Raw genomic sequence first — 57,671 nt, forward strand, 5'->3', positions numbered from 1 at the left:
ATACTTCTCACCATACTGCTCTTCTTTATTGTTCTCCGACATGATTGATCCCCCCTTTGTTATCTCCAGGATCATCATGTCATATCAGGTAAATCAGGGGAAGATGGGGTTAATTAAACGCTTACCTATATTCTCCCCTTTTTCAACAAGTCCCTTGGGAAGACACCAAACCATCCCATCCTTGACTGCGATGAGTGCTACCTCCGTACGATCGTCAGTTCGACGAAAGACTACACCGCCTGCGGATATACGGCGTTCTGTTTTCATAGCATTCGCCTGCTGATCCTTTCTTAAAGACCTGCAACTATTATAACACCATTTTTAAATCAGACATTCTTTGAAAGTATTGAGAACTAAAACAGGGAACCCAAACCTGTAGACAGGTAATAGACAGAGGCAGAAAGTGCCATAATAACAAGTAACATAAATATTAATAGTAGTGTTCTCATGCAATTCATATCAATATCACTAACGGATTTTTCTCTCATCTGTAACTTCCAGTCATCAGTAATCTTTTCCATGCGTCAAGGAGGCAATCCAGAGTCTCCCATGCAAGAAGGGCATTACTTCCAAGCCTCGCATTAATATCCAGAAGAACCGGCAGATAATTGCTTCTTAATCCTATATCCATGCTAACAGGACCCTCAAGGTTTAGGATTCCAGCGGCCCTGGCACCTATTCTGACAATTTCCGGCCTGTCAACCCTTTCGACAGAAAGGACATTCCCTGATAGGTCACTGTTTAAAGAGGTCTTTTCGAGCACTACTGCCGACATTATCCCGCCACCCTTTTCAACAAACAAATTCAGATTAAATACAGCGCCTGGTATAAGTTCCTGAAACACGAGGCCTTCCCTGGTCGTATCATACAGGTCCTCATATCTCTTGTAGATGACGACATCCCTGCCGTTCCTGCGAAAACGCGGTTTTGAAAGAAGAGGAAACCCGAGTCTTTCTGCGATTACATCTGCAGGCGTTACTTCGTCGCAATATGCCGGCACTGCAATGCCATGGCCTGCCATTATTACTGCCGTCTTTAACCTGTCATTAGTAATATCAATTGCCGTTTGAGATGAAATTAATACACTGCATCCCTCCCATTCAATCTCCTTTTTAATGGAAGAGATGACCGGAAGCTCTTCAATAATCGTCGGTATAAGCAACGAAGGGCGTTCTCTTCTTATAATATCCATCAGGGTTGAAACATAATTAAGATCATCCGCCTGCGGGGTAATATAGAATGTATCAACCGCGCGCCTGACATCACGCATGTCTGTACCTGTTATACTAAATGACTTCGCCTTGAAATAGGTTACAGCAGAACGTCCGGCAGGACTTCCTATACCAGTTATCAATATGCTTCTGTTGTGCAGCATTGTTACCTGTCAAACACGACTCTTATTAATAATTATAGTCGTCATGAGAATCATTATTCTAATGATCAGACGACTTTATATCTATCTCGCTGGCAATAAGGACGCCGTTTGCGTCTACTTTCCCCTCAACCTCGATCTTAACACCAGTCTGAATATCAACCACAGTAGCACCATCCTTAAATTTTGTTATACCCGTAATTATGCTAACCGGCAATCCATTAATCTCAAATTGCCCGCTTTCATCCACACTGCGTGTAACAAACCCTTCCAGCTCAATACTTTCGTCCCCGGCTTTATCAAAGATATCATCTTCAATTTCGATCTTACTGGCTTTCAATACCATGCCGCTGCTCAAATCAATAGTGCCTTTCACTTCCACATACAAATTATTACTTAGCCCACCAGGCGGAAGTTCATTAACACTGTCACAGGCCACGGTTAGTGTACCTATGTTAAATGTACAGACTTCAGGAGTATCTGTTAAGTTCGCGATAACTCCCTTGATCTCCACTTTAGTTATGCCTGGCACGAAGTCATTTGATTTTAACTCAATATAAGCAGCCTGAATCGTACCATTGGAATCTACAACAAATCCACTTACCTCAATGACATTCCCTTGAACTATCTCCCCAAGTATAGCATTGACGTCACCAGGAGGAATCTTCTCATCAGTTATTGAATTCTTAAACCATGTTGATACATCTACTTTAATCGTCTGCCCCATCACATCAATCGTTTGAGCTGCAACATCAACGGCAGTCACAACCCCTTCAAGGTTATCTTTGAACTCAATCCGCTTTGCTACAGGATTCCCATTGGCATCGTTCTCCCAATGAACCGTCACTATCTTTCCTTCGTCCAATAAGCCACGGTCGTATGCCTGAGTTCCATCTGAAGTTGATTCACCACTTCCCTCGATCCAAATAATAGCTCCAGATGTGGAATATTCAACACCGTTTACCCACACGCTTCCGAAGTTAGTTATCCTTCCCACACTTATCCCGGTTCCCCCAATTCCACCGCCTGCATAGTCAGTCGTTGTCCCGCATGAAGTAACCACCAGAAGCAATAACCACGGAAAAACCATTTTACTAACTGACCATCTATTCATTATCCTTCTCCTCTCTTGTTTCTTCTTCAAAGTAGTACACACCTATACCAGCCCGATGCCTGCCTGTGCCGCGGATAGATGGATTGTTATCCCTGTCATGTTGTGATAACCAGGCATCCAATTCTTCGAGGAGTACTTGCCCCTTTTGCACTGATACCTGCCGGATTTCCGGCAGAAACTCAGCAGGAAGATTATCATAGGAAACCTTTCTCTGAAGAAATCTCTGACCGGCTTCCCTGGTAATATTATTGTCAATCGTAGATATAAGATCTCTGACATCCGTACCAAGAATGCCAAGTTTTTCAACATCACTCGCAGCAGGAACATACGCCCGCGTAAGAAGACTGATACGGCCAGAAGGCAGATGGTCAATCACACCGACCCTTTCAAGCTCGTCAAGCACTGCCCTGACAGGCATGTCGCCGCTATAATGCCTTACAAGCTCACTGAACGTCGCCCCGCTCCCGTCAATTGCCAGTTCTGCCGGGTTACCCCTGCTATCAGTGAACCTGCTGTCACGAACCCAGCCGGTAACGACCCTTGCAGCCCTGTTATATCGCTCAACAGTCTCTTCATTTCCTGTGTCTGAAAGCCCCTGAACCCTGCTGACCTCCTTGCGTGTCAATCCGGTAATTACTGAAACACGGGAAGCCGTCTGCCTTTTATTGGGGAGTCCGAACTCTTCCATAGCAACCTTTACATAGACATACTTTGCAAGATCTGCAAATGTCCCGTATGGCACACCATTACGCAACAATATCCTGACCAAAGGTCGCAGAAGACTTACTATTGCTGCAAACAGTGTCTTTTTAACATCCTCGCTCATATTTGGGATAATATTCCCAAATAAGATGAATGTCAAGTCTTTTTATTTAAGAACACTAAGAATTCTTGGAACAAGCTGCTTCTTCCTTGAAAGGACCCCTTTAAGATCAGCAATATTTGGGGTAATAACAGGATAACCTATTTTTGTAATTATGCCGGAATCTCCGGTAAATAACAGAAGACTGTTTTCATAAATTATATCAGACACAAGCAGGCAGGCAAGTGTCAACCTGTCTTCAATCATAATCTTGTTGAGAGATTCGAGAAGCGACTCTTTTATCTTTTCAAACGTCATCATCTCAATTACTTCAATCTGCCCTATCCCTATTTTTTCCTTTCCGACTTCGTAAACCTTGTAATCAGTCCTGATTATCTCATCAGGCGACTTCTTCAAAAGATCTGAACTCGCATTAAACAACTCCTCACCCAACTGTTGAATGTCCAGGCCCGCTATACCAGCCAGATAAGCAGCGGCCTTCCGGTCCCTGTCTGTCGTAGTGGGTGACTTAAGTATGACTGTATCAGATAATATTGCTGCCAACATGATACCTGCATAAGGCGGCTCAGGCTCCACACCATGTTTCAGGTATAACTCGGCGATGAGTGTATTCGTGCAGCCAACCGGTTCAACAACAAAAAGGATCGGATGAAGCGTCTGAAAACTCCCTATACGGTGATGATCAAATACTTCTGTTACTTCTGCCTCTTCGATTCCAGGGATAGCCTGGCTTGCCTCATTGTGATCAACAAGTATGACCTTTTTTCTGATATCCTTAAGCATATTAGTCCTTGTCAGGATGCCTGTGAGCTTTCCGTCAGTATCAACGACAGGACAACCCCGAAGTGAGGAATCAAGCATCTTTGACTTGACATCAAGCAGAAGGTCATACGGTGAAACAGAGAAGAATTCACTTGAGAAGACCTCTTTTGCAGGTGTACTCAGGTGCATCAATCTGACAGTAGTCGCTGTATCATATGGCGATGAAATAACGCTGACCCTGTTTTTCTGCGCCATATCAAGGACTGATTTCTCCGGCAGGAAACCACCTGTTACAATAAGGCATCGCGCCTGCCCCTCAATTGCAAGTCTCTGAATCTCCCTCCTGTCTCCGACAATAACTACACATCCTTCTCCTGAATAGTATTCCATGACCTGCCGGAAGCCTTCTGTCTCCATTGCGCCGACAACTATCCTGCCAGGCCTTGCGTCATTTTCATCAAATAGGAATAAGGAATTCCCCTGTATCGCCTTTGATATTCCAATTAAGGAGGCCACTATACGGTTGGACGTAGCAGCATCTGCATGACGCGCATAGAATTTTGCAAGGTCATGAAGCGTTATAGCACCTCTGTAACGTCCGTCCCTGTCTGTCACCGGGACCATCAGGAGGTCATAGTTATTCATCAAATCAAGCACATCGCCTACAGGCATTTCAAGATGAACTGAGAGCGGCTCAGAGGTCATTACATCCTGCACCCGTATCCTCACATCCGGCAGATAAAGTGGTGGTTCAATGCCAAACCGGTTGAGGACAAATTCTGTCTGAACGTTTATAGCCCCTGCCCTGGCAGCAATTATATTCGTACTGCCCGTAAGCTGCTTAAGACGGGAATAGGCAATGGCAGCACATATGGAATCCGTGTCAGGATTTCGGTGACCAATTACATATATATTCTGATCTGACATAATCGTATTATACTGCGACAGAAAATATCCTGCCGAAGATATATCCAATGCCTGCGGCAAGAGAACCAAGCAGAACAGTCTCTGCGCTGCTCTTTAACCAGTGCGTCCTGGTCAGCACAGTCTTGCCGATCCCTAACCCTAAAAGAATGGCAAGGGCAAGCGCGATGCTGAACTTTAGCGCACCCATTGAGTCATGAATAAAAGCAAACGGGAATATCAGCGGCAGCCCGCCTATGATAAATGATATCCCCATGATCACGCCCACCTTTACCGGATTGTCAAAGTCTTCATCTACAATCCCAAGCTCATCCCTCATCATGAACTTAATCCATCTATCCTTATCTGAAGTAACCCTGTGCACTATCATCTCAACCTCATCCTCTGTAAATCCGTGGTCAGTAAATATATCTCTTATCTCCTGACGCTCCTTCTCAGGGGACTCAATTATCTCTCTCTTTTCACGCTCTATCTCCCGCTCAAAGAACTCTTTCTGTGACTTGGATGCAAGATAGGCCCCGAGGAACATGGAAACAGCGCCGGCAATCATCGCAGCCATGCCTGTGAGAAAGACTATCCGGCTGTTATTGATGGAGCCTGTAACTCCTGCCACAAAGCCAACAGTACTTACAAGCCCGTCATTCATCCCAAAGACCACTTCCCGGATCTGCCTCCCTTTGGGCGTATGCCAGTCCTCATCATGATACCTTTTATGAGGATGCTGCACCTCATCCCTGTTTCCAAACCAGGTCTTTACGATTTGTGGCAATGTTATCTGCACAATGATTGATTATATGGCATTTGCAGGTGATTTGACAACTGAAAGAAGAGGATACGGCAATCTGCTGTCTATGACAGATTTAATGCGAAAGAGATAGCGCTGCGCACTTCAAACATTTTTTCCATTGATAACGTAGTGATCAAGGAACCAATGTTTGCCTTTGATACGGTCTGTAAGTGATCGCAATTAATAGCACAATCATTATTCATACCGTCATTCTTCGATAAAAATACTTCGCTCGGGATGTCTCTGATTGCAGAAGTTACAGGGGCAACTGTAACTTCACCCAAATATTCCAATATGGAATTCCTGGTTAATATGACAACAGGGCGCATTTTGTCAGGGTTCGTGAATTTGTACCACCTCACCTCTCCACGCTTCATTCATCACCCCAGTTCTGCTCTGATTCCCAAACACTGAATTCGGTCTTATCAACAGGATAACGAGCGTAGCCTCTTTTATGTTTTTTTTCAAGAAGTTCCGTGTTTACTTGCTTAATAGCCTCTTTCAATGCCTTCCTGGTAAAAGCAGAACGTGTTGTGTGCAATTTCCTGACAATTCCATCAACGGCTTCCACAAGGTCGTCATCCAGCGTCATTTGAATAGTCCTCATAAGCCCCTCTAAATAATGTGATTATTTATAGCTATAATATCCAACATGAGATCTAATGTCAATTCCACTACGGGGAAAATAGTCGCTGTCCCTATTTTCCCCGGGTCATTCTGAATGGATCTAATATACTTTCAGCTTCTCTTTTGGACATTATGCCTTTCTCTATGACAATGTCCCTGACAGTCCTGCCTGATGCCAGCGCCTCCTTTGTTATCCTGGCGGCGGCCTCATATCCTATAACCTGATTGAGTATTGTAGCAAGAGATATGCTCCTGTCGGCAAACTCCCTGCAACGTTCCTTATTTGCCTCAATCCCCTTTACACACCTGTCAGCAAACAATTGCAGGACATTCGTCATCAGGTGGATGGACTGCTGCAAATTGTGATTAATAACAGGCATCATGACATTTAGTTCGAGCTGGCCAGCCTGTGCCGCAAGTGTTATCGCCGTATCGTTTCCAATGACCTGAAAGGCGGTCATGTTTAGCACCTCTGCCATAACCGGATTGACCTTGCCAGGCATGATTGAAGAACCGGGCTGGACTGCAGGGAGACGTATCTCAGCAAGGCCAGTCAGGGGACCTGAGCTCATAAGCCTTAGATCATTCGCAATTTTTATCAATTCGATAGAAAGAAGGCGCAGGGCCCCGGACAGAGATACAAAATCTCCCATGCTCTGCATAGAGGCGATCAGATTGCCGGATCCGGTCAATCTCAGGCCTGTAATCTCCCTTAGATGCCTGATTATTTTCTTTTGAAATTGGGGGTGCGTATTTAAACCTGTGCCTACGGCAGAACCACCTATGCCAGAGATGAGCATGCGTCCCCTTGCCTGTTGAATCTCATGTAGCACACTATCTATTATTACTCCGTATGCCCTAAATTCCTGACCAAGCCTTATTGGAACCGCATCCTGAAGATGTGTCCTGCCTGATTTGATCACTTTATCAAATTCCCTGCCTTTTTTGTGAAACGCCTTCGACAATTCTTTCAGCACAGCAATCAGCTTATCAGTTGCAATTACTGCCGCAATCCGCATTGCAGTGGGAAATACATCATTGGTTGATTGGGACATATTTACATGGTTATTCGGATGTATAACCGAGTAGTCGCCTCTTTTGCCTCCAAGTATCTCTATCGCCCTGTTTGCTATTATCTCATTGGCATTCATGTTGTGGGATGTACCGGCGCCTGCCTGAAAGACATCAACAACGAACTGGTCGTGCAACATGCCTTCAACTATTTCTCCTGAAGCCTTTGTAATTGCATTACCTCTCTGCCTGTCAAGTTTTCCAACTTCCATATTTGCGAGCGCAGCAGCCTTTTTTATCATGGCTGTTGCAATAATGAATTCCTTATATTGCAGAATACCGCTTATAGGAAAGTTCTCAATAGCGCGTACAGTCTGGATGCCGTAGTAAGCGCCCGCAGGGACATTTAGCTCACCCATTGTGTCTCGCTCAATCCTGAATTGTCGTCTTGCTTTTTTCATCAATTATAAGTACCCTAAGACCGTCACTTCCTGCTGCCACATAGATGTTGCCATCATCACCGATAAATATGTTTTCTATCCCATCAACAAACTCATATTCTATCGCCCACCTCAGTTTCCCGGGCTGACTAATATCAAAAGAAGTTATTTTTTTTCTGCCTGCCACATAAAGCCTGTTTTTATGCTGTAGTATATTCCTGATGGGATATGGCACCTTTTTAGTACTAATCTTCCTTATCAGCAAAGGATCAGAAACATCAAGCAAAACAATGCTGTCATCAGCCACTGCATAACCATATTTGCCATTGATATAAATATTACCAATGTTATCCATACTAAATTGTGTCTTCTTTACTGGATCTTTCATTTCGCCTGCTTCAACGACACTAAGCCCCACCCCCCTCTCTGCAATATAAAGATCCCCGTCTGATACAGCGATACCACAGGGGATATTCGCAGTCTTGTAATTTCCAATTAAGGCCGGTCTTGCAGGATCTGATACGTCAACCACCGCTATGCCATCTTCTCCATCAGCAATAAAGGCTTTATTACCCTCTACGACTACATGACTTGCTATACCCCTTGTGTCAAGACCACCAATTCTTCCTGGCCTGTATATATCACTGATATCAACGATGTGCAAACCGGCATCTCCGGCTCCGATAAACGCCAGATTGTCACGAACAAATAAATCTACTGAATTCCCCGGCAGTTCCAGTTCGGCAATCCATGCAGGGTTATCAGGATTGCTTATATCTATTACCTGCATTCCCTTTGAACCGGCAGCCAGATACACATACTTCCCCCTGACATAGAGATCATGAGCATAACCATAATATCCATACCCCCCGGCTTCAATCGGTTTTTCCGGATCCCTGATATCAATAACCTTAATTCCGCCTTCCCAATCCGCCACATACGCATAATCACCCTTAACCTTGACATCCCATGCCATACCTTTTGTATCGAGAGCGCCTTTAATCACAGGACTTGCGGGATTGCCTGCATCCACTATCTGCAGACCACTCTTCCAGTCAGCTATGTAGGCATATCGTCCAGCTGAAGTTATTCCCCTCGCATTCCCAGGCGTCTTCATCCTGCCTGCAATCACCGGATGCACAGGATCCTTTACATCCAGGATGTGGAGTCCGGAATCATATGACACGACAAAGGCATATCCTTTATCAACAAATACATCCTCAGCTCCCACCGCTTCCGGATAAGCGGAAGCGATTACAGGATTTACAGGATTACGCGCATCTACAATAAGAAGGCCGGACTTATCAGCTGCAACATATGCATATCCATCACTTACAGTTATCCCCCATGCAAGCCCCTTTGTATCAAACCTGCTCAGTAGTTTGGGATCCCGTGGATCTTTGACATCAATAATTGAAACCCCTCCCCTGTGGTCAGCCACATAGACCATGTTATCCACGACCTCTACAATATAGGCAAGTCCCTGGGTCTGATAGTGGCCTACTATCCTGGAGTTTAGAGGATCGCTCACATCAATGATTTGAAGTCCATGGTCATCATCACCAACATAGGCAATGTTGTCTTTTACAAAAATCCCCTTAGGAGATCCCGGCGTATGGACATTTGTCAGGTGAACCGGCCGGTAGGGATATGTTATGTCATATATATGCAGCCCGGAATTCCAGTCTGCAAGGTAGAGGTAATTTCCGGATATGAATATCTTCCTCGCATAACCACCTTTTGTATTATCACTTACTGTAACACCTTCAGACACAGTGCACAGCATATTAAGTGTAACGATTAGCACTAATGAAATCCATATACCCTTTTTCATTTTCCTCCTACCGCACCTCCATCTCAGTTGCCCATTCAACAACCTCACTCGTAATAACCTCCCGCTTCCCTGCAAGATAACCGTACCACTTAACAAATGAATCTATGACAACGATAATCGCGAGTATTGCCATAGCTGCCACGAGTCCGGCATCAAGCCTGAATGCAATGGCCTCGGTAGGTGTTGCAGCCTTAGTCGCCTTCCCTAAAAACATGTAGAGGAGTTTATATGAGGCTGTCATTGTCATTACAAACATAAAGACCATGGGGATAAATGTCACCCATGCATACTTAAGCCTGTCCATTTTTATGAGGATAGTCGTTCCGACGCAGAATGCGAGGGCTGCCAGGAGCTGATTTGCAACACCAAACATAGGCCATATGGTGGATATACTGCCTGAGTATATCAGGTAGCCCCATGCACCAACTACTACAAGGCTTGTAAGGATGGTACCGGGCATCCAGTTTGTCCTGGCGAGCGGTCTGTAAGCATAACCGCCTAATTCCTGCAATATAAACCTTGCGACCCTTGTCCCTGTGTCTACTGTTGTCAGGATAAAGAGCGCCTCAAACATCAGTGCAAAGTTATACCAGTACGGCATCAGTCCCTTCATTCCCGGAAGGTTCGAGAATATGTACGCCATCCCAACGGCAAGGGATACTGCCCCGCCGGGCCGTCCGGCCACATCAGTCCCAACCATGCCTGACAACTCCTGAACTTTAGAGACAGGGAAACCCATTTGAGCAAGCACATCAAAGGGCAAGGTAGTGTTTATTGCAAAATAATCACCTGGTATCAGTATTGTTGCTGCAACTACAGCGATGACTGCAACAAAACCCTCTGTCAGCATGGCTCCAAAACCTATCACCTTAATCTCCGACTCTTTCTGAATCATCTTGGGCGTAGTCCCTGAAGAAATGAGGGAGTGAAATCCTGAGATTGCACCGCATGCTATAGTTATAAACATGAAGGGAAACACAGCCCCGGGGATTACCGGGCCGCCCCCGCCAACAAACGCTGTAACTGCAGGCATCTGGATATCAGGGGCAAGGATTATGACACCGGAAGCAAGGAGCGCGACTGTCCCTATCTTCATATAAGTTGAGAGATAATCCCTGGGACACAGAAGAAGCCAGACAGGAAGAACTGATGCTATAAAACCATATGCAGCCATGCAAAAGACAAGGGTGGTGCGCGAGAGATTAAAATAAGGTTCAAGGAAAGAACCAGGAACATACCTCCCGGCAATTACAGCGGTCAGGAGGAGAATAACCCCAATGGCGCTTACCTCACCAACCTTTCCATACCGGATTTTATACAGATAAATGCCCATAAACAATGCTATTGGCATGGTAGCAGCTATGGTAAATGTCCCCCATGCACTCTTCGTAAGCGCATTAACCACAGCAAGTCCAAGTCCTGCAAGGGCAACCAGGATAATGAAGAGAATGGCAAGGGCGGCTGTAACACCGGCAACCGGACCAACCTCATCCTTTGCAATCTGCGCGAGAGACCTGCCGTTTCTCCTCACAGATGCTGCGAGGATGACAGTATCATGCACAGCCCCTCCAAAAGAGGCCCCAATCAAAATCCATAAAAATCCCGGAAGATATCCGAATTGCGCTGCAAGGACAGGTCCTATAAGGGGACCAGCGCCGGCTATTGCCGCAAAGTGGTGGCCAAACAACACCCACTTATGAGTAGGATGATAGTCCCGCCCGTCTGCCAGCCTTTTCGATGGTGTAAGCCGCCTGTCATCCAGTGAAAGCACCTTTGCAGTTATGAATGCTCCATATAGCCTGTATACGATTATAAAAAGACATGCAGCAGCAACAACAAGCCAGAGCGCATTAACCTTCTCAGCAGGGTTTATTATTCTGGTAACAACAGAAAGGGCGAATGACCCGACAATAGCAAGTATTACAGTAATTAGCGTTGACAGTTTCATGATCGGGTCCCCTGAATATATTTGCTGCACAGCCGTTTATAAAACATCTCAGCAAGATCGAACAGGTTTCTTGTATCCGCCTCATTATATCTTATCAGCAGGTCCAATGCCCTGTTGTCGCCATTGATATAACGGTTCCACAGAATAACTGCATCATAACCGCTCATTCCTGTGATGTCATCATCCCTCCTTATCCCCAGATATGCCTCAAACTTCTTAAGACCACCCCTCATCCCGAGTTTGTGTCCTGCCAGACAGAGGTCAAAATGCGGGAAATTTATATTAAACCCGGGCATACACTTTTTAAGAAATGGGACATCAAAACTGCGCCCTGAGAATGTAATCAGGAGTTTATAGCCTGACAGGACATCAGACAATGCCCTTTGGTCCAGATTTATTCCCTGAATATATGTCTTCATGCCATTACAGTCATACAATCCAACAACAGTCACGGCATCTTCACCAGGATAAGTCCCTGTTGTCTCAATATCAAGACATACCGAATCCTTCCGGAACTCATCAAAGAGTCTCCAGTGTTCATTGTGATTCAATCTTGATACAAAGTAAGAACTGTCACAATTGTTCAATGCCGATAATGCCCCCGTCAGCCTCATGTCAAGCATATGTTTTCTTACCGGAGAAATGCCCCTGATATGACTTTTCCCAAGAAAGTCATTCCAGGTGACAGCCCCCTCCTTCCATATATGCCTCTCAAACCTTGTGCCGATACCCGGCAGGAAACAGAAAGTACGTCTGATCATTCAGTCAATTTTAATATCATAATGAAGTTTAATCAAGGGTGTGATAATATTACAGACCTCACCATGTTCAGAAAAAGATTCGGGATACAGCTTAAAATTGTCATTGCCCTGCTGGCCGTAGGACTGATATCCGGACTTGTCAGCCTTATCTTTACCTTCATGACAGAAACCCGTGGTATTGAGGACTCCTTTGGCCCTGTATTCCAGACAATTGCAACAGAGACTTCCAGAAAGATTGACATGATAATAGATAAGAAGGCTCAGGATGCAAGATCACTCGCCGCAATGCTGGGCACAAACTTCAATTCTCTCTCCGGCTCAGATATTGAACGTTATATTGAGCGGTACCAGAAGGAGCGTGGTGATGAGGTAATCTCGATCCTTGTCACAAACAAAAAAGGCGTCACCATGGCCGCAACCCAGGGCAGAATATATTCCCGGAAACAGTCCACAAGGACATTTGTTGAAAGATTCTTCCTCTATGACATTGATATTGACGGACTCAATCAGACCTCTTCAATATCAATGTCAGCTCCAATTACAGAAAGTTTGACGGGTGAAATAGCCGGAACACTCAACATACTATATGACCTCAGGGAGGTTTTTAGTGTCATCTACAACCTCAGGATATGGAAAACCGGCCATACTGACCTTGTTTCCTCAGACGGGACACTTCTGGCGTGCTCTCTTTCATCTTTCCCGGGCCACAATATCAGCAACAGCATGCTTCACCAGCTCTCATCAACGAAACCAGGCTGGATGAGGACACATAGTGAAGAACATGGCATTACAAGCAGCATAACAGGCTACTCTCCGGTCAGTACTGAAATTGATTCAGGAGAAACTGTTTCAGAGGGAAGAAAGCTGTATGTACTTGTGAGCCAATTTTATCAGGACTCATATTCCCCTTTTTATGATCTCCTCAGGAAGACTTTATTAATAAGTCCTGCTGCCATACTCCTTCTTTCCTTCTTTGTATATGTTACCGGAAAATGGATTGCAAAACCGATCAAAGACCTGAGCAGGGGTGTGGAGCTAATGGGACAGGGCGAACTAAATCATGACCTGAATATAAATACCGGTGATGAGATTGAACAGCTCGCTGATAATTTTACACAGATGGCAAAGAACCTGGGAAGCAAATTTGACGAGATACGGCTTGAGAAGGATAAATTAAACACTGTAATGGATAATATCGGAGATGGGTTGATCATACTGGATCAGGACTGCAGGATCAAACATATGAACACAAAATTCATAAAAGAACTTGGCAGGGACTCTATCGGAAAGTCCTGCAGAGAGGTATTCGGATTTGAGGATCTGCCCTGCAATAACTGCTCCGTCAGAAAAGAAGAGGATTTCAGGCCCCATACGCTTGAGGCTGATACAAACAAAGGCCGCTCATATATAATTACACACTCCAGGATAAAGAACCTTGACGGCACATCATCAACCATAGAGGTATTTACAGATATAACTGAGAGGAAACGGCTTGAACAGCAGCTACTCAACACAGAGCGGGTCGCTGCCCTGAGCCGGTTTTCATCCACATTTGCCCACGACCTGAGAAATCCCATCATTGCGGTAAAAAAGACGCTTGAAATGTTAAGGGATGCACCCTCATTAACAGGTGCCCCGGCAAACAGCGGGATATATACTGACTTGATTTCTACCTGCGAGCTTACCCTTTGTCTTATAAACGATGTCCTTGATGTGCACCAGGTAAGCTACAGCGAACTTCCGTTGATTTACTCATCTTTTTCATTGTCTGATGCGCTGTCTGAGGTCGTATCTCTTTTAAGGATTGAAGCAATGGAGAAAAAAAATATTATCGAAATAAACGGCAGAGATGACATATCAGTCGAAGGTGACAAGAGACGTATCCAGCGCGTCTTCATAAACCTGATGAGTAATGCGATCAGACACTCGCCGCCTGAAGGGACGATCAGGATTGAATTCCAATCCAATCAACAGCACATCCCTGATGATAATTCATCGCTCGTATTTTCCATTGAAGATGAGGGACCGGGAATCCCATTATCTGACTTGTCAAATGTGTTCGATCTGTTCTATAAAAAGGATATCGAAAATATCAAGTCAGGAACTGGTTTGGGACTCTATTTTTGCAAGGTTGTAGTGAACGCACATGGCGGAAGGATATGGGCCGAGAACAAAATCAGCGGTGGCGCTGTATTCAAAATAGAGATGCCACTCGTCAGAAGGAGCGGGAATGCCAATTAAAATTCTTATTGCCGATGACCAGCGTCTGTTTCGCCAGAGTCTTAAATATCTGATTGAACAGGAGAGGGATATCAGGGTTGTAGCTGAGGCTGCAAATGGTCAGGACGCCTGCACCCTGTCCCAGGAATTCAATCCTGACATAGTGCTGATGGATGTAGATATGCCGAAAATGGATGGCATAGATGCCACCCGACTGATCCTTGAACGAAAACAGGATTCAAAGATATTGATGCTTTCAGTTCATGACGATGATGAAAGAATAATCTCCGCTATGCGCAATGGCGCACTCGGCTATATACTCAAGGATGCAGACCACAGGGAATTTATTCGCATAATAAAGAGCACTTACAAGGGCGAAGAAATTATATCGCCGTTTATTGCGAACCGGACACCACGAATTATTTCAAGGATAAGCATGGCAACTAAAGACAATTTGCACTTTACACCCGGCAATGCATCAAAATTGTCAGCACTGACCGATAGAGAGGTCCAGATCGTGAAACTGCTGGCAGACGGTAGAAGCAATAAGGAGATTGCCGATTCCATGTTTATTTCCATTGAAACAGTCAAATCCCACCTTCAGACTATTTATAAAAAACTGGAAGTGAAGGGGAGGACAGAGGCAGCAGTCTGCTATCTGCGCGAGAAGCCCGCACAAGACACCCTATAGTGTTAGCCGAAATCACTCGCCTGAGCCATTTCCTGCGCCCCATAGTTAGCTGTTTTCATCCTTATGAGCGATTTACTGCCTTATTGCAATTTTGCTATTTTTAGCTCCATTAAAGGAGGTGCATCATGGCAAAAGGATTCTGGAAATCGGGCCACCCCCCCACTCTTCTTATGGCATTTCTTTACTTCGACATGAGCTTCATGTGCTGGATGGTAAACGCGGCAATGGCACCATTTATAAGCCAGCAACTTGGTCTTTCACCTTCACAAAAGGGACTCATGTTGTCAATACCCGTCCTGGCCGGGTCTGTACTTAGGATCCCCCTTGGGCTTGTGGCTGAAATAGTTGGTCGAAAAACTGCAGCAATAATCGGACTTGCTATAACTATTGCAGCCATGTTCTATGGATTTGCCTTTGTAAATACCTATGCTGAGGTACTTTTAATGGGGGCTCTCCTTGGTGTGGCAGGGGCAAGTTTTGCAGTCGCCCTTCCACTTGGGGCCGGCTGGTTCCCACCACAGTACCAGGGACTGGCTATGGGTATAGCCGGCGCCGGAAACAGCGGAACAATATTCGCCGGACTTTTTGCCCCGCCCCTTGCTGAGATGTATGGCTGGAATGTCGTATACGGCTTTTTCGCAATCCCTATTATCGTCGTTCTTGTCCTTATGTGGATTGTTGCAAAAGAACCACCTGATAAGATGGAGAAGAAAAAGGCTACCCAATACCTTAAGGTATTGGCAGAAAAGGATATATGGGTATTTAACATCCTTTATTGGGTGACCTTCGGTGGATTTGTCGGGTTCGCCAGTTTCGTGCCAACCTTTGTAGCAGACCAGTATGGAATAAGCAAGGTTGCGGCCGGACAATTCATGATCCTCGTTGGGTTCTCCGCAAGTGCGGTACGTGTAGTCGGCGGCTGGTTCGCTGACAGGTTTGGCGGCATACGAGCCCTGAGCGGCATATACATAATCATTCTTATAGGCGCCCTGGCAGCAAGTTCACTCCCGTCACTATATGTCTTGCTAATTGCACTTTTTATTATGGCAGCAGGGATGGGGGCAGGCAATGGTTCAGTCTTCCAGTTGCTGCCTCTCCGCTTTCCACAGGCCAAGGCCATTACGTCTGGCATAGTGGGAGAATTCGGATCTCTTGGGGGTGCGTTTATCCCGATGATTATGGGCTGGTCCATGCAGTATATAGGAAATTACTCTTTAGGGTTTATCATATATGGCATAACTGCAATAATAGCCTTGTCTATACTTCTCATCGTCCAGAGAAAGTGGACCACCAGCTGGGTGGGGAAAGGTGGCAAGGCTCTGCCTGAGACGAGAGAATATTCAAGTGAACCGACATGGGAAGCATAAAAGAATACAAATCACCACCCACAGAAGATCAAAATGAATACAGGAGTATAGTATGTCCTGTCAACGACTCTGCCTTGTCCATCAAGGGAGAGGAAACGGCTGCATACCTGAGCAAACTATCCGGTGCCCGCCTCATTCTTCTGACTGTTGTAAACAAATGGAATAAAGCTGAACCAATGACGACGGATTCCCGTGAATGGAGTGACATTCATGATACGTGGCTGGGCGAGGGACGGGCATTACTGGAGAAGGCAGAAGATAATCTCAGGGAACAGGGCGTAATTAATATTGAGACAGTGCTCAGGGAAGGAGAAATCATTACTGAAATACTTGCAGAGGCAAGGAAACGAAAGGCTGACCTGATAGTAATGTCTCTGCACAGGATTCCAATGAAACGCTTCCTTCCCTGGAGCATAATGAACAAGATAACCAGAAAAGCGCCTTGTCCTGTTTACTGGGTCTTTGATTAGTCCAGTGATACGCCTGATTATTCCATCTCTATCTTATCAGCTGTCATAGTCCCATCACTTGAGAGACTAACATGCAACTCTACTTTCTGACCTGGTAGTAAGAAACCGCATGTAACAAACTCAGCTGAATCATCAAGTGATATAACGGCCTCTGTTATATCAATACTGACATTGACCCCATCATTCTCAGAAGAAAGAATCAGAGTATCCGGCAGATCAGGGTTGTCACAACCGATTATCTCTGTAATCAGCCCTTTGACTTCCTCTACTTTCATATCATCCCAGCCCTTGTCATCAATCAATGATGGCATTGTATAAGCGAGAATAACCGGCCTCAACTGATATTCATCAAGACCAGCAGGATTTGCAATCTTGATAGAATCCGCAGGAAGCAGATCAAAGACTATGTATTCAGTCGTGTCAGGACCAAGATAAATATCGTTCTTAAATTTTATATCAATCTTCCCGGAAGGGACATTAAGCAGATAAGCATCGTTATCCGTACATGGGTTCAATGGGTCATCAGCAACACCATCAGGAAGTGCATAGAAACAGTTTTTGCCTGTTGTTTCATCCAATTCAATCCTTGCCTTTTCATAATAACCAGCCATGTCTGCCGGGACTGGGACCAGTGACATGAGGGACGCATTATTACCCTGTAGTGTAAGCAGGTCATATCTGGCAGTTCCCTCGAATACAGTCAACCATTTATCTTCATCCATGCTACCACAATCATTGTCATTTTCAATACTGCCCTTCATGATAGAAACTTTTTTGATGGTCACCCATAGTTGTGAGAGTTCCGGAATGTCATTTGCTCTGTCAGACGGACGAGAAAGCAGATCGTCTTTGATGAGTATCCCTACTTTTCCTGCATTAGCGCCGCTGGATTGCTCTCCTCCTGTACTGCCCGTACTGCCGCATCCAACAATTCCGGTGAAGAAAATAATGCCTGCAATTGCAATAAGACCAGATTTTAACTTCATAGTTGTCCTTTCCTGTTTAAGTTTGCTTCATTTGGGATTTTATTCCCATTTTAATGTCTTGTCAAGACATTTATTAGCTCACTCATTTTTTTAATTATCACATCACATCCTGCCTCTTCAAGCTCTTTCCTGCTGCGGAAACCATATTCAACACCAATTGTTGCAATACCTGCCTTCTTGCCGGCCTCGCAATCTACAGGACTGTCTCCTACAATAAGACTCCTCTCTCTCTCTACCCCTGTGTAAGAAATAACCTTCTCAAGAGGCTCAGGATCAGGTTTTCTGTTTGTGACAGAATCACCGCCAAGTACCATCCTGAAATACTTTATAATACCCAATTCAGTGAGTATCTTTTCTGAAAATTTAGCAGGTTTATTTGTTACCACTGCCATAATCGTGTCTCTCTGACTAAAATATTCTATAGTCTCCATTACCCCAGGATAAATATACGTACTTACAACACTGTGCCCCCAATAATACTCAAGGAACTTTACCCTTGCATATTCTATACGGTCTGCCCCTTCATCCGGCATCATCTTGCCAAGCAGTGACTTCACCCCCCACCCAATCCCCTCTTTCACCTTCTCCGTGCTCACCTTCCCGTGCCCCAGATCAGCTATGGCCATATTTGCAGCCCATGCTATGTCCTCACTTGAATCTATTAATGTTCCATCGAGATCAAATATAATAAGGTCTGCAGTAATATTCTTCACAATCCCCCCATTTTTTATTCGTCTGACTTTTTTTAAAATACACCATTCAGGTGATTTACACTACATTTTTTACATGCTACAGTGTTTATGAGATTGATTATCATTACCATTAGTAAGGAGGTGAGTATGATGGAAAGATACATAATTGAGTCACCACACACAAAGGAGGAGTGTCTGAAGGCATTAGACGAAATGCTGTCAGAAGGACCATCTGTTCTTAGCAAGTTCGATTGGGGTTGTACTGCAGGGGACCACACTGGCTATGCCATTATTAATGCAAACAGCGAAAATGAGGCAATGAATCTGGTTCCCCGATTTATCCGGAACAAGGCGCGCGTTGTCCGGGTAGACAAATTTACCCCTGAGCAGATCAAATCCTTCCATTAATTTCATTCTGACACAACAATCCTTCCTTATAACCCTTATCCCATATAATCCTGGGATAAGGGTTTTTTTATGATTGTGATATAATAACGTGTTTTACTGAAATCAGGAGTCACTGCATGGAATATCGAATTGTTCTCTGTCCAATTGATACCCCGGAGCATTCTCACAAAGGGATAGATACTGCAATGTATCTTAGCAGGATTTCAGGGGCAAGACTTGTCCTGCTACATGTAGTTGAGAACTGGTACAGGTCTCAGTCATTTACCACAAACTCGCCTGAGTGGACTGCAATCCACAAGGAGTGGCTGGATGAGGGCAGAAAACTGCTGGAAGATGCTGAGTCAGCGGTGCGCAAATCAGGGGTCAATAATGTGGAAACAGTCCTTGCAGAAGGGGACATATCGCACGAAATAATTGCTGAGGCTAAAAAAAGACGGGTTGACCTGATCGTAATGACAACTGAACGCTACTCAGGGATTGAAAAATTATTTATAGGAAGTGTAACAGACAGGGTGACACGGAACACCCCCTGCCCTGTCTTACTGATAAACGAATAGTAATCAGCCGGCGCATATTTAAACCATGCCGCACTGGCCGCGTCCCGGGGATTCACAAGACCCGCATGGTGAGGGAGGCATGTCTCCGGATCTGCCATGAGAAACCGATGCGGCAAATACTGAAAACTGCTTTTTTACGCGTTCACTACCGCAATTAACACAGGCAGTCTGAATGTTTGTTTGTGAGACAAGCCTTTCAAACAGCGCCCCGCAATCCTCACACTTATACTCATACAATGGCATCCTTCCAACCTCCTCTGATGAACCTGATATTAGCACCGCAGAAAGCGTTTTGTCAATTTACCTGTATACCGCCTCATAATGGCTATTGATTTTTTCAGATTACTATGATAAGAACTTGACTAATCAAACTCTTTTTCTATATACAAATACCATGACTGGCCGTGATAAGGTTTTAGAAATTATCAAACGTCTGAAACTCAAATATCCAAAGGCTGGCACTTCTCTCAATTTCAGCACGCCTTTTGAAATCCTTGCGGCCACAATCCTCTCTGCCCAGACTACAGACAATCACGTCAACAAAATCACCGGTGAACTTTTTAAGAAATACCGTTCAATAAAGGATTTCTCAGAGACCTCATTGGAATCCCTGCAAAAAGATGTACGCTCTGTAAATTTCTATAAGACTAAGGCAAAGAATATTCAGGCGGCTGCAACATTGATTATAGACAGGTTCAGGGGTAATGTACCAAAGACCATGAAGGAACTTACTATCCTGCCAGGCGTTGCCCGAAAGACCGCCAACATAGTCCTTTATAATGCGTACGGGATAAACGAGGGTATTGCCGTGGATACCCATGTTAAAAGGGTCTCGTTCAGGCTCGGCCTAACAAAATATGAGGATCCCGTAAAGATAGAAATGGATCTGATGAATATTACAGAAAAACAGGAATGGGGACATTTATCTCATCTGCTGATATTTCACGGCAGGGCTGTTTGTATGGCTAAAAAACCAAAACACAATGAGTGTGCACTCTATGACATTTGTCCGTCTAATGGGATGTGATAATTGAAAGTTCTTGAGCCACTGAAAAAGACAGGACTTGTCATAGTTATTACAGGCAGCGGTAAAGGCAAGACTACATCAGCCCTTGGCATTGCGTTAAGGGCCGCCGGCCATAACATGAAGGTTTGTATAATATGTTTTATTAAAGGAGATATGTATTCCGGCGAGTTTGACGGTATAAAGCGATTAGCCCCTGAGGTTGAATTACATGTGACAGGAAAAGGCTTTTTAGCTATAATTGAAAGTCCATATACCTTTGAGGAGCACAGAGAAAGCGCACAAAAGGGATTGCAGCTGGCTCTGGATAAAATGATCTCCGGGGGTTTCGACATTCTGATACTTGACGAGATCAACAATGCCGTAGAACTTGGCCTTGTTGATCTTCAGCAAGTCATAGGGTTAATTAACAGCAAACCAAAACTGATGCATCTGATACTTACAGGCCGGGATGCCTGCCAGGAGGTGATTGAGAAGGCACATACAGTTACAGAGATGAAGGACATCAAGCACGCTTTTAAAACCGGGATTGAGCCCCAAAAAGGTATAGATTATTAGTCCTGACATTGATATAGTTTATAAGGAGGGTTTACTATGAGTCTATTAGATAATGTATTAGAGTCAATAGGTGTTACAGACACCCCTTCAAAGGTCATTGAAAACCCGTCTGAGACATTCTCAGGCACGCCGATTTCGCCTATAAAGTTTGGCATGCCAAAGGAGATAGAATCTATCTGTCCTGAATGCAAGGTATCACTTAGGTACTGAAAGAGAAGATAATTTCCGAAGGAAGGCCCAGGGAAGTTGAGATATTTGCAAAAAAGACGGGTATTGAGTGATGATAATGTTGAGGCAGTTGTGATATAATGAGATTATCATGAATGCGAAAGAATTTAAGAATGAAATAAAGATTCACGTTGAAGCAAGATATCCTGTGCTATGGCTTGTTTCCTTCGAGGAGCGCAGGGTAGAGAAACTTCTTGAAGGCCTGGCCGCTGAAACTGACTTCAAATACTGGTGCTGGTCTGTATCAAGGGGGCTGTACAGCGGTGAAAAAAAGAAGTGGGAGGCACTCGGCAGGGAAAAGGTACTGACGACGATTGAAGAGAAAATAGCAAAGAGCCAGAATGATAATAATCTCTTCCTGCTGAAAGACATATCAGGATATTTTAACTCACACGAATTTCTAAGAAAATTCAGGGACTTGCCTGCTATTATAGAAGAGAACCACCCCCTGAACACAGTATGCATCCTGTCACCTACCCTGACAGAGATTCCACCTGAGCTGGAAGAGGATATCGTGGTAATTGAGTTGTCGCTTCCTGACTATGATGAGATTGAGGAGATGGTCACAACGACCTTTGGGAAACTTATTCCTGAGAAATGGTATCCTTCAACGAGGGCAATATTGTACAAGTCCCTTCAGGGACTTTCGATGGATAACATTCGAAGGGTTGTCAGAAAGGCTATCACGCGGAATAACGGTAAACTTACAGAAGACTGCATAACATTCATCCAGGAAGAGAAGCAGCAGATTATCAAAAAACAGAAGACACTCGATTACTATACACATAAGGAAACAATTGAGCATATTGGCGGCCTTGGAGAAATCAAGAAGTGGTTCATTGAAAGGGAGCATGTATTCCGCCTTAGCAAGGAGAGGATTGACACACTCGGCCTTGACATCCCAAGGGGACTTATGCTTATCGGCGTTCCAGGATCAGGTAAAAGCCTTTGCTGCAAGGCCCTTGCCGGAATATGGAACCTGCCGCTGCTTAGACTCGATGTTGGAAGATTATTTGGATCAACAGTCGGTGAGTCTGAAAAGAATATCAGAAAATGCATCCAGCTTGCAGAGGCTGTAAGCCCCTGCATCCTCTGGATTGATGAGATAGACAAGGCATTTGGCGGAGTGGGAGGCTATCAGGGTGATTCAGGTACGCAGCTTAGGGTATTTGGGACATTTGTTACCTGGCTGCAGGAAAAAGAAAAACCTGTTTTTGTTATAGCAACGGCAAATGAGCCAAAAAACCTGCCTCCTGAGTTGTGGCGCAAAGGAAGATATGATGAGGTCTTTTTTGTAGACCTGCCAAGTGTCGAGGAGAGGGAAGAAATATTCAAGATACACATGGAGAACCGTGGACAGAAGACAACACCGTCTGATTTAAGGGAATATGCACAGAATAGTCACGGATACACGGGTGCCGAGATTGAGCAGGCTGTGAAAGATTCCATTGTGACGACCTTTAACAGGCTGCATGAGGGTAAGGCGGGTGAAGATGCTGAAGTGATGGTCAGCGAACTGTCAGGCCTTGATGTAAACAAGGCTACGGTTCTTGCTTCCGTCAGGAGCATAACGCCCCTTTCAATCCTGAAAAAGGAAGAGATAGACGAGCTTAGAAAATGGAGTCACAGGAGGGCAAGGCCTGCCTCACGCTCCCTCTTCCTGCAACGTGTGGAAAATCTTGGTGAACAGGAAAAGAGGAATATCGCCATACACGAGGCTTCTCACACTATCATGATGTGGCACCATTTCAGAAAGACTCCTGTTTTTATCAGTCTGGACACATATAAGGATTACACTGTCTACCTGCCCCTTACAGATTCAATGGAACATACCTTTACCAAGAAAGAGCTCGAGAAAGAGATCGGGATCATACTTGCAGGCATGGTCGCTGAAGAGGAGCTTATTGGAAATGACTCCAAGACAGTTGGCGCATCACATGACCTTATTGCGGCTACGGTTATCGCAAGGAAGATGGTCGTTGAATTCGGATTTGGTGACATAATAAGAAATACAAGCCTTTTGGCATTGCAGGACTTTGCACTGACATCAGGCAAGGAAATATTTGACGATGTACAAAGAATATTGGAAAATGCAAAGGCAGAGACAGAAGCTGTAATCAAGAGAAACCGGGACGTTCTCATGAGCCTCGTTGCAGAACTTGAAAAAGAGGTGCTGCTGAATGGTGAGGCTCTGGGTAAGTTTTTCAGCTATCATCACGTAGTGGACAAAATGGGCGTTTGATATGTCATTTTATTGCGTAATAAAGACTGAATTATCCAGAAAGAAATATGTCATCGCCGCCCTTGCAGAGATGCAGAGGAAGGGCGAGATTACGAACTATTCAGTAAGTCAGACTAAGGACAAGATTGAGGTTGACAGGGATGGCGAGGTGGTTACAGTATCAAGGACAAAGGAAGCTGCCAACTACGAGATTGGCGGAATCTCCCGTCCGGCACGGGAAATCAGTGACAGGATAAAACAGTTGTACGCCTATGAATCTATTAAAGACAACCTGCCGCTTGACTTCGAGATCTCAAAGGAAACGGAAGAGGCAGGGGAAATACATATAACGCTTAAGGGATGAATGTGTAAACAGACGGAAGGTAGATAGGCAGAAGACTGAAGGTAGTAATGATGGACAGGCAAATAAAAATAAAGATTACTAAAGACGGAAAGGTTGAGGTGGACTCGTCAGTATTTAAGGATTGCATGGATGTCGCAGACAAGCTGAAAGATCTTCTTGGAAGTGTTGAAAAGATTGATGTAAAGGATGAGACTGAAATTGCCCTTGAAAAGAAATTGAAGGTCGAGAGGGAATAGTATAGTCAATAGACTGTTCAAATGAACTATGAAGTCATCATTAATGTACATTCCATAATACCTGTATCCTGCATAAACGGCCCGGGAAAAAGGATGGTCGTATTCTTTCAGGGTTGCAACAACAAATGTCCCGGATGCTTTAATCCGGATACGCATGCGTTCGTAAAAAAAACCGGATATTCTCCCAAATCTCTTATAGGAAAGTATTTTCGCGCTGGCATTGAGGGATTAACTGTCAGCGGCGGCGAACCATTCTACCAGCGGAGGGGGCTCTTGCAGCTTCTCATATCAGCCAGGGAGGATTATGGACTTTCAACTGTTGTATATACCGGATTCTCCTATGAAAGGCTTTCTGCATCGCCCCCCGCCAGGGCAATCTTAAAATACACTGATGTACTTGTGGATGGCAGGTTTGAGATTGCAGGGAAAGAGCCTACGATGCTGGCCCGTGGCTCGACAAATCAGAGATTTCATTTTCTGAGTGATAAATACACGGAAGCAGATTTTGTCATGGATGGAAAAATTGAAATGATAATAGCTCCGGACGGGACAATTACCCAGACGGGTTTCAGCAAGGTGGCTTGATGGAAGAGAACAGGGAAGACATAGCCTGCATACTTGAGACATTTCCGAAGATCACGGACGTAATTGAACCGGAATCCAGGAAAAGTATCCTTTCACAGTGCGTCAATTGCATCAAAAAGATACCTAAAAAAATTGAATCCATGGCCGGCTACGAGTTATGCGTATCGTTAACCAGCCGGCTGGAGAACGCGTCGGAGAGAAAATGGCTGCTGCTTGCCATTGCCCGTGAACTGCCCAGGACACCGGAATTCCATATCCTTAGCCTTGATATATTTTCCCAGTCTGTCAGAGCGGCAAATGCGATTAAAGATGCGCGGATAAGGAAGGATGCGCTTCTCGATATAATACACAGCCTCCCTGAAAAGCAAGACTTCCAGCCCCTTTTTAGCGAGGCAATGAATCACGCAATAAAAGCGGCAGATGAGATAGGTGATCAACAGTACAGAGTGCACGCACTGCTAAGTCTTGCTAATGAAATTCCGGGGACTCTGGAATTTAATCACCTTCGGCTGCGGGCATTTAAGCTTGCACTCAATCTAGCGACCAATGTCAATCAGGCCCAGTACGATCAGCTCAGGCTCAAGCAGATCGCAAAGACCCTTCCCAAGGCCAGTGACTATGAGTTCTACAGACAGTATACCCTTCTCGGAATTGCAAAGGAGATTCCCAGGACAGGTGAATTTCTGGATCTTTACAAAGAGGCGATGATGCTCGCCATTGCAGCGGCAGTAACAATTGAAGTGCCTTATTACAGGAAATATGCACTCTGTTATATTGCAGAGGAACTTGCGGGAACGCCTGCACTGGCAGCCTTGTACAGGCATACCATGTCAGAGGCTCATAAGGCTGCATCATGCATTGAAGAACCGATTGTCAGGGTTCATGCCATGATTGATCTTCTGAAGCTCTTCCCTAAATCAGCAGACTTCTTTCCGCAGTTGAGTGAGGCGCTGACAAGTATCCTTGACTTCTATACTGTTCAAAGCAGGATAAAAGACATTACTCCAATGGATGTCCTGGATTTCGTCCTGCTGATGGACGAAAAAACCGTTGGAGACTCCAAGAAATCCAAATTTACAAAGGACAAGTATGCACACATACTTGCCAGGGATCTGGAACAATTCGGCCTCCTGCTAAACGATATCAGGCTGATTGAGGTCTTGAAACCATATACCCATGTCTGGATACGGCCAAAGACGCTGCGTACTGCAGTGAATAAAATAGTGGGACATCTGGAAAGCCTGAAGAATAGTTATCATGGCAGTGAGATAGAGCGGCCTGATTTTTCGGGTGAATTCTTCCATTCGGCTGACAGGCATCCCTCTTCTGAAGTCAGTAAAACAACTTCAGTGAAGGAATGTATGTCCATTGACCTTGGAGCAACAAACACTGTCATCATGAAACGCAAATGGGACATGCAGCCGGAATTTATTGACATAAAGGGAATTACACGGCACTACGATGAAGTTCCTATTGTCCCTACTCTGCTTAACATGGAGACGGAGTCCATTGGGACAGCTGCCGGAAGTGATAATGTCGCTTTCAACTTCAAGAGGCTGCTTCTTGAAGGACACCCTGACGGAGAGAAATATTTGGCGAAGTATTTTTCTGCACTCTGCAGGCACCTGAAAGATGAAATTAAACGCCCGGGCTGGCTGTCAGTATTTTCAAACTCTCTTACAGACAAGCTGTACATTACTGCGCCAATAGGATTTCCTGACTATAGAAATGCATTAAAAAATATAGTTTCAAAGACCTTACGTGGTGTGGATACAGATATCCTCGAAGAACCGCTTGCCGCAGCCATCGGATATCAAATGGCTGAAAAGGATGATAAGGTCGTACTTCTGATTGACTTCGGCGGCAGCACACTCGATATTATAATTGCCAGGCTTAATATAAATGAGGCGCATGTTGTTGCCAAACCTGACAGATCCAAGATTATCGGTGGCCATGACATAGACAGATGGATTGCCGGGTACCTCTGCAAAAAACTCGGTATGGAAGGTGACAAGCCCCCGCGGGAGTTAATAGATAAGGCAGAAGAGATTAAGATCGCCCTTTCCGGCAGCAGGGAAGTTATGTTCCGGTGGGACAATTATGCTGTATGCCCTGTAACCAGGAAAGATGTCGAAGATATACTGAATAAACATGGTTTTTACGATTCGGTTGACAGGACCATATCGTACGTGCTCTGGAAGGCTGGAAAGGTCGGTGTAAAAAGGGAGAAGATTGATGCCGTACTGCTTACCGGAGGCTCATCCCAGATACCTTCTTTCAGGGAAAAGATTGAATCCCTCTTCCCGGAACTTTACAGACAAAACTGCATTTATAACCATAGTCCATTCTCTGCAGTTGCTGTCGGAGCTGCCATGTATGCCACAAGGAAAATAAGCGACAAACACCTGAGGCTGTCATATGCAATCCGCTATAAGACAAGGGACAAGGATGTGCCATTCGCATATGATATAATTTTCGAGAAAGGCGAGTCATATCCGTTTGAAAAGACATTCAGGGTCACACCTGCAAAAACACTCGGCGAGCAGAAACAGATATACATTGAACTATTCGAGGTGCCTGACAGGTATATCATAAGGAGATGGGAAAGAGAAGGGGGTATGGAATTTATTAAACAGGTGCTAAAGCCTGCAGATGACATGACCTTAAAGGATCTGAGGATCATTACACTGTCTTATGATGAACCTGTTGAGGATTATTCCCAAATAACATTCTGCGTGGATGAAACCGGCCTGCTGAAGGTCCGATACGGAAAACATGACAGAGAGGCTGCCACCGGAATAAGGCTCCAGTAATCACTTCAACGCTCTGCATCTGTCGCAAATTTTGTTAAATAATTCCGGCATCCGGGATTGAAGCTCAAATTCCACATCCTGACGCTGCACGACCCATTGCATTTACTTCGCAGCAATGGGTACCCCGCCTTTTTCAGCGTCAATCTCAAGTTATGTGCTGGTATATGATATAAAGCCACGAAAGAAACAGCAGCATCCCAACCCTGCTGGCATACTTGACGTACTTCCGGTTTCTGACTATCAGTATCTTTAATATAATCAATCCGAGTCCGGCAATCCACCCGATTACAGGCCACAATCTTATACCGCCATTGCTCAATGAAAGTCCTGCTACAGCAAGGTATATTAGGCAGGTTATATATCCGTCAAACCTGTGCATCCTGACCATCACAAAGGCAGAACTGCGATGTTTGCTTACGGTCTGTATCCCTGTAATAAAGCTCATTGTTGCCGTTATCAAACCGATCGAGGCAACGATAGTATTAATATCAAGTATTCTGCTAATGCTTGTCATGATTCTCTGTATATCAGGATGAATATCTTTCTCTGAATAAAAAACAAAACTATGCCAATGTATATCAGCAGAATAGGCAATATAACATAGAGATTCGTCCAGGTACTGTTGTCATTTACTATATTGCCTGTCGAGCCGCTCAGGATAATGCTATACGTATTTCGCATTACCTCATTCTTCTCTACCTTGTTATTATTGGAGACCCAGAGGGTTATTCCATTCCACTCATTCCTGTTGGCGATATTATCAACAATATTATTATTGTTGGATGAATTGAGGAATATCCCCTTCTCCTTATTTAAACTGGCCTCATTCTTTTCCAGCGTGTTATTGTGAGAGGAATCGAGATAAATGCCTGCAAGCTTGTTATACGCCGTATAATTATGTGCAAGTATATTGTTTCCGGATGAATCAAGAAAGATGCCATGCCGGTTATTGACAGCCTTATTGTCCCGTAGTTCAATATTTGCTGCATTATTGAGATAGATGCCGGCCACTGATGAATCAGAGACGGTAAATCCTGAGACAGTGACTTTACTTACCCCTGCAACCAGAATTACCGGCTCTGATGGTTTTGAAGCCCTTATCACAGTCTTGTCAGACCCATGTTCAGACTTAACTGTCACAGGTTTTGAGATTACGATGTTTTCGGCATACTCACCATCCCTCACTATAATGGTATCATTGGGAGCGGCATTGTTTATTGCGTCCTGAATATTCTTATAGTTATCCCTTACATAGCTTGTAGCCGCTTCCGAGATGTGAGATACGCCATGGGAAAGCAAACAGACAAGAAGGACGCTCAGTACTCTCAGGAACATCTCAGTGACAGTGATCCTTTTCTGCAAGCTGTCTCGCCGTGAATACAGCTTCCCTGTATTTCATCTGTTCAGGCGATGCATCTTCATGTTCATGAGCACCATGTGTGCGTTCACCCGCAGTTATTACAACATGAGACTGTTCGGCCTTGCCCATTTCTTCAACAAGGAACCGTCTGTCATCTGAATTGAGGCATTCCTCAATCATGGCAAAGAATTCCTCATCCTCTTTACTGATATGACTTCTCAGGTTGGATAATGCAGAACGAAGAACATTGTCCGGGATATCATCATCACACATTGCATTCCTGACAGAATGAAGGAGAACCATCAGCTCACGGTGATCCTCCTTGATAATCTCAATGTACTTTTCATTTAGCGGATCCAGCTTAATCAGTAGTGGGAACAGGACACCCTCTTCTTTGCGCAGAGAGTGCAGTACTATATCATTTTCCACCTCTGCCATAGCAATCCACAAACCATTGATGTCTCTCCTGATGATCATGTCCTCAATAACATCGAGTCTCCTAAGCACCCCTTGATGCTCCTCTCTCAGAATGGAAACAGGATTTATCTCCTCAGATTCTGCCTCAATACCGGCATCTTCGGATATATCACTTACCCGCCTTACATCCAGCGCCTTGAATGTCTGTGAGAACCCAAGCCTGCAAATGTTGCGGGGACTCCTGAACAATGTCTTGTCATCCTGCGATGAAGACATCTCTTCAAACACATCCTGATCAAGGTCAATTTCACCGGTACGGCAGCTCTTAATCTGACAGTCCGGATGCTGACATCTGTACTTTATTCTTAGATGATCTTTTGTCATAATATATTATCCTCTCATCAGACGTTTAGTGTCTCAGGAGCCTGTTTCATCTCAGGAATGCCGAATTTATCATTAAACTTTGTCACAAAATACATCAGCACCCTGTAATTAAAAAGCAGCGCCTTAAAGGTCTGAGTCTTTGTAAGCCCGTCAAAATAGAACTCATAAGAGAACTGCACCTGCTTGGCAATACCCTCTTGATCAAGATTAAGGTCATAACTTACCTCGGAAAACATCAGGTCTTTCCGGATCTCATTATAAAACTCCTCTCTCTCCTCATCTTTCATTTTCTTTAATTTTTCCGCATGCTCAGGCGCTATGGAAACTCCGTTTAAGATCAACACGAGTTGTGGATAATCCTTAGGCTGAATAATCCTCTGTTTTTTCATCGTCCCAACCGGAAAATCAATTTCAAAATGAAAATTAGCATTTTCATCCTTGAACTCATCTATCTGATGATGATTATCCTTCAGCCATTTTAATATTGTTTCCTTTGCCTGCTCTACTGTTGTAATCTCCAACTTATTCCTCCCTTTCTGTTAATAAAGCACACATCCTGCTTCCCTATTCGTGACCAGCGCCTATTTCCATCTTGTATGCCTGACACAACTGAGAGCACCTTGTACAGTAAAAGGTGTGCGTGAGGTCATACTCCTTGTGAATCTGGCATTTTTCACAAATACAATCCTTCTCCCATTTTATACTCTTGCTTGTCCCTACAAGCGGGAAACAATAACCGGTTGGAGCGTCACCCTTTACATACGTCGGACATGTTGTGCAAAGACACTTTCCTGTAACATATGCCTGCCTGGCATCAAACTCCTCCCTCTTCATGGATTCAATACCAAACTTATCAAAAGCACTGATTTCCGCCATGACCCACCTCCTTTGTTATGTCCCGATAAGAACCTACTTAAAGAATTACAGCCTGATGTATTTATCTTAAAGCTACTGCCACGCCTATGTCAAGGAAAAGAAAAATGGGGACAGGAAATAAATCTGTCCCCATTTTCAATGATTCCAGTCAACCTGATGTTTATGGATTCTCGCTTATGTATCTCTGTCTTTCAGCTTCGGATAACTTTGTCCACCAGGTGTTGCCAACACCCCAGTCGCCTCTTTCAGCTCCTGGCCTGTTATAATATATCCAGTTGAGAATTGTCCCTATAATGCAGAATATGGCTATCCCCCCGAAGAAGGGGATCGCTGATCCATATTTGGCAATGGCCGATCCCATCAGGGAAGAGAATATGAACGGGCCATATGCTGCCCACGCACCTGTCCAACCAAGAATCTGCGCCCCCCTTCGCGGAGAAAAGGCGTACGCAATCGGAAATTGGCGGAACGTTGAGAAGTTGCCTACCCCTGCGAAGAAGAATATCCCAAGCATGATATAGACAAACACAGGGAACTGATCAAGAGAGACAGGCGTCAGGAAACCACCGAATATCAGGCCCGCACACCCAGCTATGATCCCTAACCCTGAGATTGTTGTAAAGATCGCCCCTCCGAATTTGTCAGAAAGAGGCCCACCGGCAAACCGGATTACCGAGCCTACCAAGGGTCCGAGATACGCGTATTTCAGCGGATCAGGCGCCAGGGCCGGGTCCATGCCGGGGATATTTCCGTATATGATCTTTATCATGAGGGGGAATGTCGCCGCAAAACCGGAGAAGGAACCGAATGTCATGACATAGATCCAGGTCATAAACCATCCATGCTTATTGTCAGTCATATTCTTTATCATCGCTCCGATTGAGACCTTTTTCATAGGGATGCTCTTCAGGTAAAACCAACTGATCACACCGGCGATTATAAGAAACGGGATAAACCAGAAGGAGGCGTTCTGTAGCCATATATTCTTCTTGACCACCTTCTTTACCAGCACTTCCTGAATCTTGCCTGCCTCGTTCCTCTTGATCTCGGTAGTCATTCCCTTTGTCCGTTCTGTCTCAGCAATGACGATCTCCTTTATCTCCCCACTCTCAGTCTTCACCACTTGAATATCCGTGGCAAGATCCCCTTTCACAAAGACATCGGTGACTACCCCGGCCTCTTTCTGAACCTTCACATCAAAAACCGGTGCTGCCTTTGTAAAGAGCTGCGGTCCGCCGGCTGCTCCAATGACAACAAAACCGATGATAGCAGGCGCCACAAACTGGGTGACACTCACACCCAGATTCCCGAGCCCTGCCTGAAGCCCCATGGCCGTCCCCTGTAATCTTTTCGGGAAGAAGAGACTCGTTGAGGGCATAAACGATGAAAAGTCACCGCCTCCGAATCCGCATAGAAACGCTATGATAAGAAAATGCATGTAAGGAGTATCCGGGTTCTGTACAGCATAACCGAGCCAAACCATTGGAATAAGTTTTAAAAAAGCAGCAACTGTTACGGTATATCTTGTGCCGAATATGGGGATCAGGAAGGCATGAACTGTACGCAATGCGCCGGCAGCAAGCCCTGGCATTGCCGCGAGCCAGAAGAGCTGCATAGTGCCAAATCCCTTTTCAGGGGTAAAACCGATATTCGGCATTCGGACAACCACAGCGCTCATGACAAACCATGTAGCAAATGAAAAAAACAGGCCAAATGTGGTAATAGCCAGCGTCCCCCATGCACGTCCGCTGCCTTCTGATTTCCAGAATTGTGGGTCTTCAGGTTCCCACCTTTTTAACCAAGTAGACATTTTCTCACACTCCTTTTATTCTTGGAAGAAAATTCAGGATGAATTATCAATTAATAAAACAATCACCAATCTGCAATCAATTATTATTACAATATAGTTTCCACATCACCGCCTTTGGTTTGACATTAAAAAAGCGGGAGTCAGGGAAACCTGACCCCCGCCTGAGTATTTGCTGCAATCATGTCCAACTACTTAGACTGGACGATATTCTCAGGAGCCTCTCTCCTGTACCACCTGACAACCTGATACGGCCTCCAGAGATATGCATATGGCCTGATGACCACAAAATGTGCAAGTCTTGTGAAAGGAATCAATGCGATAAATATCATGGCATTGAAGATGTGCACCTTGGTTATCAACCTCAGACCGGATACATAAGACGGATCAGGCTGTAGTGTGAATATTGACCACATCCACGGCACTGCTGTAGCAGCATACCAGTTGGAACCCCATCTGTAGAAGATGGCATTGATAAGCCCCGTCGCAACCTGGATAAGGAGTACGATAAGAACGAGCACATCCCATCCTGATGTAACGGCCTTTACCCTGACATCAGTCAGTCTCCTGTATGTAAATACGAGGAGGCCGAAGAATGCGAGGAACCCGAGGGCAAGCCCTGAAAGCTCCAGCAGGTAAAGCCTTAGCGGCACGCCATTCCATGCCAGTATAGCCCTTGGGAAAATCAGGGCAAATATGTGGGTCAACAAGATGATCAAAATACCGTAATGCCATGGGAATGAACCATAAAACAGAACTGAGTTTTCAAGAAACTCAGACGACTGGCTCGACCAGGAATAACGGTTTGATGTATACCGCCATATTGAACCAACCACACAGATGGTCAGCAATATGTACGGCATAGCGCCAAACAAGAGAAAATGAAGTACATCAACTTGCACTGAATACATTTCTATTTAACCTCCTTTACATCCCTGTCTATAACTTTATAGACAGCAGTAATAATGTGCCTGTATGGGTTTTCCTGATTATGTTGAAAGTTCTTGTATAGTTTTTCCACGGCCCTGATGACAAAGTCCCTTCTGAAATCCTTTTTTACCTGCTCATCCTTTACATAAGCGAGGAATCTCAGCACAAGAGGGAGGTGATCAGGCAACTCCCCCTTGCTGAGACTTTCATACGGAAACTCAAACCTTCTGAACATCGTTTTGATGTTGACAAGGTTTCCGGACCTTTTAAAACCCTCAAGAATATGAGAACCAAGATCAAGAGAATAATCAGAGCTCATCTCAAAGGTATAAGAGTATACACCCTGCAGGTCATCAAGACTCATCTCTGTGAGTTCCTTCTTGAATTCCCTTAAAGAGTCTGATACCTCTTTTGGATATTCAGGATGACCGCTGATAATATTAATTGCCTCTTCTATTTTACCCTGCATTTCTTCATGAGGATAATCAAGAAGTCCTGCAAGCAGTGAATATGGATCTTTACCCAGGAGCGTCTCTGTCATATTTTACCACTCCCTTGAAGGGAACTCCTTTCTCTTTGGACCAAAGCCTACTGAACCCCTCTTCTCAAACATGTTTCTCGGGTCCACAGTGGTCTTGTTCTCACGATGTGTTTCAGGTATCACAAACCTCTCATTGTATGTTGCAAGCGAGTTGATCCTGTATATACCATGCACATCTTCTTCAGAAAGGCCTGTGGACGAAAGGGCATTTCTTACGGCCCCTTCTCCTACATCACCCACACGCTTCTGCCTCCAGTACATCCTGACTGCCATCTGCTTCTTCAGTGATTCCATTACAAGGGCCTCATTGCCGGCGGCAAGCAGATTTGCAATATACTTCACCGGAACCCTCATCTTGTCAATCTCATTGAAGAAATCATCCGCCTCAGGATCGAACGTACCTCCCCTGTCCGCCTTTGCCTGATGAAGGATCGGCGATAGCGGCGGAACATAGAAGTTCATCGGCAGAGTCCTGAACTCAGGATGATTCGGGAGGGATATCCTCCATTTTTTGAACAGGAAGTATGCCGGTGACCTCTGTGCTGCCATTATCCAGTTGTCTTCTGCACCACCCTTGCGGGCTGCTTCTATGACTTTTGGATCAAACGGATCAAGTATCAGGTCTCTCATACCCTCGACAATCCTGTCTTCAGGCAGTTTTGCCGTATCCTCTATCCTGTCAGCATCATACATCAAAACACCTACTGTCCTGATCCTTCCTGTGCAGGCATGTGCACATGCATTTGCCTGTCCGGTCTCGGTCCTCGGGTAGCAGAATATGCACTTCTCCGATTTACCGTTTGCCCAGTTGTAGTAAGGCTTTTTGTACGGACATGCGCTTACACAGAATCTCCATGCACGGCAGATATTCTGATCAAGAAGGACTATTCCGTCTTCTCCCCTCTTATACAATGCACCGGAAGGACATGATGCCACACAGCCTGGATTGAGGCAGTGATTGCATATTCTCGGCACATAGAAATAGAAGAGTTTATGGAATTTTGTCAACAGCTCCTTCTGCGATGCAGAGAGGTTTCTGAGATTAGGATCATTGGTTGCATAAAGCGGTGATCCTCCCATATCATCGTCCCAGTTAGGGCCGAGCGATACCTTCTCCATAAACTCGCCTGTAATTAATGACTTTGGCCTTGCAACCGGCTGGTCATCACCAAGCGGCGCATTAAACAGGTTCTGATAATCAAAGGTGAACGGCTCATAATAGTCATCAATAGTAGGCAGGTTCGGCTGAAAGAAGATATTGGCAAGGGTCCGTATCTTACCGGGCCCTTTGAGCAGTTTCAGACGGAGATTACCTCCGCTGAGCTCCCAGCCACCTCTGTACCTTTCCTGATCCTCCCAGGTTACAGGATAACCTGTACCCGGCTTCGTCTCCACGTTGTTCCACCACATATACTCAGCTCCCTGACGCGATGTCCAGACATTCTTGCAGGAGACACTGCAAGTGTGACATCCGATACACTTGTCAAGGTTAAAGCTCATTGATAGTTGAAATCTGACGTCCATTACCACTTCACCTCCTGATTCTTCATTCTTCTCACAAGGACATTTGTATCCCTGATGATTGGTATTGGCCCCCACGCGTTGAATCCATAAGAGAACTGTCCGTAACCACCTGTACTGAGAGTCGGGAGTTTCAGTCTCTGTCTTGTCAGACTGTTATGGAACCCACCCCTTCTCTTCTCTCTCTGCTCTGATTTGGGGACATTAATGGTCCTCTCCTGTGAGTGATATGCAAAAGCAACGCCTGATGGTATCCTTGCACTGACAACTGCCCTGGCACAGAATATTCCATTGTCGTTATATGCCTCAACCCAATCATTATCCTGGATACCAACGCTCTCAGCGTCCTTATCATTGATCCAGATCGAGTTGCCTCCGCGGGACAGGGTCAACATCCTCAGGTTATCATAGTGAGTAGAGTGGATCTGCCACTTACCATGCGGTGTAATATAATTGAGTACGAGAGCGCCGCTCTTGTCACTCTTTACAAGCTCATTCATCTTGTTTGGATCCAGCTTGTATTTGTGCGTAGGCAGTGCCTCTCCGAAGTTAAAGTACTCCGGATGATCCAGATAGAAGTGCTGACGGCCTGTCAGTGTCCTCCATGGAATCCTGTACTCGGTCTGCAGGCAGTAGGCGCTGTAGGTACGTTTATTAAGTACGATACCAGTCCATACTGGTGATGTGAGCCACCTCTTTGGCTGTGCAACAATGTCCTCATAGGTAATCTTCACATCTCTTGTAGGTGCTGCCAGTTCATCTGCAAGACCATGCATATGCTCATCAACCTTGATCTCATCACCGAATACAGCCTTAACAGAGTTCTTGGCTTCAAGGAACTGATCGCCATGAAGACCGGTGTGGTGCTCCTCTATCTGCCAGCCCTCATAGTTTACCTCGCCATTTGTCAGATTGGAGAAGTGCATGATCACATTTGCAAGCTCTCTGGCATCCTTAATACATATATACTTCTCGCCATCGAACTCGTGCTTGCGAGTATGCTCATTCCTCATGTACTGTTCATAGTACTTTTTGCCATCCACCATGATACCGTGGAAGCCGTACTTGCCCCTCTGATTCGGTCCAACCGAAACCTGCCTGTTATAGAGATTTGTAAAGTCTCTGGTAACAACAGTCAGATTCGGCATGGTCACTCCGGGGATAGCCTCACACTGTCCCTTCTTCCAATCCTCAATGCCGTTCAGAGCAGCCTGTGCAATTTCACCAGGTGAATCATGGGCAAGCGGTGTAGCCACAACGTCCTTCATTGGCCTTGGAAGATGTTTCTTTGCAAGCTCGGAAAATTTCAAGGCAAGGAACTGATATGCATCCCAGTCGCTCTTTGCCTCCCAGTTTGGCTGAACTCCTGCGCCCATCGGCACATAATATGAGTGAAGGTCAGTTGAGTTGAGATCCTCCTTCTCATACCAGTGTGCTGCCGGCATGACTATGTCGCAGTATGTCGGTGTGGTATTCATACGCATATTGAGATCGCAGAGCAGGTCAAGTTTACCAAGCGGGCTCTCCCTGTACTTCATCTCCTTAAGGTAGGGCTTTGCCACCTCAGTACAATCCATATTATGGTGCGTACCGAGCAGGAATTTAAAGAAGTATTCCTGACCTCTTGCACTTGAACCAAGTGCGTTACCACGCCATATCATCCAGACCCTCGGCCAGTTTTCCGGGGCATCCGGATCTTCTATGGCAAACTGAAGGGCTCCGCTCTTCAACTGCTTTACCGTGTAATCAACTATCTCGGCATCAGTCTTTGCGCCGGCCCTCTGCGCCTCTTCAGCTAAAACAAGACTGCTCTTGTTAAACTGAGGATACCACGGCAGATGACCCATCCTGACCGCACGAATCTGATAATCAGCACAATGCTCATAATCAAGGACGCTTGCATCCGGGACAGGCACATAGTCGGTAATCTTCATGTCATATTTCCACATCTGGGTATTGATATACCAGAAGCTCGGTGTATTCTGAAGGCGTGGCGGCCTGATCCAGTCGAGAGAATGAGCAAACTGGCCCCATGAATCGAACGCGGCAAGCTTCTCCTGTCCCACATAATGGTTCTGTCCTCCGCCGTTTCTTCCGATACATCCGCACAGCATCAGTGCACCGATGAATGACCTGTAGATAAGATCTGAATGATACCAGTGGTTACTGCTTGCACCGCTGATAACCATGGAACGTCCCTTTGTGACCTCAGCATTGGATGCGAATTCCCTTGCAACTTGAATAACTGTATCACGGCCTATTCCGGTGTACTTCTCCTGCCATGCAGGTGAGAAACCCTTGTCATCATCATAGTTTCTTGCAAAGTCACCCGTTAGTCCGGGACGTGCAATGCCAAGATGAGATACAAAGAGATCAAATATGGTAGTAACAGGGATCTTGCCCTCTTTTGTCTCTACATATTTGAAAGGAACCTGTCTCTTGTAGACCTCACCGGTATCAAGTTCGTAGAAGGCACATTCGAGAGCCCCGTCCTTGCTGTCAATAAAGGTAAGTGCCGGGTCAAACTGCTCCCCTGACTTCTCATCCTTTATCATGGTATTCCACTTCCCTTCACTTTCATGTCTCTTTGGATAACGGAATCCCATGCCGCCATAGACTATCCTGGCCTTGCTGGTCTTCGTATCCCACATGGCAAACTTCCACTCAGGATTATCCGTCTCAGCATATTCCTTCATGTCGCATGCCCTTAAGAGACGGCCGCCTTCATACCCGTTCTTTGCCTTGCGGAACTTGATAAGGTGCGGCATGTCTGTGTACTGCTTAAGATAATTCATAAAATACGGCACCTGACGGTCAATGTAGAATTCCTTCGTTATGACGTGGTTGATACCCATCCATAACGCACCATCAGATCCGGTCTTGACAGGGATCCAGAGGTCTGCATATTTAGCAACCTCTGCATAATCCGGAGAACACACAACCACCTTGGCTCCTCCTATACGGAGCTCGGAAACATAGTGGCAGTCTGCAGTCCTGGTCCTGTTTGGTGTTGCGCCGGTAATAACCACATAACCTGTGTTATACCAGTCAGCGCTCTCACACACATCTGTCTGCTCACCCCATACCTGAGGGTGTGCATTCGGAAGGTCAGTGTAGTAGTCATAGAAGCTCAGACTTACACCACCCATAAGCTGGTGATATCTTGCACCTGATGAGTAACTGATCTGAGACATAGCCGGAATCGGCGAAAAACTGATGTTCCTGTCCGGACCGTATGTCTTAATGGTATGGATCTGTGCTGCTGTTATGATCTCAGCGCACATGTCCCACGTACTCCTCCTGAATCCACCCTTACCCCTCGACCATTTGATCTTTTTATGGAGTTCTGCATTATCAACAATGCTCTTCCATGCATCCACAGGGTCTGCATGTCTTGATCTTGCATCTTTCCATGCATCAAGCAGCGGGCCGCGGATATATGGGTACTTCACCCTCACCGGGCTGTAAACATACCATGATGCGGAAATACCTCTCTGACAGCCTCTCGGTTCATACGGCGGAACCCTGTCGTCAATCGCCTCATAATCAGTCGCCTGTAGTTCCCAGGTTATGATGCCGTCCTTCACATAGACCATCCAACTGCATCCACCTGTACAGTTGTTGCCATGCGTACTTCTGACAGTTCTGTCATACTGCCAGCGGTTTCTGTAAAACTCTTCCCAGCCTCTCTTGGCCGGGTCAACAATATCCTGAATCCATGTAGCCATTTAATTATTTCCCTCCTTTCCCACCATAATTCCTCCAAATTGCCTCATGCGCTGTTCCACCAACGCGTTTTCTGTATCTGCCGCTCCATACGATGCTGAAGAAGATAAGAATACCGACAAATCCTGCAGCACTAATACCAATGAATGCACCGGTTTTGGATGCCTGCTCTGCCGGCAGCGTGCTGAAGAATGCCTTCAAATGAGTCACCTCATCATCAGTTACATTCTTTCTTGAAAAGACCGGCCCCATTATAGGTGTGCCTGTGCTGTTAATCCAGGCTGCTGCTATAAGAGGGTTCTGAGGAGCAGGGCCAACCCCGTATTTCTCGTTCGGCAGCATCAGGTTCGGGCCCAGCGTTCCTCCACCGAGGGTGCCAAGACCTACACTGTGACAGGAAATACATGCAGGACCGCCATTCTCAAACCTCTTCTCTCCTGTGAACAACATCCTCCCGATGGCAGCATCACCCTGGACTACCTGAACCTCAGGCGCTGCCTCAGCCGCAGCCTGGTCCTGAGCGGTTTCAGCCGTTGCCATGACAGGCAGACTCACAAGGCCTGCAATCAGGAGCACTACGAACATCAAAACCTCCAACCTCCTACCAACGATTGATTTAACCATATTCTGCTTACACCTCCTTTCTTATTGTTAGATTAAAAAACAGGCCTGCTTCTTCAGGCCTGTCATCCCAAATCAGCCAAAAACCCACATCACAGGACATGGAGACTTCTTTGTCACCCTGTCAGTAACACTTCCCAAAAAGAATTTGCCTGCTGAAGAATAACGATGCGTCGCCATAACTATCATGTCAGCCCTGTTCTTGATGGCCTCTGCTACTATTTCGTGAGCGGCATCTCCCTCACTCAGGATAGTCTCCACGTTCTTATGCCCCTGATCCACCAGCTTCCTTGCTTCTGACTCGAGGAGAGACCTGCCCTCGTTCAACCAATCCTCATGTATGCTTGTCCATTGCGGTGAGTCTGTAACCATAGGCTCAGAACGATACCACTTTTCAACAACATTTAGCAATATTAATTTAGCACCGGACAATCCTGAGATGTATGATGCCACCTCAACTGACTTATCCTTTAACCCGGAGCTATCAATGGGACACAGTATCACTTTATAATCCATGCGGAACCTCTTGTCTGCCTCCAGCAAAACCTCTCACACCTTCCTTGCATCAAGGTATGAGAGGCATGAATCCATCAAGTTCGTTAATTTGTCTCAATTATCCATACATCTTTTCTTCATGATGCAGGGCCTTGCCGCCGACACCAATCCATTTCCCCTGCCAGCTGCCCTGAACAACCTTGAATACTATCAAAACAAAAATAGCAAAAATGCCAAAGGCAATAAATCCACCGCTGAATGATCCCGAATACTGTTTGGAAAATCCCATTGCATTCGGGAGGAAACCTCCGCCAAGGGCTCCGATCTCGCCTACGAGACTCATTGCCACAGGTGTTGCATAAGGGAACCTGAACGGCACCAACTGGAAGGTTGAGCCATTTGCTGTTCCAAGGGCAGAAAATATCACGATAAATATACCGGTTATAACATAAACGTTTGGCATTAAGGCTGCAGCAAAAAGGCTTAATATAATAATGTAGTAGAGTACATTTAATACCCTGATGCCGCCAAAGCGATCTGCCGCCCATCCTCCAAGCACCCTGAAGACGCTTGCAGATATGGCAATAACAGCAGCGAATTGTCCCATGTGAGCCTTGGGTATATCGTAGGCATCATGAAAGAAGGTTGGAAGAAACGTAGTAAATCCAATATAGCCTCCGAAGGAGACGATATACATGATATTAAATACCCAAGCGTCTTTTTCTATGATAACCTTCAGGTAATCCTTCATCTTTTTTCTTTCCTGATCAGGCGGTTCCTTTGCGAACAACGCCATCAGGATCATAGGTATAAGCATCAGTATGATATAAAAACCGTAAACGCTTCTCCAGCCGTAGGCCGCCGCAAGTGGAGGAGCGGTCAGCATCGCGATAACTGCCCCGCTGTTTCCTGCCCCGGATATACCTATTGCGAGCCCCTTGTATTTGGGAGGAAACCAGCCTCCGCCAAGGGAAAGCGCTATTCCAAATGAGGCTCCTGCTATGCCAAGTGGTATACCCATCCAGATGACCTCCCGGTAGGTATCAACAAACAAGTAGCCATAGGCCAGCCCGCAGGTAATCAAACTCATCTCAAGCATTGCAGCCCATTTGCGGGTTATGTACTGGGCCAGGAGACCTGTTGGAAAGCGCATGAAGGCTCCGGCAAGAACCGGTACAGACAACATGAACCCCTTTTGTACAGGGGTCAGATTAAATTGCTCACTAATGAATGGCGCTACTGCGCCATTAACAACCCAGATTGCAAAACAAAAATCAAAGTATAAAAATGCGCAGAAGAGTGTGGGCCAGTGCCCTGATTTCAAAAATTCCTTAAATCCAGCCATGATGTTATCTCCTTCCCCATATAGGCATATGGGTATTTACATAAATACGCGCTGTTGATTATTTCAAATCATAATTTCCTTATCAGTCATAATAAAACTTATTCCTGTACCTTCATAAACAATGAATCAACCGGTAATTTACTCCACCCCCTTTCCAATTCCTCTGGAATTTGAAATTACCTTCCTGATTCATCTATTTCATAATAACTGAATCACAAAAATATGATGATATTGAAGGATAGATTCTGCAAGACAGATGCCACGCAGTGGGCACACTCTTAACTACTTGATATTATGGCGTTAATTGTCGTTTTATGGGCTCTAAATTGAATTCTTGTTAGTTACCTTGCAGTAACGTTATAGAATGGAAGGATGTTGGAAGACCTTATATCAGGCCATGTTTGCGGTAGTTGATGATTTGTGTGAAAATATCAAAACTGTTACGCAATCGTAACGCATCTTATGCACGATTATCATCGTCAATATCTTCATCTTCCTTTTTTAACATTCCATACAACCTTGATTTTTCCCAGAGTGTTTTTCTTGAAATACCAAGCACTTTGGCGGCAAGGGTTTTATTACCTTTAGTCTCTTCAAGCACCCTCAATATATACTGTTTCTCAAATAGTGATATCGCAGTTGGAAGGGTTTCTGAGTATCCAAGTTTCCCGCCTATCCTATCCCCTTCTCCGCAGATAGTGCACATATCTTCAGGCAGGTCCCATGGCTGAATCTCTTTGTCCCTTGATAAGGTAACCGCCCTCCTTACAGCATTCTCAAGTTCCCGAATATTGCCGGGAAAGTCATATTTTAGAATAAATTCCTTTGCGTCCACTGATATCCCCTTGAGAGGTTTATTCATATGCCTGGCATGCATTTTCAGGAAATGGTCTGTTAGCAGCAGGATGTCCTCCTTGCGGTCTCTCAATGGCGGCAGCTGAACAGGGACTACGTTCAACCGGTAATAGAGATCTTCGCGGAAGTTTCCCTTTTGGACTTCCTTCTTCAAATCCCTCTGCGTAGCGCCTATAATCCTCACGTCTACGTTGATAGTGTTTGTACCACCAAGTCTTTCAAATTCACGCTCCTGAAGCACCCTGAGAAGCTTTACCTGTACAGTCTGGTTTATTTCGCCTATTTCATCAAGAAAAAGGGTACCTTTATGGGCAAGCTCAAACCTCCCCTTTTTCTGCTTCAATGCCCCTGTAAATGCGCCCCGCTCGTGACCAAACAACTCTGCCTCAAGAAGTGTCTCAGGCAGAGCAGCGCAGCTTACTTTAATAAACGCCTCGCTCTTCCGAGGGCTGTTATAATGTATGGCATTTGCGACAAGTTCCTTGCCTGTGCCGCTCTCCCCTGAGATGAGTACAGTCGTGTCTGTAGGCGCAATTATCCTGATCTTTTCGAAGACATCCTGCATCTTATCGCTCTTGCCGATGATTCCGCTGAAGTGATATTTCTGCTCAATCTTCTCCTTGAGGTAGATATTTTCATCTTCAAGGTCTCTCAACTCAATCAGTCTTTTCACTGTCAGAATAAGTTCATCCATCGAGAACGGCTTTGTTATATAATCATAAGCTCCTGTCTTCATGGCCTCGACTGCACTATCCACTGAGCCGTATGCAGTGATCATGAGCACCTTCGTGTGCTGTGACACCTGCCTGCACATTTTTAATATCTGAACCCCATCCACCTGAGGCAGCCGCAGGTCTGTTATCACAATATCATAGACAGCCTCTTTAACAGCCTTCAATCCTTCACTTCCGGTTGCAGCGCTTGAAACATTACATCCTTCAGCCTTTAATGCATCGCTGATGGATATCCGCATGAGCGGCTCATCATCTATAATTAATACTTCCGGTAACCTGTGCATTAAAACTCCATTTTAATAGGTAACTTAATTGTAAATGTAGCTCCTATTCCCTCTTCACTCCTTACATCAATCTTTCCAGAGTGTTTTTCAACAATGCCAAGACTTACCGCAAGCCCCAGTCCTGTCCCTTTCCCAACATCCTTCGTTGTAAAAAAAGGATCAAAAATCCTTGGCATAATATGCGGTGGTATCCCGCCTCCGTTATCTGAAACTGCAATACAGCACCAGCCATTATCGGAATAGGTCTTCACATGTATTTCCCCTTCTTCCTTAACCGCCTGTAAGGCATTTAACAACATATTCATAACTACCTGACCTATCTTATGCTGGTCGAGCATCACCTTCGGAAGGTTTGAATCAAGTTCCTTCCTGAGATGGATGCCAGTCTTGGTAACCGCATAACTCATAAGCGATAGTACGTCCTCAACAAGGATATTGATATCCACTGCCAAAAGCCTTGGCTCATGCTGCTGAGAAAAATCGAGTAACTGTTCCACAGTCCTCTGTACCCTCTGTATCCCGTCTTCCATGGATTTAAGATACACATCTTCCCTCTCCTTGGGCAGCCGCTTATTCCGGATATTATAAAGACAATTCATTATGCCGCCAATCGGATTATTTATTTCGTGTGCAATGCCGGCGGCCAATTGCCCTATAGCCGACATCTTCTCTGCCTGAGCCACCCTCTGTTCAAGCCTGTTCCTCTCTGTGATGTCATTTGCTATAACAAGTACACCGGCCATGTTCTCGTCACCAGTCCTGAGCGGAGAAATGCTCAGAACTGCATTTTTCATGTTTCCGGACTTGTCTACTATCTCGACCTCGTATGTCTGACGTATTCCTTCTGCAAGAGTCCTCCTTAATCTCTCACCCTTGTGCTTTTTCGATAATACTCCGAGGAACTGACTCCCCACGAGGTCTTCCTTCTTATAACCCCATTCCTCAACCTTCTTGTTGACATACGTAATAATGCCTGACGGATTAAGGGTAAAGATAACATCATTAGCCCCTTCCAGCAGGTTTTCAAGATAATCCTTGGTCTCACTTAATTCCTTTGTTCTGTCTGATACCCTCTGTTCGAGTATTTCATGGTACTCTCTCAGATGTCTCTCCAGCCTCTTTCTGTCAGTAATATCGCGGACAAATGCCCTCGTCTTTACAAACTGTCCTGTGATCGGATGGTACAGGGCAGTAGCCGATATCTCGACGTCAATCTTCTTGCCGTCGCTGTTGATAAACTGTATCTCCATCCTGCTTTTACCCTCTTTAATGACCCTTTCCACATGCTTTCGTACTCTTTCCCTGTATTCGTCCGGGACTATATCTTCAAGCCTCTTGTTGCGCATCTCTTCAATTGAATATCCGAGGGTGTTAAGCTCTGTCTTGTTTACCCCGACAAAATATCTATCTGCATTGGCAGAGTGGATCATTTCCGGGGAATTCTCAACAAGGTCCTTGTATCTCTCCTCTGATGTTTCGAGCTCTTTGTTCCTCTCCTCAAGGGTCGTGTATGTCTTTTTCAGCTCCTCTGCCATTTTATTAAACTCATCTGCAAGCTTTTCTATCTCATCATCTGTCTTGACATACAGACGGTGGTCAAGTTTGCCCTGTCCGATAAGTTCCACTCCTCTGTACAGCTCATTAATGGGTTTCACTATATCTCCAGCCGCATAAACTGCAGTCAGCGCCAGGAAAATAATCAGGACACAGGCAAATATGGTAACTCTTGCAAGAAGTGAGTAAATAGGGGCGTACATCTCTCCGGGACTCTGCCGTAAAAAGACATACCACTTGTTGCCGTCAAGCCATCCCGACTCAGGATTCATGGATGAAAGTACAGGTGCGAAACCAACTATAGAGTCCCTTCCGCCGTGTGCATCATCTTTTGCGACTCCCCAGCCTGGTTTGACGCTTGATACGAGCCTTACCAGGTCACTGCTGATATGATGACTTTTAAGAGGGAATATGGGACACATGATAATCGTACCAGTTGAATCTACAAGATTTGCGTGACCCGTGTTGCCAATCCTTACGTTGGTTATGATCTCAAAAAGGCTGTCCACAGTATAACTTATTGCAACAACACCAATTGCCCTGCCGCTATCCATGACTGGTGCCGCTATGTTCATCAGATACTTGCCGGTCTTTTTATCCAGATTTACGTCTCCAACATATACTTTTCCCGCCCCCTCGTTATATGCAACGCTGTACCACCGCTCACTTCTGAAATTATCTCCGGAACCCGCATTTATGCCGGCAACATATTTTGCATTGCTGTCAACAATGACAAGGCTGTGAACCTCCTTTTCATCATAACTCCTGAATGCACTTATATAGCGCTCCAATTCCCTGCTGCCAGAAGTCCTGTTCCTGATTGCCTGTCTGACATCTGCAGACACAGTCAGTCTCTGGACCTCAACCGTCTCGGCATTAATTACCATCTCTATCTTATGAGCAATCTCATTAGCCTCCTCCTGAAAAGATTTTCCTATGGAATCCCGGAGGGCGCCGCTTACATCAAGATATGTGAGATAAAGCCCGGCAACAAGCGGCATAATACTGATAATGAGCATGGACCTGATAATCCTTTTCCTGATGCCGCTTTTTACGCCAGGGAATTGCATTATCATGACATTATATTATAAAAGTCCCTTGTCTGCAAAACTAACATACTCTTTTTCGCCCATTATTATGTGATCAAGGACTTTTATCCCGATAAGCTCACCGGCAGCTACCAGCCTTTTTGTAATGTCAACATCTTCAGGACTGGGGGAGGGGTCCCCGCTCGGGTGATTATGAAGAAATATAACCGACGCAGCGGAATTCCTTATAGCCTGGATATAGACCTCTCTCGGGTGGACAATGCTTGATGTAAGACATCCCTCTGACACCAGGTAGTCGGCAAATATCCTGTTCTTGCCGTCAAGCATAAGGAGCCTGAAGATCTCCTTCTTAATCCCCTGATAAATCGGGATGTAATGACGATAGACGTTATACACATCCCGGCTCGACAGAATGCGGACCTTCCTGCTTAGCGGGTATGAAGAGATCCTCTTGCCTATTTCTATGGCCGCCTTTATCTGAGCGGCCTTTGCAGGGCCAATTCCCTTGATAGTACACAGCTCGTGCACGGTTGCCCCGGCTATCGAACTTAAGTCGCTGTATCGCTGCAGCACCTCCATGGCAAGTTCCACGGCGCTCTTTCCTTCACTTCCTGTATGAAGCACAATTGCAAGCAGTTGAGCCGGTGACAGATGCTCTGGTCCGGTCCTCAGTAACCGCTCCCTTGGCCTCTCATCCTCAGGCCACAGGTTTATCTTAATCCTTGACATGATATATTCACCTGAAATTCTCCGTTCAAATCCCGCTATCCCCCCTTTACTAAAGGGGGGGAACTAATTTCCCCATTTTATACAAGGATGGGGTTCATCCCAGACTTGAAGTTTGACTACTTGACCGCTTCACCTCTGTATCATATACTCTACTCATGCTCATCTGGAACAGGATATACAAGGAACTTGAGATCTCGCTGGATGGCCTCAGGAAGAGTCTCATGGAGATAGCAATTACCATGAGTGAGAATACCCGGATCGCAAGGCTCCTCTATCAGATATTTGAGCTGCAGAAATCAATGGATAAATTATATGTAAAAACAGGTCAGACAGTACATGAATTACGCCCCTTGTCGGTCTCTGAAATTACAGAACAGGAGCAGATTCGGGAAAATATCTCCAGAATCAGGATTCTGCAGTCTGATATAACCAAAATTGAAAAGGAGTTAAACCTCCTGAGAGAAGAACGCGTAAAATCAAAACTCGACGAACTGACGAGATATATGAGACGCGGCGGATTTACGGTTGAAGATTTTACAGTCTCCCTGGACTCCGGTGCATTTAATAAATATGCTCATCAATTATCACTGCCTCATGACAGCATCATAATTGCGATAATCCACAATGAAAGGTTTTGCATTCCCCATGAGAGGGTGCTGCTAACAGAAGGAGACCGTGTCTTTATCCTGAGTTCTGTAAGTTCTGCACTGGAGACGGCATCTGTCTTTTCATCAGCCACGCAGGCTGCCTGAGAGGCTGCTGCCCTTAATGCCTGTTACTTTAACACTTACAATCCTGTTCGTTACGCCTTCAACCTCAGTCATTGCAGAGCGGCCTCCTTTAATTAAAACTCTCAGGTAATTTCCTGTATATCCTTTCATCATTCCGCTCATATCATCCCTGTCATCTTCAACCAGCACATCAACTATCCTGCCTATATGCGCTTTTTTGAACATCATATTCTTATCTTCACCAAGACGTCTTAAGATTTCACTCCTCTCTGCCTTGACATCACCAGTCACAGTTTCCCCGTTTCTGAATGCCGAAGTCCCTTCTCTCGGAGAATATGCAAATACATGAAGATATGTTAAAGGCAGTCGTTCTATTAATCTGTATGTATTCTCAAAGTGACGATCCTCTTCACCCGGATAACCTGCCATTACATCACAACCAATCCCTGCATCATGAATCTTATCCCGGATTTTTGCAATCAAATCCTCATAAAACCAGCTGTCGTAATTTCTGTTCATACTGCGGAGTATATAATTGTCGCCGCTCTGAAGCGGGATATGTAAATGTTTGCATATCCGGCTTTCTCCGGCCATCAGTTCAATCAACTCATCAGTAATTTCACGGGGCTCTATTGATGAGAGCCTGATGCGCTTTATACCTGTCTCAGACAATATCCTTCTAATCACAGCAGGCAATGATGTCCCTGGAAAGAGGTCCCGTCCATAGCCGCCAAGATGCACGCCGCTCAGCACAATCTCCATGTAATTCTTCCTCCACAACAATGCCGCCTGCTGAATCAGCTCATCAGGAGAAAGACTGCGGCTTACCCCTCTTGCAAATGGCACTATGCAATATGAACACCTGCTGTTGCAGCCATCCTGAATCTTAAGAATTGCACGGGACCTGCCCTGAAACCCATTAATGGCTGACATGTGCATGGATTTGGTTTCGAGGATGTCGCTTACATGAATATCGCTGCTCCTGCCTGATGACGAACCGGGATCATGTCCCAGATAATCCTTTAATATTACTTTCTCATTATTTCCAAGGACAGATGAAACACCCGGTATTTCCGCAACCTCCTGCGGGTTTGTCTGTGCATAGCATCCTGTTACAACAATACGTGCATTCCTGTTCCTCTTCAATGCCCGTCTGACCTGGCGCCTCGACTCAGAATCACTCTTGCCTGTAACAGTGCATGTATTTATAACATATATGTCTGCCTCATCATCAAAAGATACGACACTGTACTCATCACCCTCCGTTACAGAAGACTTCATTACGGCTGTGTCATACTGATTTATCTTACACCCCAGCGTTGAAAAGGCAATTCTTGGCATTTACGCTCACCCAAAAATGGGGACAGACTTATTTTTCTGCCGGCCCCTTATCCTTGCAGAAAAATCTCCTCCAGATATACAATATTGTAACAGCTGCTATTGCCCCGGTTCCGTCTGCGACAATGTCCCGCAAATCAGATTCCCTCGTTGGAACAAAGGACTGATGAAACTCGTCACTCATACCATAAGCAACAGCGACAACTACCGTAAGAATCGAAATCAAAAAATAATTTTTATTACTGGTTGTCCGTACTATACCCCGGAATATCAGAAAGGCAAAGAGGCCATATACCACAAAATGTGCTGCCTTGTCAGAGTATGGAAATGGCACGCTGACATCCTGAGAAGAAAGGGAAGACATCGCGAATATAAAAGCGGCAAAGAGGATTACCGGTCCCCATATAAGAAAAAACCTCTTCATATCAGATAACTTTCCCTGTCAGAGCAGAAAGTGTTGCAGATATGATCCTTACATTAATAATATCGCCGGTCTTAATACCTGAATCCCCTGGAAGATGAACAAGTTTGTTGGTGCGGGTACGACCGGTCAACATGTCATTATCCTTTTTACTTTCGCCTTCAATCAGGATGTCATACACTCTGCCAATGCATTCCTGATTCCTGGACAGCGTAATACTGTTCTGGAGATCTATAACCCTGTTAAGCCTCTCCCTTCCCACTGTAAATGGTATTTGTGCCTCATAAAGGCGGGCAGGCGAATACGGCCTCTTCGAGTACTGAAAGGCAAAGGCAGCATCATATTGGATTTCCTCCAGGACATCCATTGTACGGTTAAAATCGTCTTCTGTCTCACCGGGGAATCCTGCAATTATATCCGTTGTAATTGAAATACCAGGGATGGCATCTCTGAGCCTTTTTACCTTTCCCCTGTAATCACTCAATGAATAGTTTCTCTTCATCCTTTCCAGGACTGAATCAGAACCGGACTGAAGTGGAAGGTGCACATGTTCGCATACACCTGGAATGGTCGAAATGGCACCGATAAGTTTATCATCAATATCTGCAGGATGTGATGTGACAAACCTGATCCTCTCAATGCCGTCAATATCATTTACCATCTTCAACAGGCAGGCAAGGTCAGCTTCGCCCCGAAGGTCCTTCCCATAAGAATCCACATTCTGTCCCAGCAATGTCACCTCTTTATATCCCCTGCCCGCAAGTCCTGTAATCTCTTTGCATATGTCATCAGGCTGCCTGCTAGTCTCGCGTCCCCGGGTAAACGGGACGACACAGAATGTACAGAACTTATCACATCCATCAACGATTCCAACCCATGCCTTAACAGGGTGTGCCCGCTTGAAAAAGACTGAAGTCTCATAATAGGCCTTATTCAAATACTTATTTCTGCGGCGGGCAGTAGAAACCCTTTCTGCCGGTGCACTTCTTTTCTTCTCAAGAAGGCGCGGTATGTCCGGTATATTATCAGTCCCAAAGACCATATCAACATAGGGGGCTTTTTTTACAATATTAGCACCCTCCTGCTGGGCAACACACCCGCCAACACCAATAATCATGTCAGGATTGGCTTTCTTAAGTTCATTGATCCTGCCAAGGTCGCTGTAGCACTTATGCTCCGCCTTCTCCCTCACACTGCACGTATTCAGAATAACCATGTCTGCCTTCTCAGGAGTGTCGGTCACAGTATAGCCCAACTCTGATAACACACCGGTTATCTTTTCCGTATCATGCTCATTCATCTGGCATCCGAATGTCTTGATAAAAAACTGTTTTGACATATTGAATATAAACTACATTGTTTGGCTCCAAAAATCAACACAGGATGAATATCATAGCATCTTTCGTGCCAGGGAAATAACGGCCTGACTGGACAGGGGTGTATTTTCGGGTGAACCGTCATGAGACAGGCTCACAAAGGCAGATGAAAATCCCCCTTAGTCCCCCTTTATAAAGGGGGAGAGTAATTCTTCTCTGCATAAAAGAGGGAAATCAGTGCCCCCCTTTAGTAAAGGGGGGCGAGGGGGGATTTGAACGGAGATTTTCGAGTGAAACTGTGCATTTTCCCTCTTGTGATGCACTGAACATTGTGCATTCAGGAGCAATGTGGAGCAACAGCCGTTTTATTGCCGCAGGTTGCCTTTTACTGCCTTTGATAGTAATATCCTGATAAGTGATTTGCAAACTGAATACACACCTAAACCATTTCATCAGCTATATCAGGATTGAGAAAGGCCTGTCAGGTAATACAATAGAATCATACAGAAATGACCTGACACGTTATCTGGCATATCTTGATAAGAATAACCTGGACACCCCGGGAGAAATCACCCTTAAAAACCTGCGTGATTTTACAGCTGAACTGCTGAGAAACAGGATGTCCGTATCAACTGTCAAACGCTGTATCTCCTCCATACGCCACTTTCATAAATTCCTGATAACAGAGGGGCACACTGATAATGATCCGACTGCGTATCTTGAATCACCTCGGGGATGGCGCAGGCTTCCAGATACACTCACCTTTTCTGAGGTGGATGCACTGTTGAAACAGCCTGATGAAACGGTCAGCGAAGGCATCCGGGATTCAGCCATGCTCGAGCTTTTATACGCAACCGGACTTAGGGTGTCCGAACTCATATCAATGAAATACGGCAACATAAATCTCGAAGTCGGCTATATTATTACAACAGGCAAGGGAGGCAAAGAGAGAATAGTTCCTGCCGGAGATTATGCACTTGACAGGATAAAGGAATACCTCAGGTCTGCAAGAAATAAGCTTATGAAAAACCGCCAGTCTCCGCACCTGTTTGTAACAGCCCGCGGCAAGGGAATGACACGGCAGGGTTTCTGGAAGATTATAAAGAAATATGCAGCAGAGTCAGGAATAGGCAGGGATATTTCCCCTCATACATTGCGCCATTCTTTTGCAACCCACCTCCTTGAGAGAGGCGCAGACCTTCGCTCAGTACAGATGATGCTCGGCCATTCCGACATTTCAACAACACAGATATATACGCATATAAACCGTGACAGGCTTAAAAGAATTCACGAGAAATGCCATCCGAGGCCATGACAATAATGGAGATTATTACTTCACATACTAATGCTGACTTCGACGCCCTGGCGGCAATGATTGCGGTTAAGAAGCTTTATCCCGAAGCTGAATTAATTTTTCAGGGCACACAGGAAACAAATGTAAGGAACTATATCGCAGAAAACAATATCGTATTCAGAAGTATTAAGGATGTACCCTTTGATAAAGTCACGCGTCTTGTCATTGTTGATAACAAGAATGCCGGCCGGCTTGGGAAGTTGAGCTCCTTGCTGAACAAACCGGATATCAGCCTCCATATTTATGATCACCACCCTGTCTCTCCGGGGGATTTGCGGGGCGAGCTTGAGGTAATTGAGTTGGTTGGAGCTGCCACTACCATTCTTGTCGAGGTGATTAAAGAGAAGGGGTTGCATATAAGCCCCTCTGAGGCAACGCTGTTTGCAATAGCCATATATGAAGAAACAGGATCTTTCACTTTCCAGTCGACCACACAGAGAGACATCCTCGCAGTTGCATATCTGATGTCATGCGGCCTTGATCTGAGGATATTATCGGGATATCTCGTGCATGAGATGGATGCCGGTCAGATAGCCCTTCTGGATGAGCTAATCCACAATGCAAAGAGTTTTTACATTGACAGCGTCAAGATTGTCATTGCAAAGGGGGACACAGAGAAATATATATCAGAACTTTCCACAATTACACACAGGGTGCGGGACATGGAGAACCTTGATATTCTTTTTGTAATTGTAAGGATGGAGGACAAGATACAGCTTGTTGCACGGGGCAGACTTCCTGACATTGATCTCGGCGCCATTGCGAGGGAATTCGGCGGTGGAGGTCATGCTACTGCCGCCTCGGCAAGCATTAAAGATCTGACATCCATACAGGTTGAAGAGCGGATTTTAGAGCTCCTCCGGGAGATGATAAAACCCATCAAAACTGCTAGGGATATCATGACTGCCCCTGTCAAGACCGTAAATAATACTGCAACTGTTGTACAGGCCGGCGACCTAATGACCCGTTATGGCGTAAACGTACTGCCTGTAACTGACGGCGACAGGCTTACGGGCCTTATATACAGAGAGGTTATTCATAAGGCTATATTTCACAGGTTTTCTGATGCACCGGTAACAGACTTTATGTCCACTGAATTTGAAAGAGTAACAGGTGATACCCCATTCAGAGAAATTCAATCCTCCATGATTGAACATAATCAGCGTTTCATCCCTGTCGTTGATGGCGACAGGGTCATAGGGGCTATTACAAGGACTGACATTTTACGGACTATGCATGAAGATATATCCGGACCGTGGATATCAACGGGTCAGGCAGGACCAAAGAAACCACATGAGAGAAATCTGCGTGCGCTGTTAAGAGAAAAACTTCCCGCAGGAATTGAACAATTGCTTATACGCATAGGCGAAACCGCGGATTCAATGGGGCTTAATGCCTATGCAGTCGGGGGATTTGTAAGGGACCTCTTCTTTGGTTATAAAAATTATGACATTGACATTGTGGTGGAGGGAAATGGGATAGAGTTTGCAGAATACTTCGCGTCAACAGCAGGGGCAAGGGTAAAGAGTCATCAGAAATTCGGCACTGCAGTCCTTATTTTCCCTGATGGTTTCAAGATAGACGTTGCAACTGCAAGGACAGAATACTATGAATATCCTACGGCCCTGCCAAAGGTGGAGGTATCTTCCATAAAAAAAGACCTGTACAGGAGAGACTTTACCATTAATACCCTTGCAATCAGACTGAACATGAAGGAATTCGGACGTCTCATTGACTTCTTCGGCGGCCAGCGTGACATTAAGGAGAAGACCATCAGGGTATTGCATAATCTGAGCTTCATTGAAGACCCTACCCGCATATACAGGGCCATAAGATTCGAACAGAGGTTTGGGCTTAGAATAGCGAGGCACACCCAGAATCTGATCAGAAGTACAGTAAAGATTGATCTCTTTCACAGACTTTCAGGCAAGAGACTATTTGCTGAGATTATCCTGCTCCTGAGTGAAGATGACCCTGCAAAACCCTTCGCAAGGCTTTCAGAGTTCGATCTCCTGAGATTCATTCATCCGTCCCTGCAATGGGACAGCAATACAATATCCGTGTTTGAATCTGTCAATAAAACCATTGCGTGGTACAAGCTCCTGTTTCTTGACCGGAAATGTGAGACATGGAAGGTCTATCTATACGGGCTCCTTGATCAACTGTCATATGCAGAAACCAGGGATGCCTGCTGCAGGTTGATGATAAGGGAGCGCATGCTTGGAGAAATACTCGCAGTAAAGAAAGACACCCCTGTCCTGATCAATCAGCTCAGTCAGATGAATAATGCATCGCCGGGAATGATCTATGCTCTGTGTACACATCATTCACAGGAACAGCTGCTGTTCTTAATGGCAAAGATTGACAGGGAAGATTTGAAGAAAAAGATCTCCCTGTACCTCAGCAATTTGCAGGATGTAAAACTATCTATAACCGGAAAAGATTTGGTCAGCCTTGGAATTAAGCCCGGCCCTGTCTTCACAAAAGCGCTGAACCTTACATTAAACGCTAAACTAAATGGGATAGTCAGGAACCGTGAGGAAGAGATGGAGTATGCCAAAAATCTTATAGCTGAATGGAGCTGACCCCTTACGGATATACTACAGAATAACCCCGCTGCACGGTTTGCAGGAATATTTCGTTCTCATCATAAAAATAGACCCAAAGCCTTCTTGTAGAATATACAGGCAGGGAGTATGAGAGTTCAGTCGAACCTCTGGGCAATAGCTCCCTGTCCTCTCCTTTGCCGTCATAATATATTTTTATCCGGCGAGCCCTGTTTTCGTAGTTCCAAAGCCTGATTGTAAAATCAGCTTTGTCTCCGGCCATGTATATTTCATCATCCGACTGAACTGAGAATCCAATCGGCGGCAGGGGAACAGGAAGTGCTGCCCTAAGGCCGGTTCGTCTGTTTCTATTGTCAGGCATTTCGCCCATGGCCAGGCCTGACCATTTGATCAGCCCTGCAAAAAGGTTTATCTCATCCCTCGTTGCCTGCTGGTGCAAATAGGCCCAGTCTGTAAATAGCGTAGTCGCAACAACTGTACCCTTTCCATATTTGTAGACGATCATTACAGGCTGACCGCTTATCCTGTTTCTGAGAATCGGTTTGCTATTTTCAGGAAAGGACTCAAGTGTTCCATCAATATTCAGGTTCAATAATGATGCAGTAAGCCCTGAGACAATCGGGTGCGACATTGACAGGAATGTAGATGAGGCCAGCCTGCTCTGCTCTTCGCTCCACCCGTATACTGTCAAAGGTTTTCCATCAGGTACAGGCAGAATAGAATAATCATTTCCGGTCCTTTGGGAAAAAACAAAAAGTGTTCCCCCTTCACCGGTAAATTCCTTCAGGGCGGCGCCTAATTTGTCCCTGTCCGGGACAGACGTGAGACCTCCTGAAGGAATGATGAGCATCCGGATGAATGATGTCCTTTGACGGAGATCATCTTCAGAAATCATACGAACCGGGAGGAATAATCCAAATAACATGGCAGAATGCCTGCTGTATCCATTATCAAGTATGGCGACAGCAGAATCCCTGCTGATTTTTAAGGATATTTTTTCAAGGTCTGTCGGGTATAAGTCATCACCAAGAAGGGCACTGTCATCAGGCTGGTCAGCTCCGGGATTATCATTGTCCCTGAACTGAGCTGAAGACAGCAGTGGTATTGCAATAATTGCTGCTGCAATAAATATCAGAATAATACTTTTAAACATTGCTGATCAGCTTATCCCTGAGTATATTTCTGCCACCAATCCTTCCCGTAATCCTGCATCACTGACTGTCATATCTTCAAACCCAAACCAATCCATTACCCTGTACACTACCATTACACCTGCTAATATTATATCCTCCCGCCCATATTCAATTCCAGGCAGGTCCATCCTCTCCCTGTTAGTCATACCCCTGAGAATATCAAGTATGCCCCTGACATTCTCTTTTTTCATCCTGTATCCGTTGATCTTTTCCGGATCGTATGTCTTCATCATCTGATCTATGGCAGCCAGGGTTGTCACAGTGCCGGCAGTCCCTATAAATTTAACAGCAGCCGGTACCCTTCCGCTTTTTTTCAAATCTGTGAAGTACTCTTCTCTTTCAAGGCGCTCTTCGACAGCCCTGTCAAGCAGCTTCATTTCATTGATATCAGGAGGGTCTGATTTAATAAATTGCTCAGTAAACCTTACCACACCAATATCTGTACTCTTCTTAAACTCAATCTCACCGTTTGAGACTATTATTAACTCAGTGCTTCCTCCACCTATGTCCATCACCAATGCATCCTCTCCTGACAGTCCAAGGGCTGTCGAAACACCAAGCAACGTGAGCCTTGCCTCTTCATCGCCGGAGATAATCTCCGCATCAATGCCTGTCTCCTCTCTTATTCTATTGATGAAATCATGGCCATTAGCAGATTCACGCACAGCGCTGGTAGCAACAGCATATATTTTATCAACATGATTTCCTTCGCACTTGCCGGCATAATCCTTCAGTACTCTAATAGCCCTGTCCATGGCCTCATCCTTAAGACTTCCTGAAGAGGACAACCCTTCACCAAGCCTCGTTATATGACGGTCAGAATCCAGTGTCCGGCATCTTTTACCGGAAGAAATTTCAGAAATCAGGAGCCTTAGTGTATTAGTACCAATATCTATACCCGCTATTTTCATATTATTATTTATCCTTCAACTCCCTTAAGCTTTCGATTTCTTTCCTGTACTGGTCTTCCTCTATCCTTGCACCCTCAATCATCTCTATCAGGTTTTTTGTATCATCTCTGTCAAAGAAGGTGGTGTCCTTCTTGTCTGCTGCCTCGGAAAATTTCTCCCCCAGTTCCCTGTAAAGGGCTGACAGGCGGCTGTGAGCCTTGTAAATATCAAACCTGTATTTGACCATGTCTATTTCTGTCATTGATTTAAGGAACAGGGTTGTGCCCTCTTTTCTGATTACAGAGAGCCCTTCTGAAATATCATGCTGTATCCTGTCAAGCATATCCATAAGGTGAATACTACATCGTTGTCAGCACAAAATCAACTTGTCCTTCCATCGGCGTTCAATTGCGCCCCTGAGCAATTTATTGTCCGGATGCGATAGCAACGGGTCCTTTCTTACAATGTCAAATGCCTCCTCGCGGGCATTTTCAAGGATTTTTGAATTCCTGAGGATATTTGCCACCTTCAGCTCTGGTATTCCTGACTGTCTTGTGCCAAAAAATTCACCCGGGCCGCGAATGGAAAGGTCCTCTTCAGCTATCTCAAATCCATTATTTGTCCTGACCATCGCAGCAAGCCTCCTTCTCCCGTCATCAGTAACAAATCCTTCAGTCAAAAGCAGACAGGATGACTGTCCCTCTCCCCTGCCCACACGCCCCCTTAGTTGATGCAATTGAGAAAGGCCAAATCTCTGAGCGTTCTCTATAACCATAATAGTTGCATTGGGAACATCTATGCCTACCTCCA

The 57,671-nt window shown here is 45.3% G+C and carries 54 protein-coding genes (1 of these 54 running past the window's edge); 17 read left to right on the forward strand and 37 right to left on the reverse strand.

What is annotated here, in order from left to right; all coding sequences use genetic code 11:
* Positions 1-484 precede the first annotated feature (484 nt).
* The 11 genes from IT393_09355 to IT393_09405 form a co-directional block, all read right to left on the reverse strand.
* A complete protein-coding gene (locus IT393_09355; GenBank protein MCC7202848.1) occupies positions 485-1,375 on the reverse strand; it encodes an ATP-grasp domain-containing protein in 891 nt (296 codons plus the stop codon).
* Positions 1,376-1,433: 58 nt separating this feature from the next.
* Entirely contained in the window at positions 1,434-2,486 is a 1,053-nt protein-coding gene (locus IT393_09360; protein ID MCC7202849.1) for a hypothetical protein, read from the reverse strand.
* On the reverse strand, positions 2,479-3,312 hold the full coding sequence (locus tag IT393_09365) for a hypothetical protein (GenBank protein ID MCC7202850.1): 834 nt from the start codon (positions 3,310-3,312) through the stop codon (positions 2,479-2,481). Before IT393_09365 ends, IT393_09360 begins: the two co-directional genes overlap by 8 nt.
* Before the next feature lie 42 nt (positions 3,313-3,354).
* The gene (locus IT393_09370) at positions 3,355-4,998 is read right to left on the reverse strand and encodes a putative manganese-dependent inorganic diphosphatase (GenBank protein ID MCC7202851.1); all 1,644 of its coding nucleotides are present in this window, start codon (positions 4,996-4,998) and stop codon (positions 3,355-3,357) included.
* 7 nt (positions 4,999-5,005) lie between these two features.
* A complete protein-coding gene (locus IT393_09375; protein MCC7202852.1) occupies positions 5,006-5,776 on the reverse strand; it encodes a VIT1/CCC1 transporter family protein in 771 nt (256 codons plus the stop codon).
* 68 nt (positions 5,777-5,844) lie between these two features.
* Positions 5,845-6,159, reverse strand: a complete 315-nt coding sequence (locus IT393_09380; GenBank protein MCC7202853.1) for a type II toxin-antitoxin system PemK/MazF family toxin — start codon at positions 6,157-6,159, stop codon at positions 5,845-5,847.
* Positions 6,156-6,389, reverse strand: a complete 234-nt coding sequence (locus IT393_09385; GenBank protein ID MCC7202854.1) for a ribbon-helix-helix protein, CopG family — start codon at positions 6,387-6,389, stop codon at positions 6,156-6,158. The genes IT393_09380 and IT393_09385 overlap by 4 nt, the downstream gene beginning before the upstream one ends.
* 91 nt (positions 6,390-6,480) lie before the next feature.
* Entirely contained in the window at positions 6,481-7,881 is a 1,401-nt protein-coding gene (locus IT393_09390) for an aspartate ammonia-lyase (protein MCC7202855.1), read from the reverse strand.
* Positions 7,850-9,694, reverse strand: a complete 1,845-nt coding sequence (locus tag IT393_09395; protein ID MCC7202856.1) for a hypothetical protein — start codon at positions 9,692-9,694, stop codon at positions 7,850-7,852. The genes IT393_09390 and IT393_09395 overlap by 32 nt, the downstream gene beginning before the upstream one ends.
* 7 nt (positions 9,695-9,701) lie before the next feature.
* Positions 9,702-11,642: a carbon starvation protein A gene (locus IT393_09400; protein MCC7202857.1), complete on the reverse strand. Its 1,941-nt coding sequence runs from the start codon at positions 11,640-11,642 to the stop codon at positions 9,702-9,704.
* Positions 11,639-12,403 carry a ribonuclease H-like domain-containing protein gene (locus tag IT393_09405; protein ID MCC7202858.1) on the reverse strand — a complete coding sequence of 255 codons (765 nt, stop codon included), beginning with the start codon at positions 12,401-12,403 and terminating at the stop codon, positions 11,639-11,641. The genes IT393_09400 and IT393_09405 overlap by 4 nt, the downstream gene beginning before the upstream one ends.
* 21 nt (positions 12,404-12,424) lie before the next feature.
* Here IT393_09405 and IT393_09410 point away from each other — a divergent pair, with 21 nt between their 5' ends.
* The 4 genes from IT393_09410 (at position 12,425) to IT393_09425 (ending at position 17,151) form a co-directional block, all read left to right on the forward strand.
* Positions 12,425-14,644, forward strand: a complete 2,220-nt coding sequence (locus tag IT393_09410) for a HAMP domain-containing protein (GenBank protein ID MCC7202859.1) — start codon at positions 12,425-12,427, stop codon at positions 14,642-14,644.
* Positions 14,634-15,314: a response regulator transcription factor gene (locus IT393_09415; protein MCC7202860.1), complete on the forward strand. Its 681-nt coding sequence runs from the start codon at positions 14,634-14,636 to the stop codon at positions 15,312-15,314. The genes IT393_09410 and IT393_09415 overlap by 11 nt, the downstream gene beginning before the upstream one ends.
* 125 nt (positions 15,315-15,439) lie before the next feature.
* Positions 15,440-16,681 (forward strand): NarK/NasA family nitrate transporter, encoded by a 1,242-nt coding sequence (locus IT393_09420; protein MCC7202861.1) that lies wholly within the window; start codon positions 15,440-15,442, stop codon positions 16,679-16,681.
* On the forward strand, positions 16,669-17,151 hold the full coding sequence (locus tag IT393_09425) for a universal stress protein (GenBank protein ID MCC7202862.1): 483 nt from the start codon (positions 16,669-16,671) through the stop codon (positions 17,149-17,151). The genes IT393_09420 and IT393_09425 overlap by 13 nt, the downstream gene beginning before the upstream one ends.
* 17 nt (positions 17,152-17,168) lie before the next feature.
* Here the strand turns inward: IT393_09425 and IT393_09430 are convergent, their stop codons facing one another.
* Together IT393_09430 and IT393_09435 are read right to left on the reverse strand one after the other, a co-directional pair.
* Positions 17,169-18,137 (reverse strand): DUF4382 domain-containing protein, encoded by a 969-nt coding sequence (locus tag IT393_09430; protein MCC7202863.1) that lies wholly within the window; start codon positions 18,135-18,137, stop codon positions 17,169-17,171.
* Positions 18,138-18,187: 50 nt separating this feature from the next.
* Positions 18,188-18,850: an HAD-IA family hydrolase gene (locus tag IT393_09435; protein MCC7202864.1), complete on the reverse strand. Its 663-nt coding sequence runs from the start codon at positions 18,848-18,850 to the stop codon at positions 18,188-18,190.
* Positions 18,851-18,979: 129 nt separating this feature from the next.
* Here IT393_09435 and IT393_09440 point away from each other — a divergent pair, with 129 nt between their 5' ends.
* Together IT393_09440 and IT393_09445 are read left to right on the forward strand one after the other, a co-directional pair.
* A complete protein-coding gene (locus tag IT393_09440) occupies positions 18,980-19,237 on the forward strand; it encodes a hypothetical protein (GenBank protein MCC7202865.1) in 258 nt (85 codons plus the stop codon).
* 116 nt (positions 19,238-19,353) lie between these two features.
* Positions 19,354-19,794, forward strand: a complete 441-nt coding sequence (locus tag IT393_09445; GenBank protein MCC7202866.1) for a universal stress protein — start codon at positions 19,354-19,356, stop codon at positions 19,792-19,794.
* Between the two features lie 18 nt (positions 19,795-19,812).
* Here the strand turns inward: IT393_09445 and IT393_09450 are convergent, their stop codons facing one another.
* Positions 19,813-20,037 (reverse strand): zinc ribbon domain-containing protein, encoded by a 225-nt coding sequence (locus IT393_09450; GenBank protein MCC7202867.1) that lies wholly within the window; start codon positions 20,035-20,037, stop codon positions 19,813-19,815.
* Positions 20,038-20,188: 151 nt separating this feature from the next.
* On the opposite strand from IT393_09450, the gene nth reads away from it, so the two are divergent.
* The 8 genes from nth to IT393_09490 all read left to right on the forward strand — a co-directional run bounded on the left by nth (position 20,189) and on the right by IT393_09490 (position 27,823).
* Complete coding sequence (gene nth, locus IT393_09455; protein MCC7202868.1) at positions 20,189-20,821, forward strand: endonuclease III; 633 nt, start codon at positions 20,189-20,191, stop codon at positions 20,819-20,821.
* Between the two features lie 21 nt (positions 20,822-20,842).
* Complete coding sequence (locus tag IT393_09460; protein MCC7202869.1) at positions 20,843-21,376, forward strand: cob(I)yrinic acid a,c-diamide adenosyltransferase; 534 nt, start codon at positions 20,843-20,845, stop codon at positions 21,374-21,376.
* 36 nt (positions 21,377-21,412) lie between these two features.
* The gene (locus IT393_09465) at positions 21,413-21,586 is read left to right on the forward strand and encodes a hypothetical protein (protein MCC7202870.1); all 174 of its coding nucleotides are present in this window, start codon (positions 21,413-21,415) and stop codon (positions 21,584-21,586) included.
* A gap of 109 nt (positions 21,587-21,695) precedes the next feature.
* Positions 21,696-23,846, forward strand: a complete 2,151-nt coding sequence (locus IT393_09470) for an AAA family ATPase (GenBank protein ID MCC7202871.1) — start codon at positions 21,696-21,698, stop codon at positions 23,844-23,846.
* A gap of 1 nt (position 23,847) precedes the next feature.
* Positions 23,848-24,189 carry a hypothetical protein gene (locus tag IT393_09475; protein ID MCC7202872.1) on the forward strand — a complete coding sequence of 114 codons (342 nt, stop codon included), beginning with the start codon at positions 23,848-23,850 and terminating at the stop codon, positions 24,187-24,189.
* Positions 24,190-24,239: 50 nt separating this feature from the next.
* Positions 24,240-24,425, forward strand: a complete 186-nt coding sequence (locus tag IT393_09480; protein ID MCC7202873.1) for a hypothetical protein — start codon at positions 24,240-24,242, stop codon at positions 24,423-24,425.
* Positions 24,426-24,446: 21 nt separating this feature from the next.
* Positions 24,447-25,010 carry a radical SAM protein gene (locus tag IT393_09485; protein MCC7202874.1) on the forward strand — a complete coding sequence of 188 codons (564 nt, stop codon included), beginning with the start codon at positions 24,447-24,449 and terminating at the stop codon, positions 25,008-25,010.
* A complete protein-coding gene (locus IT393_09490) occupies positions 25,010-27,823 on the forward strand; it encodes an Hsp70 family protein (GenBank protein MCC7202875.1) in 2,814 nt (937 codons plus the stop codon). The genes IT393_09485 and IT393_09490 overlap by 1 nt, the downstream gene beginning before the upstream one ends.
* A gap of 145 nt (positions 27,824-27,968) precedes the next feature.
* Here IT393_09490 and IT393_09495 read toward each other — a convergent pair whose 3' ends face one another.
* From IT393_09495 to radC, 16 genes are all read right to left on the reverse strand, one after another.
* The gene (locus IT393_09495; protein MCC7202876.1) at positions 27,969-28,337 is read right to left on the reverse strand and encodes a hypothetical protein; all 369 of its coding nucleotides are present in this window, start codon (positions 28,335-28,337) and stop codon (positions 27,969-27,971) included.
* A complete protein-coding gene (locus IT393_09500; protein ID MCC7202877.1) occupies positions 28,334-29,185 on the reverse strand; it encodes a right-handed parallel beta-helix repeat-containing protein in 852 nt (283 codons plus the stop codon). The genes IT393_09495 and IT393_09500 overlap by 4 nt, the downstream gene beginning before the upstream one ends.
* Positions 29,160-29,984: a hemerythrin domain-containing protein gene (locus IT393_09505; protein ID MCC7202878.1), complete on the reverse strand. Its 825-nt coding sequence runs from the start codon at positions 29,982-29,984 to the stop codon at positions 29,160-29,162. The genes IT393_09500 and IT393_09505 overlap by 26 nt, the downstream gene beginning before the upstream one ends.
* Positions 29,985-30,001: 17 nt before the next feature.
* A complete protein-coding gene (locus IT393_09510) occupies positions 30,002-30,505 on the reverse strand; it encodes a DUF2299 family protein (protein ID MCC7202879.1) in 504 nt (167 codons plus the stop codon).
* 43 nt (positions 30,506-30,548) lie between these two features.
* Entirely contained in the window at positions 30,549-30,860 is a 312-nt protein-coding gene (locus IT393_09515; protein MCC7202880.1) for a DUF2769 domain-containing protein, read from the reverse strand.
* Between the two features lie 160 nt (positions 30,861-31,020).
* A complete protein-coding gene (locus tag IT393_09520; GenBank protein MCC7202881.1) occupies positions 31,021-32,670 on the reverse strand; it encodes a NarK/NasA family nitrate transporter in 1,650 nt (549 codons plus the stop codon).
* Between the two features lie 188 nt (positions 32,671-32,858).
* Positions 32,859-33,578 carry a respiratory nitrate reductase subunit gamma gene (gene narI / locus IT393_09525; protein MCC7202882.1) on the reverse strand — a complete coding sequence of 240 codons (720 nt, stop codon included), beginning with the start codon at positions 33,576-33,578 and terminating at the stop codon, positions 32,859-32,861.
* A 2-nt stretch (positions 33,579-33,580) separates the two neighbouring features.
* A complete protein-coding gene (locus IT393_09530; protein MCC7202883.1) occupies positions 33,581-34,138 on the reverse strand; it encodes a hypothetical protein in 558 nt (185 codons plus the stop codon).
* Positions 34,139-34,141: 3 nt separating this feature from the next.
* Positions 34,142-35,662, reverse strand: coding sequence for a nitrate reductase subunit beta (gene narH / locus IT393_09535; GenBank protein MCC7202884.1), 1,521 nt, complete (start codon positions 35,660-35,662; stop codon positions 34,142-34,144).
* Positions 35,662-39,387, reverse strand: coding sequence for a nitrate reductase subunit alpha (locus IT393_09540; GenBank protein MCC7202885.1), 3,726 nt, complete (start codon positions 39,385-39,387; stop codon positions 35,662-35,664). The genes narH and IT393_09540 overlap by 1 nt, the downstream gene beginning before the upstream one ends.
* A gap of 4 nt (positions 39,388-39,391) precedes the next feature.
* Positions 39,392-40,009, reverse strand: a complete 618-nt coding sequence (locus IT393_09545) for a hypothetical protein (protein ID MCC7202886.1) — start codon at positions 40,007-40,009, stop codon at positions 39,392-39,394.
* A 72-nt stretch (positions 40,010-40,081) separates the two neighbouring features.
* Positions 40,082-40,522, reverse strand: a complete 441-nt coding sequence (locus tag IT393_09550; GenBank protein MCC7202887.1) for a universal stress protein — start codon at positions 40,520-40,522, stop codon at positions 40,082-40,084.
* Between the two features lie 97 nt (positions 40,523-40,619).
* Positions 40,620-41,846, reverse strand: a complete 1,227-nt coding sequence (locus IT393_09555; GenBank protein ID MCC7202888.1) for a NarK/NasA family nitrate transporter — start codon at positions 41,844-41,846, stop codon at positions 40,620-40,622.
* A 460-nt stretch (positions 41,847-42,306) separates the two neighbouring features.
* Positions 42,307-43,719 (reverse strand): sigma-54-dependent Fis family transcriptional regulator, encoded by a 1,413-nt coding sequence (locus tag IT393_09560; GenBank protein ID MCC7202889.1) that lies wholly within the window; start codon positions 43,717-43,719, stop codon positions 42,307-42,309.
* The gene (locus IT393_09565) at positions 43,719-46,349 is read right to left on the reverse strand and encodes a PAS domain S-box protein (protein MCC7202890.1); all 2,631 of its coding nucleotides are present in this window, start codon (positions 46,347-46,349) and stop codon (positions 43,719-43,721) included. The genes IT393_09560 and IT393_09565 overlap by 1 nt, the downstream gene beginning before the upstream one ends.
* A 9-nt stretch (positions 46,350-46,358) precedes the next feature.
* On the reverse strand, positions 46,359-47,051 hold the full coding sequence (gene radC / locus IT393_09570; GenBank protein ID MCC7202891.1) for a DNA repair protein RadC: 693 nt from the start codon (positions 47,049-47,051) through the stop codon (positions 46,359-46,361).
* Between the two features lie 155 nt (positions 47,052-47,206).
* Here radC and IT393_09575 point away from each other — a divergent pair, with 155 nt between their 5' ends.
* Complete coding sequence (locus IT393_09575; GenBank protein ID MCC7202892.1) at positions 47,207-47,803, forward strand: hypothetical protein; 597 nt, start codon at positions 47,207-47,209, stop codon at positions 47,801-47,803.
* Here IT393_09575 and mtaB read toward each other — a convergent pair.
* Genes mtaB through miaB form a run of 3 tightly spaced genes read right to left on the reverse strand, consistent with a single transcriptional unit; the run spans position 47,783 to position 50,880 of the window.
* Positions 47,783-49,123, reverse strand: a complete 1,341-nt coding sequence (gene mtaB / locus IT393_09580; GenBank protein ID MCC7202893.1) for a tRNA (N(6)-L-threonylcarbamoyladenosine(37)-C(2))-methylthiotransferase MtaB — start codon at positions 49,121-49,123, stop codon at positions 47,783-47,785. The genes IT393_09575 and mtaB overlap by 21 nt on opposite strands.
* Positions 49,124-49,151: 28 nt before the next feature.
* Positions 49,152-49,544, reverse strand: coding sequence for a VanZ family protein (locus IT393_09585; GenBank protein ID MCC7202894.1), 393 nt, complete (start codon positions 49,542-49,544; stop codon positions 49,152-49,154).
* Position 49,545: 1 nt separating this feature from the next.
* Positions 49,546-50,880: a tRNA (N6-isopentenyl adenosine(37)-C2)-methylthiotransferase MiaB gene (miaB, locus tag IT393_09590; GenBank protein MCC7202895.1), complete on the reverse strand. Its 1,335-nt coding sequence runs from the start codon at positions 50,878-50,880 to the stop codon at positions 49,546-49,548.
* A 404-nt stretch (positions 50,881-51,284) separates the two neighbouring features.
* Here miaB and xerD point away from each other — a divergent pair, with 404 nt between their 5' ends.
* The gene (gene xerD, locus IT393_09595; GenBank protein ID MCC7202896.1) at positions 51,285-52,172 is read left to right on the forward strand and encodes a site-specific tyrosine recombinase XerD; all 888 of its coding nucleotides are present in this window, start codon (positions 51,285-51,287) and stop codon (positions 52,170-52,172) included.
* Positions 52,173-52,177: 5 nt separating this feature from the next.
* The gene (locus IT393_09600; protein MCC7202897.1) at positions 52,178-54,796 is read left to right on the forward strand and encodes a CBS domain-containing protein; all 2,619 of its coding nucleotides are present in this window, start codon (positions 52,178-52,180) and stop codon (positions 54,794-54,796) included.
* 4 nt (positions 54,797-54,800) lie between these two features.
* On the opposite strand, the gene IT393_09605 is transcribed toward IT393_09600, so the two are convergent.
* The 4 genes in view from IT393_09605 to recG are tightly spaced (at most 21 nt apart) and all read right to left on the reverse strand, a layout consistent with a single transcriptional unit that may run on beyond the window.
* On the reverse strand, positions 54,801-55,931 hold the full coding sequence (locus IT393_09605; GenBank protein ID MCC7202898.1) for a hypothetical protein: 1,131 nt from the start codon (positions 55,929-55,931) through the stop codon (positions 54,801-54,803).
* Between the two features lie 6 nt (positions 55,932-55,937).
* Positions 55,938-56,882 (reverse strand): Ppx/GppA family phosphatase, encoded by a 945-nt coding sequence (locus IT393_09610; protein ID MCC7202899.1) that lies wholly within the window; start codon positions 56,880-56,882, stop codon positions 55,938-55,940.
* 4 nt (positions 56,883-56,886) lie between these two features.
* Positions 56,887-57,210, reverse strand: coding sequence for a hypothetical protein (locus IT393_09615; protein ID MCC7202900.1), 324 nt, complete (start codon positions 57,208-57,210; stop codon positions 56,887-56,889).
* A 21-nt stretch (positions 57,211-57,231) separates the two neighbouring features.
* Positions 57,232-57,671, reverse strand: the end of a protein-coding gene (gene recG, locus IT393_09620; GenBank protein ID MCC7202901.1) for an ATP-dependent DNA helicase RecG. It continues 1,651 nt past the right edge of the window; only the last 440 of its 2,091 coding nucleotides appear in the window; the start codon falls outside the window, past its right edge — the gene reads right to left on this strand; it ends in the stop codon at positions 57,232-57,234.

It is taken from the genome of Nitrospirota bacterium (assembly GCA_020851375.1).
In the GTDB taxonomy this organism is placed as follows: Bacteria; Nitrospirota; 9FT-COMBO-42-15; order HDB-SIOI813; family HDB-SIOI813; genus RBG-16-43-11.

Excerpts from the sequence above, each read along its gene's own strand:
- IT393_09355 (MCC7202848.1), bottom strand. The coding sequence starts at position 1,375 with ATGCTGCACAACAGAAGCATATTGATAACTGGTATAGGAAGTCCTGCC.
- IT393_09360 (MCC7202849.1), bottom strand. The coding sequence starts at position 2,486 with ATGAATAGATGGTCAGTTAGTAAAATGGTTTTTCCGTGGTTATTGCTT.
- IT393_09365 (MCC7202850.1), bottom strand. The coding sequence starts at position 3,312 with ATGAGCGAGGATGTTAAAAAGACACTGTTTGCAGCAATAGTAAGTCTT.
- IT393_09370 (MCC7202851.1), bottom strand. The coding sequence starts at position 4,998 with ATGTCAGATCAGAATATATATGTAATTGGTCACCGAAATCCTGACACG.
- IT393_09380 (MCC7202853.1), bottom strand. The coding sequence starts at position 6,159 with ATGAAGCGTGGAGAGGTGAGGTGGTACAAATTCACGAACCCTGACAAA.
- IT393_09385 (MCC7202854.1), bottom strand. The coding sequence starts at position 6,389 with ATGAGGACTATTCAAATGACGCTGGATGACGACCTTGTGGAAGCCGTT.
- IT393_09390 (MCC7202855.1), bottom strand. The coding sequence starts at position 7,881 with ATGAAAAAAGCAAGACGACAATTCAGGATTGAGCGAGACACAATGGGT.
- IT393_09395 (MCC7202856.1), bottom strand. The coding sequence starts at position 9,694 with ATGAAAAAGGGTATATGGATTTCATTAGTGCTAATCGTTACACTTAAT.
- IT393_09400 (MCC7202857.1), bottom strand. The coding sequence starts at position 11,642 with ATGAAACTGTCAACGCTAATTACTGTAATACTTGCTATTGTCGGGTCA.
- IT393_09405 (MCC7202858.1), bottom strand. The coding sequence starts at position 12,403 with ATGATCAGACGTACTTTCTGTTTCCTGCCGGGTATCGGCACAAGGTTT.
- IT393_09410 (MCC7202859.1), top strand. The coding sequence starts at position 12,425 with ATGAAGTTTAATCAAGGGTGTGATAATATTACAGACCTCACCATGTTC.
- IT393_09415 (MCC7202860.1), top strand. The coding sequence starts at position 14,634 with ATGCCAATTAAAATTCTTATTGCCGATGACCAGCGTCTGTTTCGCCAG.
- IT393_09420 (MCC7202861.1), top strand. The coding sequence starts at position 15,440 with ATGGCAAAAGGATTCTGGAAATCGGGCCACCCCCCCACTCTTCTTATG.
- IT393_09425 (MCC7202862.1), top strand. The coding sequence starts at position 16,669 with ATGGGAAGCATAAAAGAATACAAATCACCACCCACAGAAGATCAAAAT.
- IT393_09430 (MCC7202863.1), bottom strand. The coding sequence starts at position 18,137 with ATGAAGTTAAAATCTGGTCTTATTGCAATTGCAGGCATTATTTTCTTC.
- IT393_09440 (MCC7202865.1), top strand. The coding sequence starts at position 18,980 with ATGGAAAGATACATAATTGAGTCACCACACACAAAGGAGGAGTGTCTG.
- IT393_09445 (MCC7202866.1), top strand. The coding sequence starts at position 19,354 with ATGGAATATCGAATTGTTCTCTGTCCAATTGATACCCCGGAGCATTCT.
- IT393_09450 (MCC7202867.1), bottom strand. The coding sequence starts at position 20,037 with ATGCCATTGTATGAGTATAAGTGTGAGGATTGCGGGGCGCTGTTTGAA.
- nth (MCC7202868.1), top strand. The coding sequence starts at position 20,189 with ATGACTGGCCGTGATAAGGTTTTAGAAATTATCAAACGTCTGAAACTC.
- IT393_09465 (MCC7202870.1), top strand. The coding sequence starts at position 21,413 with ATGAGTCTATTAGATAATGTATTAGAGTCAATAGGTGTTACAGACACC.
- IT393_09470 (MCC7202871.1), top strand. The coding sequence starts at position 21,696 with ATGAATGCGAAAGAATTTAAGAATGAAATAAAGATTCACGTTGAAGCA.
- IT393_09475 (MCC7202872.1), top strand. The coding sequence starts at position 23,848 with ATGTCATTTTATTGCGTAATAAAGACTGAATTATCCAGAAAGAAATAT.
- IT393_09480 (MCC7202873.1), top strand. The coding sequence starts at position 24,240 with ATGGACAGGCAAATAAAAATAAAGATTACTAAAGACGGAAAGGTTGAG.
- IT393_09485 (MCC7202874.1), top strand. The coding sequence starts at position 24,447 with ATGAACTATGAAGTCATCATTAATGTACATTCCATAATACCTGTATCC.
- IT393_09490 (MCC7202875.1), top strand. The coding sequence starts at position 25,010 with ATGGAAGAGAACAGGGAAGACATAGCCTGCATACTTGAGACATTTCCG.
- IT393_09495 (MCC7202876.1), bottom strand. The coding sequence starts at position 28,337 with ATGACAAGCATTAGCAGAATACTTGATATTAATACTATCGTTGCCTCG.
- IT393_09505 (MCC7202878.1), bottom strand. The coding sequence starts at position 29,984 with ATGACAAAAGATCATCTAAGAATAAAGTACAGATGTCAGCATCCGGAC.
- IT393_09515 (MCC7202880.1), bottom strand. The coding sequence starts at position 30,860 with ATGGCGGAAATCAGTGCTTTTGATAAGTTTGGTATTGAATCCATGAAG.
- IT393_09520 (MCC7202881.1), bottom strand. The coding sequence starts at position 32,670 with ATGTCTACTTGGTTAAAAAGGTGGGAACCTGAAGACCCACAATTCTGG.
- narI (MCC7202882.1), bottom strand. The coding sequence starts at position 33,578 with ATGTATTCAGTGCAAGTTGATGTACTTCATTTTCTCTTGTTTGGCGCT.
- IT393_09530 (MCC7202883.1), bottom strand. The coding sequence starts at position 34,138 with ATGACAGAGACGCTCCTGGGTAAAGATCCATATTCACTGCTTGCAGGA.
- narH (MCC7202884.1), bottom strand. The coding sequence starts at position 35,662 with ATGGACGTCAGATTTCAACTATCAATGAGCTTTAACCTTGACAAGTGT.
- IT393_09540 (MCC7202885.1), bottom strand. The coding sequence starts at position 39,387 with ATGGCTACATGGATTCAGGATATTGTTGACCCGGCCAAGAGAGGCTGG.
- IT393_09545 (MCC7202886.1), bottom strand. The coding sequence starts at position 40,009 with ATGGTTAAATCAATCGTTGGTAGGAGGTTGGAGGTTTTGATGTTCGTA.
- IT393_09550 (MCC7202887.1), bottom strand. The coding sequence starts at position 40,522 with ATGGATTATAAAGTGATACTGTGTCCCATTGATAGCTCCGGGTTAAAG.
- IT393_09555 (MCC7202888.1), bottom strand. The coding sequence starts at position 41,846 with ATGGCTGGATTTAAGGAATTTTTGAAATCAGGGCACTGGCCCACACTC.
- IT393_09560 (MCC7202889.1), bottom strand. The coding sequence starts at position 43,719 with ATGCACAGGTTACCGGAAGTATTAATTATAGATGATGAGCCGCTCATG.
- IT393_09565 (MCC7202890.1), bottom strand. The coding sequence starts at position 46,349 with ATGATAATGCAATTCCCTGGCGTAAAAAGCGGCATCAGGAAAAGGATT.
- radC (MCC7202891.1), bottom strand. The coding sequence starts at position 47,051 with ATGTCAAGGATTAAGATAAACCTGTGGCCTGAGGATGAGAGGCCAAGG.
- IT393_09575 (MCC7202892.1), top strand. The coding sequence starts at position 47,207 with ATGCTCATCTGGAACAGGATATACAAGGAACTTGAGATCTCGCTGGAT.
- mtaB (MCC7202893.1), bottom strand. The coding sequence starts at position 49,123 with ATGCCAAGAATTGCCTTTTCAACGCTGGGGTGTAAGATAAATCAGTAT.
- IT393_09585 (MCC7202894.1), bottom strand. The coding sequence starts at position 49,544 with ATGAAGAGGTTTTTTCTTATATGGGGACCGGTAATCCTCTTTGCCGCT.
- miaB (MCC7202895.1), bottom strand. The coding sequence starts at position 50,880 with ATGTCAAAACAGTTTTTTATCAAGACATTCGGATGCCAGATGAATGAG.
- IT393_09600 (MCC7202897.1), top strand. The coding sequence starts at position 52,178 with ATGGAGATTATTACTTCACATACTAATGCTGACTTCGACGCCCTGGCG.
- IT393_09605 (MCC7202898.1), bottom strand. The coding sequence starts at position 55,931 with ATGTTTAAAAGTATTATTCTGATATTTATTGCAGCAGCAATTATTGCA.
- IT393_09610 (MCC7202899.1), bottom strand. The coding sequence starts at position 56,882 with ATGAAAATAGCGGGTATAGATATTGGTACTAATACACTAAGGCTCCTG.
- IT393_09615 (MCC7202900.1), bottom strand. The coding sequence starts at position 57,210 with ATGGATATGCTTGACAGGATACAGCATGATATTTCAGAAGGGCTCTCT.